The sequence below is a fragment of the Mycolicibacterium sphagni genome, assembly GCF_002250655.1.
Lineage (GTDB): Bacteria > Actinomycetota > Actinomycetes > Mycobacteriales > Mycobacteriaceae > Mycobacterium > Mycobacterium sphagni.
Genome location: NZ_NOZR01000001.1, coordinates 113,980 through 171,650 on the forward strand (window position 1 = coordinate 113,980; position 57,671 = coordinate 171,650).

Consider the following 57,671-nt stretch of genomic DNA (forward strand, 5'->3'; position numbering starts at 1 on the left):
CTGACACCGGCCGAGATGGACATGGTGTCGATCTACGACTGCTACACGATCACCGTGCTGCTCAGCCTCGAAGACGCGGGCTTCTGCGAGAAGGGTAAGGGCCTGCAGTTCATCGCCGAGCACGACCTCACGTTCCGCGGCGACTTCCCGATGAACACCGCCGGCGGCCAGCTGGGCTACGGGCAGGCCGGTACCGCCGGCGGTATGCACCACATCTGTGATGCCACCCGCCAGATCATGGGCCGCTCGGGTGCCACCCAGGTCCCCGACTGCAACCGCGCCTTCGTCTCCGGCAACGGCGGCATCCTGAGTGAACAGACCACCCTCGTGCTGGAAGGTGATTAGTCATGGGCGATTTCGTCAAGCCGATGCCGATCCCGACGCCGACCACCCAACCGTTCTGGGATGCACTGGCCGAACACAAGATCCGTATTCAATACTCGCCGTCGTCGCAGAGCTACGTGTTCTATCCCCGCGTCCTGGCGCCCGGCACGCTGGCCGACGACCTGGAGTGGCGGGAGATCTCGGGGGCAGCCTCGCTCTATACCTACACCGTGGCGTACCGGCCGGTGGCCCCGCATTTCGCCGGGGATGTGCCGCAGCTGCTCGCGGTCGTGCAGTGGGACGAGGGCCCTCGGTTCTCCACCGAGATCGTGAACGCCGAGCCGGCCGATCTTCACGTCGGCATGCGGCTGCGGCCGGTGCTCTTCGACTACCCCGCCGACAACGTGACGATGCTGCGCTACGAGCCCGCGTGACCTAGCCGACTCTGGAGTCGACGTCGTTTTGGCGGGCTGCGTGGAAGTTCTCGAAACGCAAGCACACCGTGGTGCCCAGCGCAGAGGTGTCAATGGTGAGGTCATCGGACAACGCCCGCATCAGCGGGATCCCCCGACCGCGGCTGCGACTGCATGTGGCTGGGGTCGGTTCACGCCAGCTGCCCTGGTCGGTGACGGTGATCGTGAGGGTGCCGCCGACGCGGACGGCTTCGACATCAATGGTGCCGGAAATGCCGCTCTGCAGGTAGGCAAACTCGGCGGTATTGGCTAGCGCTTCGTTGACCGCAAGGACGACGTCGCTGAACCGAACCTTGTCGAGATCCCCACGCGTGCGCAGCCAGGTCGCGAACTCATCGCGGATCCTGGCTGCGTTGTGCGCATCAGCGACGACATTGTTACGAATGAAGCGGTCGCCGTCGGCTGGGCTACAGGGGTAACTCGGTGTCGTCATGGCGAATCCCGTATACCCAACTTCCCCGAATTACTCACCCGAGCGCCGCGCGTGCCTCTTCCAATGTCTCGTATAGACCGACGATGTCGGCCAAACCGACCAATTTGAGCGGTCGGCTAGTCGCGGGCCCGCTGGCCACGACACCGAAGCCCGTCTCTGCGGGAGCCTTGTCCCGGGCTGCGACCAGCACACCCATTCCCGCCGAAGCGAGGAAGTCGACGCCGGAGAGGTCGACGATGATGGCGGCCGGGTCCTTTTTCAGAGAGGTGGCGATGCTGGTCTCCAGTTGCGGTGACGTCAGCATGTCAACCACTCCGGATGCGGAGATGACGACAGTACGCCCGAACCACTCCTCGTCGATCACGCAACCTGTGTTGGCAGCGGTAGTCGTACCGGTGGTGGCAGTGGCTTGCTCGTCCAAAATTCACCTCACTAGCGCGCGCCGGACGGCGCACTCGCTTAGATCATGCCTGCGCGGCTGCCGTCTGAACCTGGCAAGAACTTACTAGCAGTTCTGCGCCGAGTTTCTTCCGGCGCGGTGTCGGGACCGGGAAATCAACCGGGACGACCGTTCCAGGCTAACGCACATCGTCCTGGGATGCGGCAACGACAGCGCCTTACCAGCAGGTTCCACTCTCGCCCAAACCAGCAACCAGGCGCAGAAGGGCCAGAGAAACGCATCGTTTCGTCGATCTCGGCGCGCGTGGATGCCTGATTCCAACGCTCACGTGACGGCTAATTCTCCTGCGCCGACGCTGCCGCCCGGGCCCAAGCTGCCACCGGCCAGCCGCCCTGCTGATGCCGCGGAGGCCAGTACGGCCGGCGACCCAGTGGCGAATCACGGCGTCGCGGTTCACGCCCCGGCAGCCGGCTCAAGAGGCAGTTCGTACTGGCTTGCGATCCCCTTCAGCAGCAGGGTGACCTGCTGCTGAAAGGCCTCGCTGTCGAACGGATCGTTGCCGGATTCCGCGATGGCCCGTAATGCCGGATATTCCGTGGGAGCTCGTCGTGCGAGAAGCGTGAAGATGCGGGCACGCCACGGCTGGCCGACTTCGGCGTTCAGGTGCTCCCGGTGCGCTTCGCTGACACTGCCGATCGCCAGGGCGCTGACCGCGGCCCACACCGCAATGGCGTCGTCAGGCGCTAAGCCATTGCTGTGCAACGCATCCAGCGCGTCACCGATGTAGGCCATCTCTCCGTCGTCGCGCACCCCGCCGCTGACGAATTTCTCCAGCAGCGCAGGCTCGGCGGCCAGCACAGTACGGACGTAGGTGGCATAGCTGCGCAGCCAGGTGGCCCAATGCCCGCCGCGGTACGGCGGTGGTGGGGATTGGGCCAGCGCGCCTTCGGCGGCCAGCCCAAGGAGTTCGTCCTGGTTCTTCACATGGTGGTAGAGGCCGGGCAGGCTGATGCCGAGATGCTCGGCTACGCGCCGCATCGTGACGTTGTCGGGCCCGATATCGAGTGCCGCCCTGGCGATGGCGATCTTGTCGACGCGCGGCGGACGACCCCGGCGCGGCACCGACCGGGTCTTGTCCATCGTCAGACCGGCCTTATCTGACAAGGGATTCCGTTGAGAGCGTGCGTGTTGCTCGGGATGTCGATGACATCGGTGGGATTGAGAAGGTTGTTGTTGACGCCGGGATGGGCGTTGGCGATGTCGAGTTGCGTGCCCGACAAGCCGTGACCCCAGCCGTGCGGCAGGCTGACCACCCCGGGGGTGATCTCATCGGACACCTCGACCGGTACGGTGATCGCGCCTTCGGTGGTGCTGACTTCGGCTGCGGCCCCGGTGCTGACGCCGATGCGGGCGGCGTCGACGGGGTGGATCAGCAGCGTGCAGCGGTCGCGTCCCTTCATCAGGGTGGGCACGTTGTGCAGCCAGGAGTTGTTGGACCGCAAGTGACGTCGGCTGGTCATCACCAGCTCGGGTCTGGTGCGGTCCATCCGCGCGACGAGCCGCGGAATGTCGTCGGTGATGTGGTCGTGCAGCAACTCGACCTTGCCCGACGGCGTCGTCACCGTCTCGTCGAGGCGGCCGCCGGCCAGTTCTTCCAGTCGCAGGCCGTTGGGGTGGCGTTTGACCTCGGCCAGCGTGAGCCCGCCGGGACGCTCGCCGAAACGGTCACCCCACGGTCCGACGCGGATGCTCAGGTCGGCCAGTCGTTGCGGCCCGTTGCCCTCCAGCGCCGCCATCACGGTGGCCGCGTCGAGGCCGGTCAGCGGATTGTTGGGCAAGCCCGCGAAGGTGGCGATCGTGCCGGCGGTGTAGAGGTCGTCGAGTGCGGCAACGTCGACGTCGGCGACGGGAGTGCCGAACAGCGCACCACCTAAGCGCAACAACAACTCCCACTCATGTGGGCGATGCGGATCGGGCTGCGGATCGAAGACGGCCTCGGAGTGTTTGATACAAGAGGCCACGGCGTAGATCCAGTAGAGGTCGTCGATGTGGGCGTGTTCGAGGGGCGACAGTCCCGGAAAGATCACGTGCGCATGGCGGGTGGTTTCGTTGAGCCAGTTGTCGATCGAGATCATCGCGTCCAGGCTCTCCAGCGCGCGGGCCAATCGGCCGGCGCCGGGCACGGACACCGCCGGGTTGCCCGCCACCGTGATCAGCGCGCGGATCCTGCCGTCGCCGGGGGTGTCGATCTCCTCGGCGAGGCAGCCCACCGGAAACGAGCTCAACACCTCGGGCGCCTTGCGCACCCGGCTGTGGAACCGTCCGAACCGGTAGCCCGCACCGTCTTGGTCAGGCGGCTTGCCGAACATCGGCACCCAGACCGGGGGCTTGGCGAACACCGCACCACCGGTTCGGTCCAGCGCACCCAGGGCGGTGTTGAGCACGAACACCAGCCAGGTGGTCAGTGTGCCGAACTCCTGAGCGCAGCCACCGATTCGGCTGTACACCACAGGATTTCGAGCGTGGGCTAGATCGTGGGCGAGGCGGCGAATGACGGGAGCCTCGATGCCGGTGGCTGCGGCCACCCGTTCCGGCGTGAACTGATCCGCCAGCGCGACCACCTCGTCGAGGCCCAGCACCCGGTCGCGGAGGTGATCGGGCTTGCGCACCCACCCGTTCTCCCCCAGCGTGCGCAGGATCGCGAACAGCAGCAGGGCGTCGGTGCCGGGCTGAATCGGCACCCACTCACTGGCACGCTCGGCGGTCGCGGTGCGCCGTGGGTCGACAACCACCACAGCGCCCCGCGCCTTGACGTCCTTGAGCAGGCTCATGATGTCCGGCGCGGAGAGCATCGACCCTTGGGACGCAGCGGGATTGGCGCCCAGCACCATGAGGTGATCGGCGCGGTACAGGTCAGGGATCGGCCCGTTCCACATTCCGCCGAAGAGCAGACAGCTCACCACGTTCAACGGCCACTGGTCGACGGTGCCGGGCGAGTAGTAGCCCTGCATGCCGCCGGCTTGGGCGAATCCCAATAACGCGCCGATATAGCTGGCCAGGTCGCTGTTGTGCGCGACAGGATTGCCGATGTACACGGTCAGAGCGCGGATTCCATCGGAGTCGAGGACCGGCCGTAGCACCCGCTCGGCCTCGGCGTAGGCGTCGTCCCAGGACACCGCGACATGGTTGCCGTCGGGGCGCCGCACCATCGGTTGACGGAGCCGGTCGGGATCGTGGTGCAGTTGACCGATCGACACGCCCTTGGGGCAGATATGGCCGGCCGACCACACGTCGTCTTTGTTGGGCCGCACGCTGGACACGTGCCCGTCGGTGACGCCGATTCGCAGCCCGCACATCGCCTCGCACAGGGGGCAGGTCACCAGATGCTCGGTCGAACCCATTGGAACCTCCGCACGAGCGCGCTACGTCACGCAATTTTGATAATGTCTATCAAAATTACGGCGCTGTCAAACGTCGTTACGAAGCCGACCAGCCGTCGGTAAAGCCTGTGAGCCCGCTGGGCTGGTGTGGGCCGATGGCGATCTGCTCGACCACCCCGACACCGCGACGGTCGCCCATGGTGGCCAGCACCAGGTTCTGCAAGTGGATCGAGGCGAAGTCGGTGGGGTCGAAGTCGTCCAGGGCTATCGATTCACGGCCGGTCTCCAGCACCCCGTGATTGCTACCATGGCTCCAGTAGGGATGCCAGTAGCCGATGCCGCGCATGCGAAAGGTGAAGACCTTCTCGATCTCGATATGTGTCGCACCCTCGACGGGATCCTGAAAGGACAGCCGTGCGCGCCGCAGTTCGCGCCGCCCGGGCTCCCATTCGATGTCGTAGGCGATGTCATGGCATTCGCGCACGCCGGTCCGGCTCCACGGGGCGGTGTCAGCGGCCAACGGCGCGAGCACCTGGGCCGTCTCCAGCCAGCGGCGCCCGTCCTCGTGTTCGTGAAAGGCAAAGTGGGTGAAGCGATCTCCGAAATGCAGTGGCGCCCAAAGCCAAAACACCTGGAACGGCATCGGCTCGCGAAGCACCGGGACCTGGTCACCAACCGGTCGAATACCCCAGGAGCGGTCGCGGGTGCCGGAGACCTGCGTGGGGTGCACGGCCACTTCGTCGCCGTCGACGGCGATGGCGCCCTCCCACGTCCCCCACTGGGTGAGACGGGTGTGATCGGTGAGCAGCACGCCCTCGACGGTGCGCCGCTGCTGACGGGGTTCCTCGATAGCGACTGTCGTGGCGCGAAACGTCAGGTCGCAGGTGATCCCATGGTCATTCGGCTCGACGACGAAGCGGATCACGCGCATCGGTTCGATGACCTCGATCCGGATGGGACCGATTGCGGTGGAACGATCCTGGGGCATGGCCCCGGAGGCGAAGACCGAGTGTTCGATGCCGTCCTTGACGATGCTGAACGCGGCGTCGATGCCACCGCGGACCGGATAGTGGCCCATCGACGCCCCGAAGTAGAAGTCGCCGTCTCGCTGATGACCGTTGAACCAGTACCGGTCATAGTGATTGGGATCGGCACTGGCCGGCGTCGCGATGGGATCCGCGGACGCGTGGATCGGATAGTCGTCGAACGGGGTGAGCATGGTCCTCCAAAGGGCTTGTCAGGATCCCAGCAGTGCGAAGGCGTCGAGATCGGTGATGGCCGCAGCAGCCCGATCTGCCATCACGGTGAACATCCGGTCACCGCGCTCGGTGGCTTGCGAAACGAACGCACCCAGTACCGTGATGAACACACCCTGGAATAACGCGTACCGATAGTCTTCCCAACAGGTTTCGGCGTCGTACCCGGTGACACCGAGCTCCAGGAGCCGTTGGTGGTAGGCCGCGACGATGTCGCGTTCGGCCGCGCGGCGGTCGGTGACCGACAGGCCGCACGCGACGAGCAAGGTGACGTCGCGCAGCGGGGATCCCGACGACATCACCTGCCAGTCCACGGCGATGACCGGTTCGGGCGCACCGGGTGGGGCGAAGAGCAGATTGTCCAGCCGGTAGTCGCCGTGCAGCAGTGCGAACGGCGTCCGCCGGCCGGTGGCCCATTGCGCGAAACGGTCGGAGAACTGCTGCAGCACCTGCGCTGTGCTCGGCTGCACCGGCTTCTGCTCGAGGAACTGTGCGGTGGCGTTGGCCAGCAGTTCACCGGTGAATTCCGGCATGGCCGTCAGGTCGGGAATGAGCCATTCGAGGGTGCGGATGGATTCGTCGTTCCAGGTCGGCGCGTGCAGTCCCGCGACGTTGACCGCGGCCGCCAGGGCCTGCTCGGTGGAACAACCCGCGATCTGATCCCCCGCCTCGGCGGGCGCCAGGTCTTCCAGCAAGAGAGTGAAGGCGTTGGCCGCGGGATCGGCGGCGACGTAGTGGCAGCGCGGCAGCCGCGCGCTGACGCGGTGGGCGAATTCACTGTAAAAGCCAGTCTCGCAGCGATATCCGAGGGTGCCGGCCGCCCGGCTGTCGGCCTCGGACGCGGGCAGTTTGGCGATCAGGGTGGCCGGTCCGTCACCGTGGGCATATTCGATTTGCAGCCGGAAGCACGAGCCCATCTGGCCGGTGCCGACCCGCTCCGCGGACACCGCACCCACCGCGACATCGAGCCCTGATGATGTCAACGCCGCTGTCAGCCAACGGGAGTCGATGTCGTCGACGGTGTCCACGACCGCTTGGCCAGTCAGCTCGCCCACGCTGTTTCCTTCCTTCACTTCATCATTCGTTGCACCCTGCCTAAAGCCGTTGGCGAGGCTGGCGATTCGGGAAACCTGCGGCCCAGCTGCGGCCGAAGTCACGCTAGTGCAGAGCTCACGGCACCAGCAATGATTTGCATAGTGCAAACTGTGCAGGTCAGGCGTCGGGCGGATGGCCGCCCAGGCGGGCCGTCACGGCCGCCGCCGCGGCGCGAACCCGTCCGCCCAGTTCCATCAGCGCGGCGCCGGCGATCGGCGTCGGCGGTTCGATGACCGCGACCGCAGCCACCGCCGCACCCGACGCGTCGAAGCACGCCGAGCTGATGCCGAGCGGCTCGTAGACCGCGCCCTTGTCGATGTCGCCGAGGAGCTGCGCCGAGGACAGGGTGTGGTCCTGGTTGCCGGCCATCCGCTGGGCGCGGCGGGAACCGTAGAACTCACCGATGGTGTCGCTGGCCATCGAGCGCAGTTCGGTGATCGGTACCGGCAGCATCTCGACTGCGAAACCCCGCCCCCGCACCACGCCCAGCGTGTGGTGGCACTGCCCCGGGTCGGCGGCATACACGGGGTCCCGGCGCAGCCAGACGTCGACCGCGTGCGGGCCCGCCCACGCGATCAGGACCGCTCCGAGCGGCGGCCGGAATTCCAGACGGTCGCCGGGGTGTACCGGCAGGTCGGGGCGCGCGTCCTGCGGCGAGCGCTCGACGTGTGCGATGACGAGGTCGGCCGACGACGGCGTCACGAGGCACACCATGCAGCCGAGGTCGGCGCTGAGTGCGGCGATCGCCGGTTGCGCTACTTCAGCCAGCTGCTGCGCCACGGCTGCGGCCTCGCCGACCGCCACCAGGCGGGGTCCAAGGCGGTAGGCCTTGGTGCGCTGTTCCTTGACCAGCCAGCCGACCCGGGTCAGTTCCGTCAGCATCGGGTAACAGGTCGCCTTGTCGATACCGAGTTGGCGGGCGATATCGGTCAGCTGATGGGTGTCCTGGGGTGCGGCGGCCAGATACTCGACGATCTCCACCAGTCGTTCGGTCTGCGGCGATCGTCGCGCCATGACCACCATCCTTCTGGCGATGTCCGCCAGACTGATTCACTGACGCTGCGCGCGCGGGCAGATCAGTGCGATTCTGCCGTTTTGGTGGTGGTCCCGGCTGGTATCGAACCAGCGACCTTCCGCGTGTGAGGCGGACGCTCTCCCACTGAGCTACGAGACCCGGGGTGGCGGGCACACCTGAAAGGTGGCGACTCGCCGACCAGGAACACTAGCACGACAAGACCATCCGGCCGGAATGTGCTCGTCGGAGGGCTCGGCCCACGGGATTTGTGTGGCTTCGGCTGCGTGGACTATTGTCGTCCTTCGCAGCGGGCGACGATCTCGTCCGAGGCGCGCGGACGTAGCGCAGTTGGTAGCGCATCACCTTGCCAAGGTGAGGGTCGCGGGTTCGAATCCCGTCGTCCGCTCGAAGGTCTTAGTGGCATCAGACCCAACGGTGGAGTGGCCGAGTGGTGAGGCAACGGCCTGCAAAGCCGTGCACACGGGTTCGATTCCCGTCTCCACCTCCAAGATTTACCCCGCGCGATTAGCTCAGCGGGAGAGCGCTTCCCTGACACGGAAGAGGTCACTGGTTCAATCCCAGTATCGCGCACCAGAGTTTATGCACTTAGATAGCGGTAGTTAGAACATCTCGTTAGACCGCGTGCGACATTCATGCGACTAGCTGTCCGGTTACCCTTGGCCGTGTTGGTCGTCATCTGTTTCGCGCTGGCCGTGAACCTCATCTTGAACGCGCTGCCCCCGTCGTGGGGCCACTGACCGCCGCACCGACCACGGGCCAGACCCTCACCGCCGAGGGATAACCTCGTATGCCCCCGCGTCGAACCCGTGTCACCACTGCGGCGAACAATGATTCGCATGAGCGATGACTACAAAATGCGTATTGAAGACCAGGGGGCGTTCCGGTGGCTCCGCCGCTGTTGGGAAGAACTATCCACCGCAGCCTTCGCGACCAGCGAAGCGTGGGGACCTGACGAGCCAGTGAAGCTCAGTCAGGCCGACTGCCAAGATTTACTCGACGCGATGCACGGGGTGCAGATGGCGTGGATGCACTGGCGCCGGTTCGTCCCCGAGGGCACGAACCCTCCCCCGTCGATTGATATGTAGCCAACCCGGCCCTGTCGAAAGCCAAGGAGAGCGAGCGGGTACGCCGTTCTCCTTTTCGTGGGGGAATTGACGCGGGGGGAAATATGGCTGAGTAGGTCGCGACTTCCTTGAGGGTCTAAAGATTTAACCCGCCCCCCTACCCCAAATGGAATATACGAACGGAAGCTCCGCCAGCAACGGAAAGTATTGCAGGAGAATGGAAATCGCAGCATAACCGTGGATTAGCCAGTAACATAAGGCAATTCGAGCGACTTACTCGAGCAAACGCTAAGCGACTGGATGCTTTGCCAGATAGAAGTCGAGGAACCTAGACGTGGCCAAGTTTGAATTTGACATCGCTCGCGGATTCGCAGACGGCATCGCGCCGATCCCGTGGGAACACGCCATTAAGCGCGTCGTCTCGTTCTGCTGCTCCCGTCGCAGCGGATGGCAGTCATACGACCTAGCCGGCGCCGAAGCTAGAGAAGCCGGCCACTTCGACATGGTTGCACCGTGGTCGCTTCTCTGGGCGGATGCGCTCGCAGGCCGTCTATCTGTGGGCAACCTTGACGCGTTCTCCCTTGCGCGGCGAACGGCGTTCGCGCAGCGGATCTCCGCATCCCCACAGGGAAGGATCTCGCGGACTTCGATGAGTCCGAGCGGAAGGCCGTTCACAACTTGTGCTCGTTCGGTTACCCCGGCGTATGGGTGCCGAAATCGACAAAGGTCTCATCTCTCTATCGTCCCCGCGCGGTGCCTGTCCTCGACGGCTATGTCGCGATGGCCTTTGGGTTCAGCCGCAGAGGCTTCTCGGAGGGAAAGGTTTCTCGCCGCGAGCGCATACAGCGGGTAGTCGATGCCCTCGCCACTTACCTGAATCAGCACCGGGAACACATGACGCAACTGCGCGAATCCCTGCGGGGTTCCGTGGCAGATATCGACGTCGCCTCGGATCTTCGTCTACTCGACATCGTGCTTTGGTGCTCTCAAGATGACAAGGACGAGCGTGCCGGGAAGAGGCGGAACGCTTGGCTGGACGCTGCCGAACGCGCCTATGAACCGGACCCGCTCACATGCATTGCGGTGACCGCCGGCGTGCCTCCCGAACTAACCATGGAGGTTCTCGACAGTTGGCCATAGCCCTCACCCCGTCTATAGACCACAAGTGCATGTTTCGGCGAGTTGTGGATGAAGGCTAATTTCACCTGCCTGTCGCCTTGACCCTGCGATGGTGAAGGCGTCGGCTCTCCGCAGGCGTTAAACGATGCAACATGGCGCTTTAGAAGAAGCTGGAGGCCGTCACGTAGCCACGGCCAGCGAAAGCGTGCTCGACCGATTCGATAATCGCGCAGGGGCCAACTGCGGCAATGGGCGCTACATCTCCGCCATCCTGAATGTTATGGCCTGTGGCCGCCGACAACACCGGTATCACAGAACGGGCAGGTGGTAGGTAAGGCAGCAGGTGAATCCTATTGTTAAATGGTCACGCCAATAGCAATAACACAAATCAAGTTCATGATGATCGAAAATACCGTCACGAGAGAATACGGACTACGCCCTTTGCGCTCCGCATAAGTGGCTGGTGGGGTTTTGAATACCCAAAGCAGGAGCCCACACGTTACTATGAATGCAATGGCAGTCACTGCGATAGCCACGACTACGTTTAGATCGGCGGATAAAGCCAATAAGCCGGTAATGATAGGGAGTATTCCAGCTGGAATAATCTGAACGAAATCGGAAACGTACTCAACATAATCAGGCATCTGCGCGGGATGAGTATTGGGGTAGTACGCGGCATCCGTCGGAACTCCGGCCTTCTGGGCATCTCGGTTAATGTGGCCAAGGAGAGCGCTGTTGGCAGCGTCAGTAATTAAGGGACTTAGCAGTAATAGGACGATTGCAAAAACTACGGGAAGTAACGGGCTATATCGTTCACTCCATGTTGGCGCGGGAATTGGCGGCCCATCCGCGAGGAACTGAAGCAGCATCCTATTACTTACTGGTTGAAACTTGTATATTCAGCGTCTCTGTATTTGACGCTGCCGCGCCGCCTGTCAGATTCCAAGTCAATTTGGTCACAATGTTCTGATAATTCGCAGCTCCACGACTCGTGAGCTTCTCCTCCGCCGCCCTCTGGCTCTTCCGCGGCCCTCCCCGGTTCTTCTTACCGGGTCGTGGCGGCAGTGTGAACGAAGTCTTCCACTCTGCATCTGGGGCGGTGCCCTGATAACGGACACTCGGAGAAGTACATTTAGCTTCGATTTCAATCGTATACGGAAGATTGCTAATATTCTCGGCGTGCACTCGATGACAATCGACGCCGTTAACGCTAACCGTGCAATTTCCACCAGAAGTGATGACTTGACTCACAATTTTAAGCCACGACGGACTGTTATTCGTTGAATCACTACAGCTCATTGTGGTAATCCCCTAACCCATCATTGTTTGGTACCGGAATAAAACAGCTTTGATAGCTCAGCAAGCGAGCCTAGAATATCGTCGCTGATGTATTCCGGATTTGCCGTCAAGTGCACCAGCTTCTCCGCAAAATATTGGTCACCATTATAAAGGTCTGAGGTGCTGTCACCAAATCCCGCCAAGACGATCCCATCCGCCATCATCGGTTGATACATGATGGACCGCGTCAACGAAACGTCGATTCGAAGAAAGCGGCAATTTGAATCAAAGAAATCGCGGTATTCTCCGCGTACATACTTAATTAGCCGATCTTCGCTCAACTGAAAATAATTTCCAGTATTCGATAGGTCTAGAGTTATATCGGAATCATCTAGTGAGGCGATGGACAAGATCGTCTCAACAAACTCCGATGGCGAATTGTTGGTCGTCCAATTCGCAGCAATGGCTTCAGCGGAAGCATCGAATACGGCCAGGCCTCCTTCTACAAATTGAATCTGCCGGACCAAACCATCGTCGCGCGGAATGTCTAGGAGCTCCCTTGCCACGGCAGGTCCTCCTTTGCCTCTGTACGGGAACCTTTAGACTATCGCTCTTAGCCGACAAGCACAGCGCATGCTGCAAATCCAAAGGTAAACGCGAAGTAGCCGATCCACCCACTTTGCACCGCGCCGCTTCGTGTTCACGCGCCGCTTCGTGTTCAATCGGAAAGCCCTCGAACTGCCCCTGCCTACAGGTGGGAGCAGCCTCGAATAGCCAGCGTTGCGGCTCCGTGACCATGGAAACGGCTGCCCCACTCGGCCTCCAACAATGAACAGAACAGTTCACCGCCCCGGAATCCTTATTGATGCGCAGACCTGCCTAGTTGGGGTACACCCATGCTGGACACCCGGTGCACGCCCTAGCGGTCTCGAAGTGGGGTCTTCTGAAGCATTGATTGACAATCGTCCATCAATTCTCTTGAGCCGTAGCCGCTGAAGCGTGTGGTGTGATGTCAGTCAAGCCGAGTTTGAGCTCGATCACTACAGTCGGCATGTCACGAGCGATGAACATCGCCGCACGGGTGCTGGTGCAACTGTGAGCCGCCGGAAAGTGCTACCCGACGCGCCGATCACTTGGCTGTCCCTGATTGACGAGTACCTCACGTAGTTGCGTGGCGTGGGCCGCTCACCCCAGACGGTCGAGCTGCGCCACTCCCAGCTCCGCTTTGTTGCCAGGGAAATCGGTGCCCATTCGAATGCCGTCACTGAGGACGACCTGACGACGTTCTTCGCCTGCTATGGCGAAGAACGGGGCCCGGAGACCCGCAAGAGCTACAGAGCTGCGGTGCGCGCGTTCTTCGATTAGGCATGGGAGTTCGGCTGAGTGCTGAGCAACCCGGCAGCCGACCTTCCGCGGGTCCAGACGATCAAGCCGACCCCAAGACCCGCCGACGACGGGGCATGGCACGAGGCCATGGCGGCGGCTCGATGACGAAGCCCTGTCGATTATGGACGACCCTGGCTACTACCGGCGGAGCATCACCGGACCAATAGACGAGGACTGGCTCCGATCCGCAGCGCAGGCAGCTGCCGCCGAGAGCGCCGCTTGGCGGGCAGAGATGGAGACGTTGCCCCGATCGCCGCCACCGTAAGAGCCGCTGATCGGCCCCGGGGGCGCCATCCTTCCGGGGTGGTAACGCGTTCATGCGGAGTTGGTGACCTGGTTGTCATCTGGTCCCGCTACCGTCTCAAGCCATGAGGATCGTCTTGCCGTTGATCGCCGTGGTGTTGCTCGCCGCCGCGGATGCGGAACTCAAGTGGTGGATCCTCGCCGCTATCGCGGCGTACAGCCTCTACCGCGGCGGCCGGCGGGTAATGCGCTGGCATCGCGCCCAAGCAGTTGCACGCTTAGACCGGCAAGTTGAGATCCACCGCCGCGGGGTCGCGGCCCTCTGAGCTACACCTGACTCCGCCCCGCCATCCTTCGGGGTGGCGGGCCGAATCATGTTGCCTACTAGGTGGTTCAGCCCTAGCTCCACAGCCGGTACTCAGTCGTGGCCGCCAGCGTCTAGGCAGCCCTGTACGTAGTCTTTCTTGACGTTCGTCGCCCCGGCCCGATATCTGGCTTCATATCTGTCCTCGCAGAAATCCGCGCCTGGTCCGCCTGGTATTCGCAGGTATTCCTTCGCGTCGCGGTAGCCCTGCTGGTAGGACGCTTCGTCACGGGGAGGGCCACCTCGATCGACAGCGACGATAACACCGACGGCGGTGAGTGCACCTACCACGGTCGCAATTGCCACCAAAATCTTGCTTCGCTCGGCGTTACCGCCAGGCGGTGTGCGCATTGCCCACATACGCCCGGAGGTTATCAGGCCGCCTAGAGCACCGACCTCGTCCACATTCCCGCTCTAGGGCACCGACGAGCCCCGTCATCGACTCTCCGGTGGCGGGCCAGACCACCGCTTCGGCTCATCGCTCGGGAAGTGCCGGCGCGAAACGCTCGTCGAGCTCCTCCACGGGGGAAAACGTTGGGAGCCAACCGCAACAGTATTTCACCGACAGTCAGTCACTGGTGATCGACGGGGCGCAAAACCCCGCAGATACCCTCGCGGCGGTGTACCTGGATCCGCAGTCGACGGACTATGTTCAACCGGGCTTGTCGGTGAACATCGAGACCCCATTCGATGTGCCTCGGGGACTCAATTTTGACCTGTTCAGGTGTGCTTCTGAGGCGCTCGGTGCTGACGGAAACGTCGACCGAGTCGATGGAGGGGCAGGTTGCGATCGAACATCTCAGCAAGGCGGGTGATCTGATCGCGCTCCTTGACGACGTTCCTAATCGCAGCCCCGGTGACGGCTCCCGTCCGCTGGCGCTCCCGTCCCGCCGCCACCGGGGCGACAATGTGGTGACCGTCGGCGTCGGGTACCACGTGGCGGCATCGAGCGGGTAGCCCAGCGTCTGAGCGGACCACACAGCGTGATGACGGTGGTGGATGCAGCCACCCAGAATCTGCCGGCCGGGCTGAACGTAAAGTGGTCGTCTGGTGCCCGCGGGAGCGAGCGCTGGAGTCTGTCATAGATCGATCACGACGGTTTCGCAGGGCTGTGAGCAACAGATCAGAATGTTCCCCTCTGCGGGACGCTCCAGGGGCTCGGGGTCGTAGCGGACGGTCCCCGAAAGCAGCGCGGTCTCACAGTTGTGACATACCCCGGTACGGCAGGACCAGCGAGTCGGGACGTCACACGTCTCGGCGAATTCGAGCAGAGTGGCGCTGGGCGGTCCCCAGGGAACGGATAGGCCACTGCGTGCGAACTGAACCACGGGGCCGGGTCCGGGCGGCCCCATGGGTGGGTGCGGGGGGATCGACGTCGCAGCGATTCCGGGTGTGAGAGCGGCTGCGGCGCCGAAGAGTTCGGAGTGGACGTGGGCGGGATCCAGTCCGTGGCTCACGAGACCGGAGCTGAGTTCATTCATGAACGCCGACGGTCCGCACAGATAGGCGTGTGCGTCGCGCGGGAGGTCGAGTCGACCGATCGCTTCGCGGGACAGTCGGCCCTGCTCGGTGAAGTCGATGCCGCTCCGGTCAGCCGGTGCTGGACGACTGTAAAAGATGTGAGAACGACTGCCAGGCAACTGGTTCAGCAAATCGCGGCTCTCCTCGGCGAACGGGTGTTCCTCTCCGTTGCGGGCGCCGTGCAGCCACCAGAGCGGACGCTGTGAACGTGTAGCGGCGAGCCAGTGCAGCATCGATAGCACTGGGGTGGCTCCCACTCCGGCGGAGAGCAGAATCAACGGCGCGGGCGCGTCGGTGAGGAAGAAGGTGCCTCGTGGTGCGGCGACGTCGAGGAGATCACCAGGGTGGACGTGACCGTGTATGTGACCGCTGGCCAACCCGTGTGGTTCCCGTTTGACGCTGATTCGGTAGTCCGTGGAGCCTGGCCGGTTCGACAACGAGTAATTGCGAATCAGCGGCGCACCGTTCGGCTCGGGGAAGAGCCGCAACGTAATCGACTGTCCTGGAAGCCATTCCGAAAGGGGTGCGCCCTCGGGGTCAGTTAGCGAGACTGAACGCACATGGCGACTCTCCTCATGAACGGCGCTGACTCGCAGTGGCCGAAACCCAGTCCATGCTGGTGGCGGGCTGCTCGCGGCGGCTGTCAGACCGACGTTGCCCGCCGATCCCGCCGCGCTCCCGGTCTGCTCCGCCAAGCTTTGTAGGGACGCTCGCCAACCGGCGCTCAGTGCTGGAATCCGCAGTGCGCGTTGGAGGGCGTCGCGGGGATGCCCGGGCAGGTAAAGCAGTGCATCGATCTCGGCGACTGACACCTGCTCGGGTCCAGAACTGATTTTGACGATGTCCTGGCCGGCTTCTACTTCACCCTCGTTGATCACCCGACAGTAGAACCCCGGTCGCCCGTGCGAGACCAGCAGTGCCGCCATCCGCGGTTCGCCGATGCGCATGCCGGCGCGGTAGCAGGTGACCCGCGGTTGGGTGACCTCCAGGACCGCCTGCCCAATCCGGTATCGGTCGCCGATGCACACCTCGTCGTCGGGAAGTCCGTCGACAGTGAAGTTCTCCCCCAGCAGCCCAGGCACGAGGTCATCACGGTCGAGCACCTCCCCCCAGTGCCGGTAGGAGTCGAGTTGGTAAACCAGGACGGCGCGATTCTCCCCTCCATGCCCGCCGAGATCACCTTGGCCGTCCCCGTCGACGTTGAGCCGACGCACCATCCGCGGCCCGGTCACCGGGTGCTTCCACGCGCCGGTGTAGACGGTGCGCTGGTTCCAGTCAACATTCCTCGGCATGCCGACATTCACCGACGTCAGTGTCGCCATCATGGTCTCCTCTCCTTGGGGCGAAGCGATGGTCGATCTGGTCTCAGCTGAAACCGGGCATCACCGACAGCCCAGTGACGATCGCCGCGGTGCACACCGCCATCGAGACGACATTGCCGATGAACGGGTGAAAGTGCGGGGGCAGCCGTCGGGCCACCGCCGCGGCGAACGGCGGGCCGGTGAGCGCACCAAGAACCGCCCCGGCCACGATGGCCTGCACAGATCCGTCGAACGCGAGAACCGTTGCCGGAGCGATGGACACGACGGGAACGAAGGTGGGGTACCAGCCGTAAGTTGCCCATTGGCGGTGCCACAGTGCGACGGCCAGCGCGGCAGTCAATACTTGTGACGTCAACGCTTCGGGTAGCAGGTTCCCGATATTGCTTGCCATTGCGGGGTTGAGCAGATAGCTGATGACGGTGCCTGCCAGCAGACCGGCACTGGCCCATTCGTTGCCGATGAACTGGGCATCGGTGAAGTCGGCGATGATCCGACGCGACAGCCATTGCGGCCCTTGCCGATTGGTGTCGACGAAGTGGTGCGGGGACCCCGCGCTGCAGCGCGGCACGACCACTGTTGGGACCCGCATCCAGGGCAGGTGCCGGCAGAGCGCGAACGCCATCAGTGCGCTGATCGCCATGCCGGTGGTGGCCCCGACCACGGGGGGAAGACCAAGGGGGCGGCACCCGAAGTTCACCGCGACCAGGGCGATGGGGGTGCTCAACGCGGCGCCGAGGATCGCGCCGGTCAGCGCCACCGAGCGCCGGCCCCCGTAGACCAGGACGACAGCTGGGGGAACCGAGGCGAACGGGACGAATGTGGGCTGCCACATGCCCGACACAGCAATCGTCCACCCCCACGCCGCGTTGCTCAGCACCAGTCCGAGGGCTGCGCTGCCCACCGCCCAGCCGAACAGGCCAGTGCCGGAGGTGACCGGAAAACCCATCCAGCGCTTCTTCGTCCTGAAGCCTTGGTGGGCGAGGTATCCCCCGAGCAGCATCATCGCCCCGGCCACGGCGGAGTGCGCGTAACCAGGTTCGGTGGTGTCACCCAGGACCCAGGCAGCCCATGACGCACCGTCCAAGTAGTCGCCGTGCCACCTGGTATATCGAGGCATGAACAGCGGTAGAGACGGGCGCAGCCGGGCCAGAACCTGGAGCATCACCGCCGCAACACCGGCGATGAACACCGCCGTCACCCACAGAGTGAACGCCGAGGCGCGTTCCCGCGCTGCGGGATCCGGGCAGGTGGGGTTGTCAGGGACCGCCGGCCTGGCCAGGTCGCCGTCGTGGGTGGGTGAAGGTGAACTACTCACCGCGGTCGAGCTTGCCTCGTAGCTGGGTGTTCTCGGCGTGCAACTCGGCGAGTCGATGGCGGAGCGGAGCGAGGTGTGTTTCGACTTCCTCCACGGTGAACCGCGCTGCGATGTGTTGAGGACGTGTGCTCACGCGCGTACTCCTTCAGGTGACGCCGGGGTGCCCGTCGAGCGGGCGAGGAACGTCAGCAGTTCGTGGTTGACGTCCTCGGCGTAGGTCCACAGCAGACCGTGGGGCGCTCCGGGGATCTCGACGTATTCGGCGCGGGGAAGCAGTGCGTGCAACGGACGTGCGGTGGCGTCGATCGGCAGAATCCGGTCGTGGGTCCCGTGGACGATCAAGACGCTGATGTCGTATCCGGCGATCTTGGCGACGTCGGTCCGAAAGTCTGTGGTCCACGTGATCACCGCGGCTACCGATGCATACGCCGACCCTGAACACGCCGCCTTCCAAGAGCTTTCGATGACGTCGTCGCTGATGCGGGTGCCGAGTGTCTCGTCGGTGTTGTAGACGTCGGCATAGAACTGGTGAAGGAACGCGTAGCGGTCTTTGACTGCGGCGGCTAGGGCCGCAGCGAAGATCGCGCCATCCAGGCCGGCCGGGTTGGTGTCAGTTCGCAGCAGATAAGGCTCGAGAGCGGCTATGAAGACTGCCTTGTCGATCCTGGACGGCCCATAGGTGCCCAAGTAGCGGCAGACTTCCCCGGTGCCCATCGAGAATCCAGCCAAGACGACCTCGGTGACGTCGAGGACCTCGATCAAGGTGTTGAGGTCCGCGGCGAAGGTGTCGTAGTCATATCCGAAGGTCGCGTGCCCGGAGCGGCCAAACCCGCGTCGGTCGTAGGTGATCACGCGGTATCCGGCGGCCAGCAATGCGGGAACTTGTTTCTCCCAGGCGTGCCCGTCGAGGGGGAAGCCGTCGATCAACACGACGGGCTGACCGTTGCCGTGGTCCTCGTAGTAGAGGTCGATGTCGATGGCGTTCTCTACGTCGACGGAGATGAAGGGCATCGCGATCGCCTTTCAACACGATGAGGAGTAGCCGGTGCGCCAGCGGGTAGTTTGGCCAGCACAGCACGGCGCCATCCCTAGCGCATCCTGGGTGAACCCCAGTCGATCAGTGGCGTCATGGTGACGTAAGAGCCCCGCCGGGATGCCCCTCCAGGCCCTCGGCGAGGGCGGACGCGAGTTGGCGCCGCGACGTCACTCCCATTTTCCGGAAGACCTTGCTGAGGTGGTATTCCACGGTGGACGTCGTGATGAACAGTCGACTGGCGATCTCGGCGTTGGTCGCGCCGGCGCCAGCTTGGCGTGCCACCTGGGCCTCCTGAGGTGTCAGGCCGAATGGGTTGTCTGTGCGCGGCGCATCAGCTGTCGTCTGGCCAGCCGCGCGGCGCTCGGCACCCGTGCGGCCGGCGAACGCCGCGGCTCCCATCGCGGTGAACATGTCGTAGGCGGTGCACAGCTGCGCCTGCGCGTCGCGGCGACGCTTCCTACGGCGAAGCCACTCGCCGTAGAGCAGATGTGCACGGGCGAGCTCGGTGCGCATCGCGGTCTCCGCCAGCCGCCTGATGGCATCCCTGTAGTAAATCTCGGCGTCACTGTCGGCGGCCATCAATGCCCGCGACCTCGCCAACAGACCTAGAGCCCACGGGGTAGCAGCGGCGGTGGCGCGTTCGGTCAGCCGCGTCAGCGCCGCTTCAGCTGCGGCCCGGTCTCCGCCACGTACGCCGGCCTCGACGACCTCGGGCAGTACACGGTTCCCGAAGCCTGGCGGGTCATCGTGGAGTATCGGCAATCCCCATCTGAGCGCCTCCGGGTACCGGCCTAGTCCGAGTTCCAAGACGGTGAGACCCATCAGCGCGAATATCTCCAGAATCGAGGCGCCCTTTTGACGACCCCAATCCGCGGTCGAGGATGCCACTGCGCGGCTCTCGCTTTCGCGGCCCTGCCAGGCGCGCACTTCCAATAGGACCCCGGTCGTCGCCGGCGGGGGCACCCCGATTAGCACCGAGATCTCGGCGGCCTCGCCGTAGCTGTTCTCGGCATCGTTCATCTGCCCTGCCCAGGCCTGGCTCGTAGCGAGTCCGGCCAGGGTGATCCGCATCGCCCCCAACGCCCCCTGGCGGCGCTCGATTGCATGGGCGCGTTCGAACATCGCCCGACGACCTTGCTCGTCCCACACGTCGTCGGCGGCGAACCATCCCAGAATCGTTGATGGGATGTCGACATGCGCGGCGACCTCGTCGGTGAACAGCATCGACACCGCGGCTCGCAGCAGCGGGACCGCATCGGCGTAACCGGTGGCGATTCGGGTGGCGAAACCATCCAGCAGCAGGTCGTTGGCACTGGGCGGCCGACCCGGGTCTCGGGCGGCGCCCAGCGCCGCGTGCGCTACCTCTTCGAGGGTCGTGCCGGCGGTGTATTGGCGGGCGACGATCGCAGCCTGCATGGCATCGAACAGAACCTGCCTGACCAGGGACGCGTCGGCCGGTTCGACTTTCGTCGCCGCCTCCAACAGGATGCCGGGGGCATCTTTGTGCCGGGAGAAGAACACCGAGATCGCTGCGCGCAGGCGTTGCACTGCGACGTGCATGCCGGCGTCGTCGAGTCCCGGAGTTGCCAAATCCAGCAGTGCCTCGGCCAGTAGGCCGTTACCAGCCGCCAGGTACGCCTGCGCAGCAGCCAGGTAGCGCAACCCACGTTCTCGGGGGTTGGGCGACAGCTCTGCGGCGCGCGTTAAGAACGCGGCCTGCATGGTGTAGCCACCCCGGCGCTGGGCGCGCACCGCCGAGGCCTGCAGGTCAGCGGCGATCGTCTCCTCGGGAGTCGTCACGGCGGCCGCTCGGTGCCAGGCAGCCTGGTCGTCATCACCGTCACGCTCGGCCACCGTGGCCAGCGCGTCGTGCACGCGCTGACGATCCTCGGATGTCGCACCGTCGTACACCGCCGAGCGGATGAGCGGATGCCGGAATGCGATACGCGGCTCCAAAGACACGATGCCCTGCTGCACAGGGTGATTGGCTGCCGCCGCGGTGACGCCCAGTAACGCACCGGCTCGCTGCACTGTCGACGGCTCATCGTCGGCGCAGGCCGCGGCGACGAGCAGAACGGTGCGTGCCTCAGGAGACAGCGCGGCGATCTGTGCCAGGAAGTGAACTTCGACCCGACGCCCGACCGGTAGGCGGCGCGGCAACGGGAACCGCCCGGCCAACTGTTCGGCGGTGAGTTCCCCGACCAGCTCCAGCATCGCCAGTGGGTTGCCGCCGGTCTCGCTGATCATGCGCGCTGCCACTCGCGGATCCAGCGGCCCGGATACGGCCTTGTCGAGGAGGGTGTGAGCCGACGCCGGATCCAGCGCAGCGATTCGCCGGGTGGGCAATCCGTCCAACGCGGTCAGGTCACCGGCGTGCTCTCGGGCGCTGAACACCATGCCGATGGGGTCGGCGTACAGCCGGCGTGCGATGAATCCCAGCACCGCCAGCGATTCCTGGTCCAGCCACTGGGCATCGTCGATCAGGCAGAGCACCGGGCCCTGCGCGGCGACCTCGGACATCAGCGCCAACGCGGCCAGGCTCACCAAAAGTTGGCTCGGCGGCGGCCCTTCAGTGAGACCGAATATCACTTCCAGCGCGTTGCGTTGCGGGCCGGCCAGCCTGTTCAGGCGATCGAGATGGGGCAAGACGAGCCGGTGCAGTGCAGCGAATCCCAACCGCAGCTCTGATTGCGCTCCGACAATCCACACGGTCGCCGCATCGGTCGCCGAGTCCGCCACGTATTGCAACAAGCGGGTCTTGCCGACGCCGGGTTCGCCGGCGAACACCAGCGAGCTGCTGAAGCCGCCGCGGACGTCGGTCGCGAGCTTGTCGAGCATCGCACACTCCGCAGCCCGCCCGAGGATGGCACCGATAACGCCAGCGTGGTCGATCCGATCATCGGTCAACGCGTCACCCCACGCCCAGCACCGATGCAGACAATGACACCGCCTGCTACGTCGGCGCTATCTGTCGAGAACAGAGAACAGAACTGACCATAGAATTCTGGCAGCGATGCGCCAGCTGTGCACTCTAAGAGTCGCGCAACGCGAGGCATCGAGTGCGTGCCAGACGTCAATCAGCGAGGAACCCATCCGCCCCGAATCAGCACCCAATCACTGGGGTTCATCCCGGATTCGCGCCCGCCTGGTTCCATGGTCGGCTGCAGTACGTCGGCGGCGCCGACACGCACACCACGCCCACTGCCTTGCCGGCCCAGGCACGGGACGGCAGCTTCCGAACAGGTGACGTCCATGAATGCTTTTGCCACTCGATACAACACGGCGACGATCGAAGGACTCGATGTGTTCTACCGCGAGGCCGGCGATCCGAACAACCCCACGTTGTTGCTGCTGCACGGCTTCCCATCCAGCTCCCACATGTTCCGCAACCTGATCAACTCCCTGGCCGACGAATACCACCTCGTGGCCCCGGATCACATCGGATTCGGTCGCTCGGCCATGCCCACCACCACCCAGTTCACCTACAGCTTCGACCGTCTCACCGAAATCACCGAAGGCTTGATCACTCACCTCGGTCTCGAGCGGTTCGCCCTCTACATTCACGACTACGGCGCTCCGATCGGCCTACGCATCGCCACCCGCCGCCCCGAACGGATCACCGCGCTGATAACCCAGAGCGGCAACGCCTACGTAGAAGGCTTCACTCCGTTCTGGGACATCCTGTTCGCCCACGCCAAGGACCGCGCCGCCAACGAGGACGGCGTGCGGGAAAAGTTCACCCCTGAAACCACGTATTGGCAATACACCCACGGCGTACCCGCCGATCGGCTCGACAGGATCGCCCCCGAGACCTGGCAACTCGATCAACTCGGCCTGGACCGCAAGGACAACGACGCCATCCAACTGCAGCTGTTCTGGGACTACCAGTTCAACCTGGACGGCTACCCCGCGTTCCAGGAGTACTTCCGCACACACCAGCCCCCGCTGCTAGTCACCTGGGGCAAGAACGACGAAATCTTCGGCGCCCCCGGCGCTGAAGCGTTCCGACGTGACTTCCCCAATGGCGAATTCCACCTCCTCGACGCCGGACACTTCGCGCTGGAAACCCACGGCGAGGAGATCAGCGGATACATCCGCGACTTCATGCCGCGAGCACTAGCCACCGCAACGACGAACTGACCCGGCCACGCCCACCGGCCGACGACGCCACCATTCGGAGGACGACAGGATGACCGTGTTACAGGGCAAGATCGCCCTAGTAACAGGCGGGACAACGGGTATCGGCTTGGCCACCGCGCAAAGCATCGCCGCAGAGGGCGCCTATGTCTTCTTTACCGGCCGCAATCAACCCAGCATCGACACCGCGATCGCATCCATCGGATCCAACGCCACCGGAATCCGCAACATGGCGATCAACCGGCTCAGGGGAAACTGGCCGGTGCGAAAGATGGCGTGGAGCTACCTGCCGCGCTGTGACCTGACGAGCGCGAGGCGCTCCTGGAGCAGTTCATCGAGTTCTTCGATCGTGCGGCGTTCCAGCAGCATGTCCCAGGGTGTGCGCGGCACTTTGACCTTTTTGGGCTCAGCGGGCTCGCGCCCCGCGATGACCGTGCCCTCCATGCCGTTGCGGCATTGCCAGGTGCCGGGGATCTCCGCGTCGTCGGCGAACGGTATATCGAACTCTTCGCCGTTCCCGGTGCGATACCGCGCGACTGAACGCGGCGCCAAATTGTCTTTGCGGTCAGTCTCGTAACTAACCGACCCGAGTCGACTGCCCCTCATGACGCGATTAGCCATCGTCAACAACTTCCTGAAACGCACACGCGAAAAAGCTGTGTGCAGGTTAGAGCCAGCCAAGCGGGGCCCCAGATGGCTTTACAACCTTCGTCCACCACTCTAGCCCCAGAGGGCCTAGGGGACCTTCTTTGGTATGGAATCGTGCCGCCGCCGCGTGGCGAGGTTGCCCCGATCCACCGGCATCGACTGGCCGGAACAGTGCGACTATGCCCTGGCGCGATGAGCCACTGCGGTGACGCTGCGTGCACCCGCTGCATGCGGGGCCGCGGCGGCAGCCTTGGCGTTTCCCACCGCGGCGGCACCGCCAACCACGAGGCCGGTGAGGTTGATGCCGGGCCCCTCTTTGGTAACGACTGCGCCGGTTTGCAGAATCGACCCCGCGATCGCCAGCGGGCCGGCGCCGGCCTCGACGACGTTGCCGGTGCCCAAGACGTCGAACGCCCACCCCAACACAGCGGGACCGCTTGCGCCCTTCGCTATCACCGTCGCACTTCCAAAAAGACTGGTGGCATTGGAGAGAATGCCTTCGGCGAGGACGTCACCGGTCGCACCGACGTTGACGCCGACATCGCCGTTGCCGACGGCCACCACGCTTCCGTTGCCCAAGAAGTTCACTGACAGATTGCCCAGCCCTGTCGCCGAACTGATGTGCGTACCCTGATTCGACAGGTTCACCGCAATATTGCCGAAGTCGGCCGGATCGCCCGCCAATGCCGAACTCGTTGCACCCCCGACACCGCCGGCAAAGGCCATCGAAAGATAGCCCTGCGCAACAGATTCACTGTCGTTGCCGAGTGCGGTCGCGGTGTTGAACAGGCCGCCTGCGGAGGTGACGGCCGTCGCGCCGGTGCCAAACGCGAATGCGCCACCGAAAAGCCCGTTGGCATAAGCGGTCGCGTTGGTGCCGACAGCAATGGCGATGCTGGTCACGGTACTGGTACAGGATGCGGTGTTACCGATACCGAAGAACGATGCGCAGGAGGCGCTAGCCGAGGGCGCCGCGCTCAGACTGACGGTGGCCAAGGCCCCGGCGGTCAACGCCCCGAGCAGCGCGGCGCCGGTGAGCGTGATGCGAGTTGCGGTGTGCTGGCCCATGAAGGTTCCTTTATTAGTGGCACCCCCGGCGCGTAATTTACGCCTCCGTAAGGCCATTGGCACCCGTAATGGATCAGCCGCGCGAGGCACGGACTCGCCTACCTCGGCACTGCCGAAATCTCACCTGGCGGATGACTTTTGCCCACGCACCCGCCAGTGAGTTGAACAAGACTGATAGTCCCAAAAATCACCCACGCAGCCCGTCCACCGTCGTAGGCTGCCAACCATGACCGCGCCCGCGCAGCTGCCGTTCCGCCAACGTCATCCACTGCGCTCCCCCGACCAACTGCTCGCCCTGCAGGGCAGCGGGCCGATCCACAAGATCCTCACCGCCGTCGGCGACGAGGCCTGGCTGGTCACCGGTTACACCCTGGTGCGCCGGCTGATGGACGACGAACGGCTGGGCCGTACCCACCGCGACCCGGCCAACGCACCCCGCAGCCGGACGTCGGCGTTGTTCGGCGGCCCGATCGGCGACTTCGACTCCGAACCCACCGACCACGCCCGAATGCGCCAGCTGCTGCAGCCGCACTTCGGCCCTCGCCATATGCGAACGCTGCAACCCAAGATCGAAGGCTTGTGCACCGCCCTGCTCGACGACATGGAACGCCAGGGATCGCCTGCCGACCTACTGACCAGCCTGGCCCAGCCACTGCCGATTCTGGTGATCTGCGATCTGCTCGGCGTGCCCTATGAAGACCGAGATCGCTTCCGGCTGTGGGTCGACGACGCCGCGTTCTCGCCCGACGACGACGTGTCGCTGAAGGGTCTGGAGAAACTGCTCGGCTACGGCATGGAGCTGGTCGCTGCCAAGCGTGCCCACCCAGGCGACGACGTCATCTCCCGCCTGTGCGACGAACCCGACCTCGCCGACTTCGAGATCGCCACCCTGGCCATGCAGCTGCTGTTCGCCGGACACGAAACCACGGTGACGCAGATCTGGGTCGGCTCGCTGCTCCTGCTCACCAACCCCGACCAGTGGCAGGCCCTGCTTGCCGACCCCGACCTGATCCCCAAGGCTGTCGAGGAAATCCTGCGCGCGGGCATGGTCGGCGGGGTCGGCGTCCCCCGGTACGCGCGAGCCGACATCGACGCCGACGGGGTGACGATCCGCGCCGGCGACCTCGTTCTGCTGGACCCGGGAGCGGCCAATCACGACCCCGAGTTCTTCGCCGACCCTCATCGCGTCGACCTCGCCCGCACCGGCGCCGCCCATGTCGGCTTCGGCTATGGCTTGCATTACTGCGTCGGCGCCGCGCTGGCCCGCCTCGAGCTCAAGACCGTCTATTCGCAGCTGATCCCCCGGTTCCCGAACCTGCGGCTACAGGTCGACCCGTCGACCATGACCGCCGGCTTCCATTCCCTCTCGCACGGCCTGGTCGCCCTGCCCGTGACCTGGTAGCCACAGCCTGACTCGTTCGTCAATTTTTCTTGCCAAGTCGGCCTTCCGGTGGTCGCGTTTGTCGTACATTTCTGAGGACGCTGAAATGCAGCCGACCGGTCGGGGTCCCGGTCACAATCACGCCGAAGCCCGACCGTCACAAGCGGGTCTCCAGGGGTGGGCTACGCGAAGTGGCCACCCCCTTGGGCCACCGGGCCCCCCGCCCCTGGGGACCACTTGGCGGCCCTCTACAGCGTCATTTCAGTACCACCCGAAACTAGCCTGTGGTCAGCACGCCTCCCGGCGACAGCGTCTTCTTACGCGCCGGGCGGTGGCTGGTCCTCCGACCAGAGGCAATCACCACTGAGCACAATCGTGAACAGCTTGGGCAACACGTCCAACGACATCGGCTGCCCTGGCGTGCTCTGCGAATGCACCAGGGGTGCAAGCACTCCCGCACTCACCACGGTGACCTGATCGGCTCCGCACACGGTGGCCGGATTCAGTGGGGTGGCGGTCCACTGCCCAGAGCGCAGATTCGGATTGCGAAAGCCCTGACCATGCAACGTGATCTGCGGCCCGTAGCTCAGCCACCGGCTGGCGGGGTCGAAAGGGGTGACAGCCGGCGTCCAACTGCCGGGACGGTCGGGCTGCGGCTGGCAGAACAAATAATCAGCCCCGCCGGGCAGTTGCGTCATGACGTTCGCGAAGTCGATCGGGCACGGCGCACCGGCCTGCGGCACCGGGTCGTCGGCACGAGCAGGCCCCGAGCCGAACGACAACGCGGCAGCCGCCACCAGCGCGAGCGCGCCGCAGCGCCGCACGGCTACCCGTACAACTGGTCGATGTTGTCGTGGAAGTTGTCCACGACAGCTTTGCGCTTCAGCTTCAGACTCGGCGTCAAATCGCCTGCCTCGACGGTCAATTCACGATCGATAATGGAGATCCGCTTGACCTGTTCCCAACGGTTGAGGTGCTTGTTCAGAGTATCGACGTACCCCTCGACCATCTCCTTGGTCTTGCCGTCACCGGCGACCTCACTGAAGGACTTGCCCTCCAAGCCGTTTCGGTCGGCCCACTCGCGGATGGCTTCCCCGTCCAGGCTCACCAGCGCAACGCAGTAAGGCTTGCCCTCGCCATAGACGATGATCTCGCTGGCGAAGGGGCACAGGCCCTTGAATGTCGCCGAAATTGCCGAGGGCGCAACATACTTGCCCTGCGAGGTCTTGAACATGTCCTTCTTGCGGTCGGTGATCCGCAGGTACCCCTCGGCGTCGAGCTCGCCGATGTCACCGGTGTGGAACCAGCCGTCGTCGCCGATCGCCTCAGCCGTGGCCTCGGGCAGGTCGTGATACCCGCTCATCACGCCCGGTCCCTTGAGCAGCACCTCGCCGTCGTCGGCGATCTCGACGTCTGTGTAGGGCAACGTCCATCCCACCGTGCCGAACCGGTAAGCCTCCGGACGATTCAACGTCGATGCCGCCGACGTCTCGGTCAGCCCATACCCCTCGAGCACGACGGTCCCGACCGCGTCGAACCACTGGGCCACATCGCGGTCCAGCGCGGCTGAACCCGAGATGAAGAACCGCAGCCGTCCGCCGAACCGCTGCCGGATGGTGGAGAACACCAGCCGGTCGGCAATCGCGTGCTGCAGGGCGAGCCCCGCACCGACCCGATGACCCGCTTGGTTGGCGCGCGAGACCCGCAGCCCCACGTCGACCGCCCAGTCGAACAGACGCTTCTTGATCCCACCCTCTTCGGCGATCGTTTCGGTGATACGCCCGTGCACTTTTTCGAAGATGCGCGGCACCGCGCCCATGAATGTCGGCCGGATGATCGCGAGGTTCTCGACGATCTTGTCGACCCGGCCGTCGATGACCGTCGGGAAACCCATCACCAACGGCATTGCCAGCATCACCTTGCCGAACGAATGTGCCAGCGGCAGCCACAGGTAATTGAGGTCCTTGTCGGACAACACATGTAGCGAGTGCAGCGCCGTCGCCGTGTACGTCCACGCCTCATGGTTGAGCCGCACACCCTTGGGCTTGCCAGTGGTGCCGGAGGTGTAGATCAGGGTGGCGAGCTGCCCGGGCGAGATCGCCTCGATCCGGTCGGTGACCGCGGTGGGGTTGTCCGCCAACAGCTGCTTGCCCAGTTGTTCGAGGTCCTCGAGGGTGATCACCCAGTCGTCCTCGCTCTTGCCGTCGATGATCACCACCTTCTCGACGGCGGGCAGTTCAGCGCGGTGGGCGACCAGCTTGTCGACCTGAGACTGGTTCTCCGCCACCACAACCCGGCTGCCGGAGTTGGCGACGATGAACGAGGTGTCCTCGGCGTTGGTCGACGGATACACCGTCGTCGTGGCCGCGCCGGCCGACAGAATGCCGAAATCGACGACCACCCACTCGTAGCGAGTCCCCGACGCCAGCGCCACCCGGTCTTCGGGGTTGATCCCCAGCGCGATCAAGCCGGCCGCGATCAGTTCGACCCGATCACCGACCTGCTGCCAGGTGACGCTCGTCCACCCGTCGTTGTCGGGATAGCGGAACGCTTCGCTAGTGGGCGTGGCCGCAACGCGGTCAAGGAACAGCCGCGGCACCGACGGTGCCCGGTTGTCGATCTTGCTCACGTCCGGCTGCTCTTGGGACTTACGCAGGCCTGCCATGGCGCCGAGTTTATGGACTTCGCCGCAAGACCGGTAGCAAATCGGGAACGGAGCGAACCACTCGCCGTCAACTCACGGTTGACGAATCGAAATCGTCAACCTAGGGTTGACGAATGGGAGAACCCGTTCGCATCGCCTATCCCGTCCGCCTCGACGACCTGATCGATGCCATCAAGCACGTCCACGGCGACGCCCTCGAGCAACTCTCCGACGCCGTTTTGACCGCCGAAACTCTCGGCAATCTCGCCGACCAGCTGATCGGCCACTTCGTCGACCAGGCCCGGCGTTCGGGCGCCTCGTGGACCGACATCGGCAAGAGCATGGGTGTCACCAAACAGGCCGCCCAGAAACGCTTCGTCCCCAAGATGGCCAACCTGAATGCCGAGGACCTCGACCCGGCCCACGGCTTCTCCCGATTCACCCCACGGGCCCGTAGCGCCGTCGTCGCCGCCCAGAACGCCGCACACCAGGCCGGCAATGCCGAGATCACCGCAGACCATCTCCTCCTGGGCCTGATCACCGATCCCACCGCGCTGGCCACTCCCCTGCTGCGCGCCCAGCAGATCACCCCCGATGCGGTGCGCGCCGCCATCACGGTGCCACCGCCGGCCGCCGAACAGCCCGCCCTCATCCCGTTCGACACCGAGGCGCGCAAAGCGTTGGAGCTGACGTTCCGCGAGGCACTTCGCTTGGGCCACAACTACATTGGCACCGAACACCTGCTGCTGGCCCTGTTCGAGGCAGAGGACGAAGACGGCACCCTGCACCGGCTCGGCTTCGACAAGGCCCGCGCCGACGCCGACATCGCCGAGACCCTCGCCGCGATCACGACGGCACAGAAGTCCTGAGCCATCAAAATCTGGCCCCGGCCCGTCAGAGGCTCGTCAAGAAATCCCTATCCGCGCGGTGCTCGGCGTATCGATTGAGTCATGACGTTGTCGGAGTTACTTCCCTCGCTCGGCCACGCCGGCCTCGACCGGCAACTGTGGCCGTCGACCACACACCTAGACGAACTCGGTCGGGTCTGCATCGGTGGGGTGCCCCTGACCGAGGTCGCCGATGAATTCCGCACCCCCACCTACGTCTTGGACGAACAAGACTTCCGCACCCGGATCCGTCGCTACCAGAGCGCCCTGCCGGGCGTATCGATCGTCTACGCCGGCAAGTCGCTGCTGACCACCACCATTGCCCGCTGGATCGCTCAAGAAGGGCTCGGCCTCGACGTCTGCTCGGGTGGCGAGCTGGCCACCGCGATGGCCGCCGGCGTGGACCCGGCGCGGATCATCCTGCACGGCAACGCCAAGACGCCCGATGAGCTGCGTGACGCCGCCGCCATCGGTGTCGGCCGGATAGTTGTGGACTCCCCGCTGGAGATCGCCTTCCTGGCCGGACAGGTACGCGCACGCCAAACGGTGCTGCTGCGCGTCATCCCCGGCGTGGACATCGGCGGGCATCCCGCAGTCACCACAGGCGTCGACGACCAGAAGTTCGGGTTCACCATCGCCGGCGACCGGGCGCGGGACGCCGTCCAGCGCATCCTGAACCAGCCGTGCCTGTCGCTGACCGGACTGCACTGCCACATCGGCTCTCAGGTCGCCGATCCCACCCTCTACGGCCAGACTATCGCCAGGATGATCGCCCTGATGGCCGACATCCGCACGCGGTTCGGGGTCACCCTGCCCGATCTGGACATTGGCGGCGGGCACGCGGTGCCCTACGTCGCGGGCGACCCCGAGCTCAACCTCGCCCGCTTCGCCGAGGTCATCGAACACAGCCTCGAATCCGCCTGTACAGCAGCTGATTTCCCCCGACCCGCATTGACCATCGAACCCGGCCGGGCGATCAGCGCTCGCGCCGGGATCACCCTCTACCGGGTGGTCGCGGTCAAATCTCAGCCCGGCGGCCGAACATTCGTCGCCGTCGACGGCGGCATGAGCGACAACCCCCGGGTGGCCCTCTACGGCGCGAAATACACTGTCGCTCTGGCCAACCGGCACACCGCCACACCATCAGCGACGGTGACTGTGGTAGGCCGCCACTGCGAGGCCGGTGACGTGATCGCCCGCGATGTAGAACTGCCCGCCGACGTGCACCCCGGCGACCTGCTGGCCGTGGCCTGCACCGGTGCGTATCACCACAGCATGGCGTCGAGCTACAACATGGTTGGGCGTCCACCGCTGGTCGCCGTGGCTGAGGGCCGGTGCCGCCAGCTCATCCGCCGGGAGACCATCGCCGACCTGTTGTCGCGCGACTGTGATGTGCCCTCACTCCCCTGGGGGTGAGGAGGGCAATCGGGCGGCCCGAACATCGCGGTGCCAGCGCCTGGATCAACCCCAGAGGCGGGGTTTCTTCCACGCTTTCTCATCGCCTACCACGTCGGTCCACTGACCCGACTCGTACCGGTGCGGCTTTCCCTCGCCGCGTCGGATGACATCGAGCGAGCCGTCGTGGTGCTTGACATACGAGTCGCCGAACCGCATGTAGTCGTCATTTTCGCCATCCGGCAGCGTCACGATAACGGTCATGATCGGACGCCTTAGCGCACGATCTCTGGGATTGAATTGATCCCGTGCAGGATCTGCACGGCCAATTCGCCAGCGGCCTTGTCGCCGAGCTTGGAATGAGTCTTGATGATCTCCGCAACCAGCTCCAGGCGATGGAGGTACGGCGTACGAAGAGTTGTTGGCGAAGCCATGAATTCCTTCTTTTGCCGAACATTTCCGCTCGTAATCGAGCTGCCCGGTACAGTCGACAGTACGCCTATTCTCGACGCCGAGGTTGACTCTGAGCCGCCCGGTTTGAATCGCTTTGATTTTCAATGGCTCTCAACGTTGGGCGTAGGGTCAGGTCATCGGGATCACGAAGGTCCCGGTCGGACCAGGACCTGACGTGCCTGGAGCAAGGCCCCAAAAAATATTAATGCCCAACCGCTTTCGCTTGGAATTCTCGCCCGCTCCCGCAAGGAGAATGAGCGACGACTCCCGATCCACCCGGCACATCTGAGCCGGATCGATCCTGCGCTCCGATCGCGGATATTTCTTGAGCACGGCTACGGCTCAGACTTTGGCGCCACCGATGATGCGCTGTGCGAGCTCGTCGGTGGAATTGGCAGCCGCACCCAGCTCATCGATGATTGCGATGTCATCCTGTTGCCCAAAGTCCAGGCCCAGGACCTCGCGGAAATCCATGAGGGACAAGTTGTTTTAGGTTGGCCACACTGTGTGCAGGATGTCGCGCTCACCCAGGCCGCCATCGACCGGCGGCTGACACTGATCGCCTTTGAGGCCATGAACCACTGGCGTCCAGACGGCGGGTTCGGTCTGCATGTCTTTCACAAGAACAACGAGCTCGCGGGCTATTGCTCGGTGTTGCACGCCATGCAACTGGTCGGGGTCACCGGCAGCTACGGTCGCCGGTTGCGGGCCGCCGTCATCGGGTTCGGCGCGACCGCCCGCGGAGCCATCACCGCGTTGAACGCCCACGGCGTTGACGATGTGCGGGTGCTGACCAATCGTGACGTCGCCGCCGTCGGTTCGCCGATCCACTCCACCCAGATCGTTCAGATGGGGAACCATCCCGACGGGTCCGACCGAGTCTGGGCCGACGGAGAAGACGGTCCGATCCCGGTGGCCCGCTATCTCGCGGGCAACGACATCGTCGTCAACTGCGTTCTGCAAGATCCCAGCGCGCCCTTGATCTTCGTCACCCAGGAAGAACTGGGCGCGTTCGCCAAAGGCAGCCTGATCGTCGACGTCTCGTGTGACGTGGACATGGGCTTCAGTTGGGCGCGCCCAACCTCATTCGCCCATCCAATGATCGAGGTGGGCGATGGCGTGCACTATTACGCCGTCGACCACAGTCCCTCATATTTGTGGAACTCGGCGACGTGGGAGATCAGCGAGGCGCTGTTGCCACACCTCGAGATCCTGCTGGCCGGGCCTGCGGCGTGGAAGGAGAACGCGACCATCTCTCGGGCCGTCGAGATCCGCGACGGCATCGTCGTCAATCCCAAGATCCTGGCTTTCCAACATCGCGACGAGTCCTACCCGCACGCTGTTCGCATCGGTCGGCACCGCACGCGCGGGTCAAAGCCGTTGGGCGAGTTGGCCCTGAACCGGCCGCTACCCTCCAACTAGTCACGGGCGGCGCCAGCGTTCACCGGAGGATCAGACCATGAACCCATCCGGCCGACATGAGGTCGGCAGTGCCGAGGCTACCGACGCCGATGAGCTCGCCGCCGTAGCCGCCGCCACGTTCCCACTCGCCTGCCCGCCCACGTCGCCACCCGACGAGATCGCGGCGTTCATCGCCGCTCACCTGTCCCGCGAGCGTTTCGTCGACTACCTGGCCGACCCGTCGCGCACGGTGCTCACCGCCCGCGACCGCGGCACGATCGTCGGCTACGCCGTCCTCGTCGACGGAGTGGGCGACGACCCCGACGTCGCCCGGGCGGTGACCATCCGTCCCGCGGTCGAGCTGTCCAAAATCTACGTCCTTGCCGACAACCACGGCTCCGGTGCGGCCGCGGCGCTGATGGCCGCCGCCGCCGACCGTGCCGCCGGCACAGGCGCGCGTTGCCTCTGGCTGGGTGTGAACCAGAAAAATGAACGGGCGCAACGGTTCTATACCAAGGGCGGCTTCAGGATAGCCGGCACCAAAACGTTCCACCTCGGCGCGCACACCGAGCATGACTTCGTCATGGTCCGGACACTGCGATCCGACGCCTTGCGCGGACTGGCCCCTGGTTTAGCCGTGGGCCCGTAATGTGAACACGTTGGCGGACCGAACAGGCCGGATCTAGCCGCGAAAGGACACTTGGTTGGACGTTGGCTCCGCCTCCGGGCCCGACGATCACGTCGGTCGCGATTTGTCGCTTTTGGATTGGTCGGCAACTCCCCTTGGCGTTTCGTCCGAGTGGCCGCAGAGCCTGCGGACCGCCGTCAGCATCCTGTTGTCCTCCCGCTTCCCGATGTGGATGGCATGGGGACCCGACCTGACGTTCTTCTGCAACGACGCCTACCGGCGCGACACCCTGGGCCGCAAGTATCCGTGGGCGCTGGGCCGGCCCGCGCGCGAAGTCTGGGCCGAGATCTGGGATGACATCGGCCCCCGCATCGACCATGTACTGGCCTCGGCCGAGGCCACCTGGGATGAAGGCCTGCTGCTGTTCCTCGAGCGGTCGGGCTACCCGGAGGAGACGTACCACACCTTCTCCTACAGCCCGTTACGCGATGAAGCCGGAGACGTCGTCGGCATGCTCTGCGTGGTCACCGAGGAGACCGATCGGGTGATCGGCGAGCGGCGGATGGCCACGCTGCGTCTCCTCGGCTCCGATCCGTCGGTGGTGCGCACCGAGCGGGAAATGCTGGCTTTTGCGGCCCACCAGCTCCACCGCAACGGGTTTGACCTGCCGTTCACGCTGACCTACTTGTTCAACGACGACGGCAGCGCGCGCCTGGCCGGAGCCACCGGGATCGCCGCCGGTCACCCGGCCGCCCCGGCCACGCTGTCCGCGCACAGCGCGAACGTGTGGCCTGTCGACGGACCGGCCCACGGCCAACCGGTGGTAGTGGACCTCGACGGCGAACCGTTCATCGACCTGCCGACCGGCGAATGGCAGCAGCCGCCCCAACGAGCGCTGGTCACACCGCTTCTGGCACAAGGGGCGGCGCCCACCGGCTTCCTGGTCGCCGGTCTGAATCGCTACCGCCCGCTCGACGACGACTACCGCGGATTCATCAATCTGGTCGCGGGCCACATCGCGACCGGCATCTCCAGTGCCCGCAGTTACGGCGAACAACAGCGCCGGGTCGAGGAGCTCGCCGAGCTCGACCGCGCCAAGACGACCTTCTTCTCGAACATCAGCCATGAGTTCCGTACGCCGATCACCCTGATCCTGGGACCGGTGGCCGAGCTGCGCACCCGCGAGTTCGGACTCGACGAGCACGCGCAGAAGGAACTGGACGTCATCGAGCGCAACGGTTTGCGCCTGGCCAAGTTGGTGAACACGCTGCTGGACTTCTCCAGGATCGAGGCGAACCGCATGCAGGCCCAGTACGAGCCGGTGGACCTCGCGGCGGTCACGGCCGAGCTGGCCAGCGTGTTCCGTTCAGCCATCGATCGCGCGGGGCTCCAGTTGGTCGTGGACTGCCAGACGGTGGACGAGCCCGTGTACCTGGACCACGACATGTGGGAGAAGGTAGTCCTCAATCTGCTGTCCAACGCGCTGAAGTACACCTTCGACGGCACCATCACGGTGCGGGTGGCCCGCGACGGCGACGACGCGGTGGTGACCGTGGCCGACACCGGAATCGGTGTGCCTGCCAGCGAGATGCCCAGGCTGTTCGAGCGGTTCCATCGGATCGAGAATGCGCGAGCCCGCTCCACCGAGGGCAGCGGCATCGGGCTGGCGCTGGTGAAGGAGCTCGTCGGTCTGCACGGCGGCATGATCTCCGCCGACAGTGTCGAGGGTGCGGGCACCACCTTCACCATCCGGCTGCCGATCGGCGCCGGCCACCTCCCTGCCGATGCGATCACCGCGCCGGAGGCAGGCCAGGCATCATCCGGTATCGCCGAACCCTTCGTTCAGGAGGCCTTGCGCTGGTTGCCCCACAGCAGCACCGACGATACGGCCGAGCTGCCGGAGCCTCCGGCGTCGGCCACTGCGCCGCGCCGGGTGCTGGTCGCCGATGACAACGCCGACATGCGCGAATATCTGGTCCGGCTGCTGCGCGGCGCCGGCTACCGGGTCGACTCCGTGTCCGACGGCCAGCAGGCGCTGGTCCGGATCCGGGCGGACCTGCCCGACCTGGTGGTCAGCGATGTGATGATGCCGCGGTTGGACGGCCTGGGGCTGGTGGCCGCCCTCCGAACCGACACCCGCACCGTTGGCGTTCCTGTGCTGCTGCTGTCGGCCCGAGCCGGCCAGGAGGCATCCAGCGAGGGGCTGCGGGCCGGAGCCGACGACTATCTGGTCAAGCCTTTCGCCGCGGCCGACCTTCTGGCACGCGTGCGGGCCAATATCGAACTGGCCCGGTTGCGCACCCATCACACCCGGTGGCGCGCAGCACTGGTCGAGTCCCTGCAGGAGGCGTTCTTCGTCTGCGATGACGTCGGCGCAGTCATCGAGATCAACAACGCGTTCACCGAGATCCTCGGCTTCGGCCCCGAAGACCTGCCCTACGCGCCCGAACACCCGTGGTGGCCCGACCCTGAGACCCAGCCCGAGGCTCACCAACAGATCGTCGACGCCTTCCTCAGCATTCCCGAGCAACCGCACGGCAGCTACACCGTTCCGGTGAACCATCGCGATGGCCACCGGGTGTGGATCACCGCGAACATCGCCCACGCCGAGGACCCCGAGACCGGCCGCAGCATGATGGTCGGGACGTTCCGAGACGTCACCGCCGAGCACTACAGCGGCCAACTCCAGATTGCTCTGGCTGCCCTGAATCAGCAACTTGCACAAGCAGATAGCGTTGTGGATGCGCTTCGCGGTGCAGTCGAGCAGGTGCGTGAGCAGTGGTCGGCTCGCACGGTGCTGGCCGCGATCTTCACCAACGGCGACACCCCCGAGCTCCTCGGCGACACCGACGAAGAGCAGTGGGCCGCTCTGCCCGACGCGGTCCGTGATCAGATCACAGCGCTGGGCAACAGCGGTGGCCTGCTGACCGCCGATGTCACCATCACAGGTTCGGCGGGTATTGCACTGCAACACCCGCGCGGCACCCTCGTGCTCTGGATCGACCTGCCCGAAGAACGGCCATTCACGAACGACGACCAGACCTTGCTGACAGTGCTCGCCGGCCGCCTCGGACAGGGCCTGCAGCGGGTCCACCAGGTTGATCAGCAGCGGGAAACGGCTCTGGCACTTCAACACTCGATCCTTGGTCCGGCACACCTGCCCGCCGGCTTCGCGGTGCGTTATCAACCCGCGTCGCATCCGCTACAGGTGGGCGGCGACTGGTATGACGTCATCGCCCTCGACGACGGCCGCATCGCGCTCGTCGTCGGCGACTGCGTCGGCCACGACCTCACCGCGGCCACCGTCATGGGCCAGCTGCGCAGCGCCTGTCGTGCACTCCTGCTCGAAAGAGCCAGTCCTGCAGCGACATTGGAAGGCCTCGACCGGTTCGCCGCACGGCTGCCCGGCGCACAGTCCACCACCGCGTTCTGCGCGATCCTGGATCCCGACACCGGCGAACTGATCTATTCCAGTGCCGGACATCCACCGGCGATCCTGGTTTACGCCGACGGCACCCCCCGCCTGCTCGACGACGGCCACTCCATCGCACTGGGCATCCGGCCGGACCGTGAGCGTCCCCAGGCCCAGGTGACAGTACCGGCGCAGGCGACCCTGCTGCTCTACACCGACGGCCTCGTCGAGCGCAGACGCCGTTCGCTCGACGACGGAATCGACCGGGCGGTCAACCTCATTCGCGACGACAGCGCGCTAGACCTGGACCCGCTGGCCGACCAGATCATGCAAGGCCTGGCGCCTCCGGGTGGGTACCAGGACGATGTCGCGCTGCTGATCTATCGGCATCCCGCCCCGCTCGAGGTGACCATTCCCGCCGACCCGCTCCACCTGGCTCCGGCGCGAGCCGCGTTGCGGGAGTGGCTGAACTCCGCCGGCATCGACCACGAACAGGCGCAGGACGTGCTCGTCGCCGCCGGCGAAGCCGTCACCAATTCCATCGAGCACGGCTATCGCCACGGCGACGGCGGCACCATCACTCTGCAGGCCATCTCCGAGGTCGACCAGCTGCGGCTGACGATCATCGACACCGGCTCGTGGAAACCCAAGCAAACCGGATATACCCATCGCGGCAAAGGCATCCAGATCATGCAGGCGTTGATGGAGGATGTCTCGATCCTCAACGACACCACCGGCACCGTCGTCCACCTGACGACCAGGATCCGCCGATGAGCACACCACTGACAGTCCGCACCGAACGGAAAGCCGACGGCCAGGTCGTACTCCTGGCCACCGGGGAGATCGACGCCAGCAACGTGGCCGACTTCGCCGAAGCACTCAATGCGGGTGTCGCCGACAGCACCGACGTCATCACCGTCGACCTCAGCGCGGTGGACTATCTGGACAGCGCGGCGATCAACGCCCTTGCCCCCCATGCCGAATCACTGCAGATCATTGCCAACCCGGTGTTGATGCGCGTGCTCATGGTCAGCGGCCTGACCGAGCTCGCAAAGATTTGGCCCGCAACGGACCTCTGAGATGGGCCTACAGCCCGCCTGGGCTGGTCAGCGCCAGCAGCCGCGACGTCGCCCGCAGATACTTCTTGCGATAGCCGCCGGCCAGCATCTCCTCGGAGAAGATGGTGTCCAGCTTGGCGCCGGAGGCAACCACCGGAATGCCCGCGTCGTAGAGCCGGTCAGTCAGTGCGACCAGCCGCAGCGCCACGTTCTGGTCGTCGATCGGGTGCACACCGGTGATGAACACCGTCCTCACCCCCTCGATCAGGGTGAGATAACGCGACGGATGCATCGTCGCCAGATGCGCGCACAACGCGTCGAAGTCGTCGAGGGTGGCGCCAGGCATCTCCGCAGCCCGTGCGCTCACCTCACCGTCGGTCAGCGGCTCGGGCGCCGGCGGCAAACCACGATGGCGATAATCCGGGCCTTCGATCCGCACTGTGGTGAAAATGCTTGCCAGGGTGTTGATTTCACGTAGGAAGTCCTGTGCGGCGAAGCGCCCCTCACCGAGCTGCTCGGGCAGCGTGTTCGACGTCGCGGCGATCGACACCCCCCGCTCGACGAGCTGGGACAGCAGCCGCGAAATCAGGGTGGTGTTGCCAGGGTCGTCGAGCTCGAACTCGTCGATGCACACCACCACGTAGTCGGCCAGCAGATCGATGCACTCGACGAAACCGAAGACTCCGGCCAGCTGGGTCAACTCACCGAATGTCGCGAACGCCCTGGGATGTTCGGCCGATTCGGGCAGCTCCCGGTAGGAGGATGCCAGCAAGTGCGTCTTGCCGACACCGAAGCCGCCGTCGAGGTAGATGCCGACCCCGGGCAGAGTTTCCCGCTTGCCGAACAGTTTCTTCTTCCCTGCCCGCCGGCGCAGCGCCTCGGCGCAGAACGCCCGGCAGGCGTCCACGGCGGCGGCCTGGGTAGGTTCGGCGGGGTCAGGCCGGTAGGTGTCGAAGCTGACGCCGGCGAACGTGGGCGGCGGTACGAGTTGAGCCACGAGCCGCTCCGGGGACGCCGTCGGATGCCGGTCGACGAGGCGGTCCATGACACGAACTGTATCGACGTGTTGCAATCGTGCGTATGCCCGCAAGCACGAACGACCCGGATGGGACGCACTTCACACTGCTGGGCGATGGCAGCACCGGCAGTTCCGTGGATGACGATCACCTCGCCCAGCTGTACGCCTACCCGGCCGAGCTGAGCCGCTGCCTGGTCCGGGGCAATGCCATCACCAGCCTCGACGGTGGCGCCGCGACCGACGGAACGTCCGGCGGGCTGGGCGGACCCGGGGACCGGCGGCTCTTCCGGGTGCTGCGCGAGCTCGCCGACGTCATCGTCGTCGGTGCCGGCACCGCACGCGCCGAGAACTACTCAGGCGCGCAGATGACCCTCGCGGAGCGCGCCGAACGGCAGCGACGCGGCCAGAGCGAGGTCCCACCCATTGCGCTGGTGACCCGCTCCGGGCACGTCGACCACGACCTGCCGGTGCTGACCCGTACCGAAGTGGCGCCGCTGGTACTCACGTGCGACAACGCCGTCGCCGACACCCGCTCCCGGCTGGGTGGCGCGGCCGACGTGATCGCCTGCTCGGCGGCCGACCCCTCCGAAGTGGACCCGCCCGCCATGCTGGCCGCGCTCGCCGGCCGCGGGCTGCTGCGGGTCCTCTGCGAAGGCGGGCCGACCCTGACGGGCACATTCATCGAACACGGCCTGCTCGACGAGCTCTGCCTGACCACCGCGCCGAAGCTGGTCGGCGGTGCCTCGCCGAGGATCGCCACCGGCACCGGTCACGTGCTCACCGGGATGCGGCGAGCACACCTGTTGTCCGATGCCGACGGCTATCTCTTTGGACGCTATACGCGCGTCGGCTGAGCAACTCCGGGTGGCGGTGTCGCTACTGTGGTGGGCATGCGCGATCGTCGAGTCTGGGCCTCCCAGGCCGTAGTCAGCCTCGGCACCGCGGCGTTGACTGCTTTGCTGACCGGATGTGCCCCGTGGCTGGCCGCAAATCCCCAGTTCGCCAGCGATAAGGCGCACAACCCGTCGGCCCCCACGTCCACCAGGCCGGCCGGCGGCCCACCGGCGATCGCGGTGCCCAAGAACGAGTTGGGTTGGAAAGACTGCACCTCGAAGGTCTTCGGTGACGCCGGCGTCCCGGCTGCTCCCGGCGTGATCCTGGAATGCGCCAACTACGACGCCGACCTGGACCCCATCGCCGGTGCGGCCGGCACCATCAGCATCGGCACGGTGCGTGCCCGGTCGGTGGATACCCCGCCCGACGCCGGCCCGCTGGTATTCACGACCGGCTCCGACATCCCGTCGTCGATGCAGCTGCCGGTGTGGCTGTCCCTGTCAGGTGCCGACGTGCTCAAGACCCATCCGATCGTCTCGGTGGACCGCCGCGGCCTCGGCATGTCCAGCCCGGTGGACTGCCGCGACGCGTTCGACCGCCAGGAGATGCGCGACCAGGCACAGTTCGAGTCGGGCGACGACCCGGTGGCCAACCTTGGCACCATCACCATGACGGCGACGACGAGCTGCACCGACACCATCGCCCCCGGCGACTCGGCCTACGACAACGCCCGAGCCGCCGAGGATCTCGAGCGGCTGCGCAGCACCTGGGACGTGCCCGCCCTGGCGCTGATCGGCGTCGGCAACGGCGCGCAGATCGCGCTCGCCTACGCCGGATCCCACCCTGACAAGGTGGCCCGCCTGGTGCTGGACTCCCCCGTCCCGCCCGGCGTCGACGCCGAAGCGGCGGCAGAGGAACAGGTCAAAGGCCAGCAAGCCGCTCTGGATGCGTTCGCCACCCAATGCATCGCGGTCAACTGCGCGCTCGGGCCCGACCCCAAGGGCGCCGTCGACGCGCTGCTGACCGCCGCCCGTGCCGGTCGCGGTCCGGGTGGCGTGTCAGTCGCCGTGCTGGCCAACGCGATCGTCACCGCGATGGGCTTCCCCAACGGAGACCGCATCGGCACCACGGTCAGCCTGGCCAACACGCTGGCGGCGGCACGCGGCGGCGATGCCAACCAGCTGAACAGTTTGATCAACCGCACCCAGTCGACGCGCGACAGTGACGGCCAGTTCGTCAACGGCTGCAGCGACGCCCTGAACCGTCCCACCCCAGACCGGGTGCGCGAACTCGTCGTCCAGTGGGGCAAGCTCTATCCGCAGTTCGGCGCCGTCGGCGCCCTGAACCTGGTGAAGTGCCTGAACTGGCCCAGCGGCCAGGCCCCCAAAGAGCCCAAGGACCTGAAGGTCAACGTGCTGCTGCTCGGGGTGCAGAACGACCCGATCGTCGGCAATCAGGGCGTGCCCGCGTCGGCGGCCACCATCATCAACGCCGGCGCCGCGAGCAAACGGGTGATGTGGCAGGGCATCGGACACGGGGCAAGCATCTACACGGCATGCGCCTTGCCACCGATGACGAGTTATCTCGATAGCGGCGACATGCCGCCCACCGACACCTACTGCCCCGCCTGAGCCTCTGACCGGTCCTGCCGGTGTACGGTGCGGACGTGGCGGTAGCTGAACTCCGATCCGGCCTCGTCAACGCATTCCGACCGCGGACTAGTCCTCCGACGACGGCGGCGGTCCTGCGTTCGGTGTTGTGGCCCATCGCAATCATGTCGATCATTCACCGCAGCTACGTGCTGAGCTCCAACGGTTACATCACCGACGACTTCGGGCCCGTCTACCGTGCGGTGTCCAACTTCCGTCGCGGCCTCGACATTTACAACGAGCACTTCGACTACGTCGACCCGCACTACCTGTATCCGCCGGGCGGCACCCTGCTGATGGCGCCGTTCGGCTATCTGCCGGTGTTCGCCTCGCACAACTGGTTCGTGTTCTTCAACACAGCGGCCATAATCCTTTCCGCCTGCCTGCTGGTGCGGTTGTTCAAACTCCCGTTGAGCTCGGTGGCCCTGCCGGCGCTGCTGCTGGCGATGTTCTGCACCGAATCGGTCACCAACACACTGGTGTTCACCAACATCAACGGCTGCATCCTGCTGTGCGAGGTGCTGTTCTTCCGCTGGCTGCTCGACGGCAAGATCAGCCACCAATGGTGGGCCGGCGTGGTGATCGGGCTGTCCTTGGTGGTCAAACCGGTGCTCGGCGTCTTGCTCCTGCTGCCGCTGCTCAACAAGCAGTGGCGCACCGTGGTGGCCGCCATCGTCGTGCCGGTGGTCTTCAATGCGGCGGCCTGGCCGCTGGTGCCCGACCCGATGAACTTCGTCGAACGCACGCTGCCCTACATCTTCTCCACCCGCGACTACTTCAACAGCTCGGTGCTGGGCAACGGTGTCTACTACGGGCTGCCGATGTGGCTGATCCTGCTCCTGCGGGTGGTGTTCCTGGCGCTGGCGGTGGCCAGCCTGTGGCTGCTGTACCGCCACTACAAGGACCGCGACCCGTTGTTCTGGATGCTGACCTCCTCGGGCGTCCTCCTCATCGCGTCGTGGCTGGTGCTGTCGCTGGCCCAGGGCTACTACTCGATGATGCTGTTCCCCTTCCTGATGACAGTGGTGCTGCCGAACTCGGTGGTGCGCAACTGGCCGGCCTGGCTGGCCACCTACGGATTCTTGACGATGGACCGCTGGCTGATGTGGCGCTGGCCGACCACCGGGCGATTCCTGGAGTACATGAAGATCACCTACGGCTGGTCACTGATGCTGGTCGTGGTGTTCTGTGTGCTGTACTACCGCTATTCCGACGCAAAATCCGAGGGCCGGCTGGCCGACGGCATCGATCCGCCGTGGATGCGGGCACCCCGTCCCGGTAACGTGAACGCATGAGTTCGATCCCAGCCCCCAAGCTCGAACTGACCAACGACGAATGGCGTAAGCGACTGAACCCGGCCGAATACGCGGTTCTGCGCGAGGCCGGCACCGAGCGTCCCTTCACCGGCGAATACACCGACACCAAGACCGAAGGTGTCTACACCTGCCGAGCCTGCGGCACCGAATTGTTCCGCAGCTCAGAGAAATTCGAGTCGCACTGCGGCTGGCCGTCGTTTTTCGACCCGTCGCACTCCGATGCGGTGATCCTGCGGCCGGACGACACCCTGGGCATGCACCGGGTCGAGGTGCTGTGCGCGAACTGCCACAGCCACCTCGGGCACGTGTTCAGCGGTGAGGGCTACCCGACGCCGACCGACCAGCGCTACTGCATCAACTCGATTTCGCTGAAGCTGGTGCCGTCCGAGTCGTAGTCCGACACCTACTGGGCGGTCGTACCGGAAGCCGGCCGCTGGGCCAAGCGCAGCAACTCCTCAGGCGAAACCGGCTGTCCGTAGTAGAAGCCCTGCCCCACGTCGCAGCCCAACTCGCGCACCAACTTCGCGGTCGCGGCGTCCTCGACACCCTCCACCACGACCGTCAGGTCCAGCACGTGCGCGAGTTCGACCACAGCCCGCACGACGGCCGCCGCCCGCGCGTCGACCAGAATCGACGCAATGAAGTTGCGGTCGAGCTTCACCTCGTCGATCGGCAGGTCGCGCAGATACGACAACGCCGAATAACCACTGCCGAAGTCGTCAATGGCGACCCGAATCCCGTTGTGCCGCAATTGCTCCAGCACCATGCGTGTCTGCTCCAAGCGGCCCAGGAACAGGTCTTCGGTGATCTCGACCACCAACGATTCCGGGCGCAAACCGCGATCAGCCAGCGCTTTAACGAGAGTTGCCGGCAGCCCGGAGTTGGCCATCGACGGGGCGAACAGATTCACCGCAACCGGCACGTCGACGCCGGCCTGGCGCCAGGCCAGCGCATCGTCCAGGGCTCTGGTGATCACCAACTCAGTCACCAATCCCATCAGACCGTGCCGACGAACGAGCGGCAGGAACTCTTCGGGTCCCAGCACACTCCCGTCGAGCTGAGGCCAGCGCAATAGCCCTTCCGCGCCGACCATCTCCGCGGTGCGTAGATCGAACTTCGGTTGGTAGACGAGCGTCAGTTCAGCGTTGTCAACAGCCTGCCGAAGCCTGCCCAGCAGGTGGACCGCCGCGGCACCTCCGCCGTCAGGCGTGGGTGCGGGGGCATCGAAGTGCTGCTCGTCTGCCAAGTGCATATCCGGGTTGTAGATCTGCACTCCGCGAAACCGGGCCCGCTTGGCGGAATACATCGCGGCATCGGCGCGCCGCAGTAGCTCTTCGGCGGCAAGGTCCGGGTTGTCGGAATCGGCCATGGCCAGCCCGATGCTGGGTCGCATCAGCAGCTCGTGCCCGCTGAGTTGGAACGGCTCCTCGAAAACCGCCACGATCCGGCCACCCACCCGTTCTGCCATCGCGGCGCCGCCGACGACCAGGATCGAGAACTCGTCGCCACCGAGCCGAGCCACCGTGTCACCCTTGCGAGCGCAGTCGCGCAGTCGGCGAGCCACGCCGACCAGCAGGTCGTCGCCGACCAGGTGGCCGAGGTTGTCGTTGACGAGCTTGAAATCGTTGAGGTCGATGGACACGACGGCCAGCGAAAGAGCTTCGCGCTCATGCAATTGCATGGCATGTTCGAGGCGTTCGTTGAACAGCGCGCGATTGGCCAGTCCGGTCAACGGGTCGTGCATCGCCTGGTCGGCAACGGTAGCCACCAGCCGCCTGTTCTCTCTGACTGCCACGAACTGCCGAGCCAGAACGGCCACCACCAGAAGGCCCGTGACGAGCAGAACGGGTGGCGTCTTCAGCAGTGGCACCGGCTGCGCGGCCGCGACGATGCCCGCGAACAGCAGCGGGGCGTAGGGCATCCACACCGAGGTCCAGCCGGGCAGGGCAAGCGAGTCGCGCTCGTCGTCCTGGCCGTCCCGTGCGGCGACAGCGGCGACGCTGATGAGTAGTAAACCCGCCGCCCACCCGATGTCGGTGATGTTCCCGGAGCCGTACGCGTCGGTGGCGTCCAGATATGCAAATCCGCTGTCCGACAGAGCAAAACATGCCGCCCCCGCGGTCAGCAGCATGAGCGACAACCGATGGCCGGCACTCGCGCTGACCAGCACCACCGCCGCGATCGTCAGGACCAGGATGTCGGCTAGCGGGTAGATCATCGAGATCACGAACGCCAGCCGACGGGGACCACCGGACACCCACAGCGGCTCCAGGATGGTCACCCAGCTCGCCAGGAAGAGCGATCCCGCGACGATGATCCCGTCAAGGAAAAGCCGGGTGCGGGACTGGCTGCGGTCAACCGGGAAGAACAACAGGGCCGCGCAGGCGCCCACCGGCAGCAACAGAAATCCGGCATCGGCCACTGAGGGGAACGGAACGTGATGCAGCGCAACCTCGTAATACGTCGAGATGACTTGGCCGATTCCCCAGCCCGCTAATCCGATGGCTATCGACACCCACACCATCCGTCGGCGCCCGCTCAGCGTCCGGGAAGCCAGGGCGGCGAAGACGATGCCCGGGATCGTCAGCGCGATGAAGATCAGGTCGTTGACGACGGACACCGTCGGGCTGAGTGACCAGGCGGCCACCATCCAGACGACGATCGCGACGAAGACCGCGGCCGCCCCGAGAGCGGCGTGCGAAGTCTTCGGCAACGTGGGCACCGTCGCCCCCTCCCCGGGGTTATCGCATGAGCTCGATCTGAGGGACGTCGCTTTCGGCCCAGCGACACGAGCCCTCGCGGACGGCACAGCCCAAAGTCTGGCAGGTCCCGTCGCTTTCGCATTTCTGCAAGACCTCGACCAGCTTGTCAGACGGCAGCGGCGGACTGAAATAGTAGCCCTGCCCGACGTGGCAGCCGTGCCGGCGAAGCCAGTCGGCCGTTGCTGCGGTTTCGATGCCTTCGGCGACGGTGGTCAGGCCCAGTTCGTCGGCCAGGTTGACCACAGCGCGCACCACGGCGGCCGCCCGCTGGTCGGCGGGAATCGGCGCGATGAAGTGGCGATCCAACTTCACCTCGTCGACAGTGAGGTCGCGCATGTACGACAGCGCCGAGTATCCGCTGCCGAAATCGTCGATGGCGATGCGAATCCCATACTCCTGCAACTGATTCAGCACAGTTTTCGTGCGATCCATGTTGTCCAGGAACAGGTCCTCGGTGATCTCGACGGTCAGCTGCGACGGACTGAGACTTCGGTCGGCCAGCGACTTGGCGAACTTGCCCGGCAACCGCAGATCGGCCATCGATGGCGCGAACATGTTCACCGCGATGGGAACCTCGAGCCCCGCTGTGCGCCAGCGCAGCACGTCGTCCAGTGCGGTGTTGACCACCAGGTCGGTGATCGAGCCCATCAGCCCGTACCGGCGGACCAGTGGGAGAAACTCGTCAGGGGCCAGCAGACCCCGCGTCGGGTGTGGCCAGCGCACCAGCGCCTCGACCCCGACGATTGCCGCAGTCCTCAGGTCGAACTTCGGCTGATACACCAAGGTGAGCTCGAACTGGTCGATCGCGTGCCGCAGCTCCCCCAACAACTGAATCGTGCTCGCGCCGCTGCGGCTCACGGGCAGCGGCCCGCTGGCGAACGGCTCACGGTCGGGCACTTCGGCCAGCAGCATCTCGGCGTTGAAGAGATGTACACCGCCGGTGCGGGAACGCTTCGCCGAATACATCGCGATGTCGGCCCGTTTCAGCAGGTCCTCGGCCGTGAGGTCAGGCTCGTCGGCTTCGGCCACCGCGAGCCCGACGCTGGGCCGGATCAGCAGTTCCTGGCCATCGACGATGAACGGCTCTTCGAAAGCCTCCACCACCCGGTGTGCGACCAATTGCGAGTTGTCCACCCGGCCCTCGATGAGGACGGCGAATTCATCACCGCCCAGCCGCGCCACCGTGTCGCCGGCTCGCACGCACCCGTCAATCCGCTCGGCAACCAGGCTCAGCAGTTCGTCACCGACCGGGTGACCGAGGGTGTCGTTGACCACCTTGAAATCGTCGAGGTCCATGACCAGGACACCGACTGAGAGTGCGTCACGTTCGCGCATCTGCATGGCGTGGTTGAGGTGATCCCGGAAGACGATCCGGTTGCCGACACCGGTCAGCGGATCACGCAACGCCTGCTCAGCCACCGCCGCCAGGAGCATGCGGTTTTCTCCCATCACCAACACCTGGCGCGCGCCGAAGGCGAGCAACAGCACAATCCCGATCACCGGTATCGGTCCGGCCTTCAGATCCTCGGGCGACTCGGTGAACACCGCAACGCTCGCGAACATCAAAGGGACGAAGGGCAGCCATACCGACGTAAACGAAACCGACTGAGCCGCCACAGCTTCACGATGCGCAAAGCCGCGCCCGGTGATAGCCGCGGCGACGAAGAGCGCCAGGCCCAGTAGCCAGCCGATGTCGAGGACCTGCCCGCTCGTGGGCTGGTACGTTGCCGTCAGGTAGACGAAGCCGCCGTCCGAGATCGCGATACCCGACATGGCCAACGTGAGCAAGATCAGCGTCAGGCGCTGACCGCGCTGAGCACGGGCCACCACCAGTACGCCGATGGTGAGGACAGCCGCATCCAATACGGGATAGCTGGCCGAGACAGCCATCTGGAGGCGGTCGACGGGCACCGAATTCCACAGCTCGTCGAGCACGGCGACCCAGCCGACGATGGTGAACGACCCGGCCACGATCAGCCCGTCGAGGATCAGCCGAGTCCGCGACGTGCGGCTGTGCCCGGAGGAGAGCAACAACAACGCGACCGCGGTGGCGATCGGCAGCACCAGATACGCAGCGTCGGCTACCGACGGGTAAGGGTGCTTGACGCCGACGAGCTTGTAGTAGCGCCAGAGCATGGCTCCCACGCTGAAGGAGCCGAGCCCGACCGCCAGCGTGATCCAGGCCAGGCGCACCCGCCCGCGGCAGGACCGGGCCGTCCAGACCGCGGCGACGAGCGCCACCAGCGACAGCTCGATCATGACGTTGTCGGTGTTGGTGACCAGGGAAAAGAGCGACGCGCTCGACAACCCGCCGAGCACCAGGAGCCAGCCTGTCATCAGCGCGCAGACGGCCAGACCAACGACCAGTGCCTTTGTCCGCGTCGCCCTAAGCCCAGTCACTCGGGCCCCCGATCATCTCGGCCACGCAGAACATCTAGCAGAGCGATCGTAGCGAACTTTCGTTTACTCGACTGTGTTTACCTGCATCGTCGCGCCGCTAGGGCAGCTTGGCGACCAGCTCCTCGACGCCGATTCGCGGCCCGGTGAAGAACGGGATCTCCTCACGCACGTGGCGGCGCGCTTCGGTGGCCCGCAGATCACGCATCAGGTCGACGATGCGGTACAGCTCAGGGGCCTCGAATGCCAGGATCCACTCGTAGTCACCGAGGGCGAACGCGGGCACGGTGTTGGCCCGGACGTCCTTGTAGCTGCGGGCGGCCATGCCGTGGTCGGCGAGCATCTTGCGGCGCTCGTCGTCGGGCAACAGATACCAATCCAGCGAACGCACGAAGGGGTAGACGCAGACGTAGTTGCCCGGCTCCTCGCCGGCCAGGAACGCCGGGACGTGGCTCTTGTTGAACTCGGCCGGCCGATGCAGCGCGACGGCACTCCACACCGGCGAGACAGCCCGCCCCAGGGTCGTGGTGCGCCGGAAGTCGCTATAGGTGGCCTGGAGCGTCTCGATGTGCTCGGCGTGGGTCCAGATCATGAAATCGGCGTCGGCACGCAGCCCGGCGACGTCGTAGAGACCGCGCACCACGACGCCGTTCTCCTCCTGCTGCTTGAGGAACGTGGCGGTCTCGTCGATGACGGCGGCGCGGGACTCTTCGTCGTAGCCCAGCTCCCCCGGTTCGGCGGCGAACACCGAGAACATCACGTAGCGGATCGTGGCGTTGAGCTCGTCGTAGTCCAGTTTGGCCATGGCACCCATCGTGCCACGCGGGACGTCGGCTATCGGTGCGTGGTGCTTATCGACGCGTGGCCTCGGCCACGCGTTGCGCGGCCCGGCCGGCCACCCCCACGCAGGCAGGCACCCCGATGCCGTCCAGATAGTTGCCTGCGATCGCCAGGGTGGCCGGTAGATCCTCCCGCAATCCGGCAGTCAGCTCGCGATAACCGGGACCGTACTGCGGCATCGCATCCAGCCAGCGGTGCACCAGCACGTCGACCGGGTCCACCGCGAACCCGAACACTGCCTGCAGGTCGCCGAGCGCCCAGGCAAGCAAGTCGGCATCGGAGGTGGCGCGTGCTACTTGATCGCCGAACCGGCCGAACGACAGCCGCAACAACTCCGCGTTGCCTCGCACCCCCCACTTACGGGTCGAAAGCGTAATCGCCTTGGCGTGCAAGCGTTCTCCGCTGGCCACCAGCACACCCGACTGCTGCGGCAGCGGGGCACCGCCAGGCACCGCCAGCGCCAGCACCGCCGCCGAGGCGACGGGGATCGCGGCGGCCGCCGCGGCGGCGGCCGGCGCGATCCCGGTCAGCAGCGGCGCCAGCCGTGGCGCCGGGACAGCCACGATCACCGCATCGGCGGACCAGTGCTGCCCGTCGTCGTCGCGCAGGCTCCAGCCCTTCTCATCGGGTTCGATGTGCTGGACGGATGTCTGTATCCAGCGCAGCCGGGAGCCGCCAGCCTCACCGACGCCGGGCGGCGGCCAGCGTCGGCGCCGCGGAGCGGATGCCGATGGTGGCCGCCGAGCCGGCGTAGACGCCGGACAGCATCGGGTCCACCGAGCGCGCGACGACCTGGGCGCCGAACCGGTCGGCGACGACGTCGCCGACGGCCGGGTCGGCGCCGGGGCGCCAGTGCAGCGGGCGGTTGGGTTCGGCGGCCATCTGCGCAATGGTCGCGTCGTCGACCAAACCGGTCACCGACGCAGCCGAGGTCGGAATGCCGTTGACGGTGTCGGCGGGCAGCGGGTGGATGCGGCCCTGGCTGTAGATCGTGGGCCGCACGCCGGTGGTGCTGACCTGCCGGCCGGCCAGGCCGAGTTCGGTCAGCAGTGCGGGCACCTCGGGGCGGCGCACCACGAAGGCTTCGGCGCCGATGTCCATCCACTGGCCGCCCAGCCGCTCGGTGCGCAGGATCCCGCCGAGCCGGTCAGCAGGGTCGAACAGTGTGATGTCGGCGTCATCACCGGCCAGCACGCGCAACCGGTAGGCCGCAACCAGACCCGAAATGCCGCCCCCGACAATGCAATACCGTGTAGTCACAGCGAGTGCACGAGGCCGACCAGATCTGTCAGCACGCCCGGATCGGTGCCAGGCAGCACGCCATGGCCCAGATTGAAGATGTGCCCGGCTGCCCCCGCGTCGACCGCCAGCCGGCCGTCGTCGACCACTGAGCGGGCCGCCTGCTCGACCGCCGGCCACCCGGCCAGCAGCACCACCGGGTCCAGGTTGCCCTGCAGCGCGATCTTCGGGCCGACGCGCAATGCCGCGTCGGGCAGCGAGGTACGCCAGTCGACGCCGACCACGGTGGCTCCCGCATCACCCATGGCGCCGAGCAGTTCGGCGGTGCCGACACCGAAGTGGGTCATCGGCACCCGGTAGTCCGCCAGCGCGGCGAACACCCGCGCGCTGTGCGGCAGCACGTGGGTGCGGTAGTCAGCCAGCGACAGCGTGCCCGCCCAGGAGTCGAATACCTGGATGGCGTCCACCCCGGCGTCGAGCTGCACCTTGAGGAAGGCGATCGTCACGTCGGTCAGCAACCCCATCAGCGCGTGCCAGGTCGACGGGTCGGCCAGCATCATCGCCTTGGTCCGCTCGTGCAGCTTGCTGGGGCCGCCCTCGATCAGGTAGGAGGCCAATGTGAAGGGGGCGCCGGCGAAACCGATCAGCGGCACGTCGCCGAGCTCGCCCACCAGCAGCCCGATCGCGTCGGAGATCGCGCTGACCCGCTGCAGCTCAAGGCCTTTCATCGCGTCGACATCGGCGGCGGTGCGCACCGGGTGGTCGATCACCGGGCCCACGTCGGGGACGATGTCGAGCTCGATGCCCGCGCCGCGGAGCGGGACGACGATGTCGGAGAACAGGATCGCCGCGTCGACCCGGTGCCGTCGTACCGGCTGCAGGGTGATCTCGCAGACCAGTTCCGGGTCGAAGCAGGCCTGCATCATGGTGTTCTTGGCCCGCAGTTCGCGGTACTCGGGCAGCGACCGGCCGGCCTGGCGCATGAACCAGACCGGTACGCGGCTGGGTTTGCGGCCAGTGGCGGCGGCCAGGTAGGGCGCCTCGGGCAGCTGGCGACGGGTGCTCATCGCGTCCATGCTGCCACGGGCAGGCGAGCCGAGATCCGCCCGATGCCACCAAATCGGCGCGCCTGCCCCCTCGACCTCGACGATAGGGCTAGCGTCAATTGCCGTGACCACTGCGGAACCGGCGCTTTTCCGCGAGGCGGTGGCGGCTATGAATACCGCCGAGGTACGGCCGGAGATCGAACTCGGTCCGATCCGCCCACCTCAACGTCTCGCGCCGTACAGCTATGCGCTGGGAGCCGAGGTCAAGCACCCCGAAACCGAGATCGTCCCGGAACACTCCGAGGGTGACGCGTTCGGACGGCTGATCCTGCTGCACGACCCCGACGGCTCGGAGGCCTGGGACGGCACCATGCGCCTGGTCGCCTATATCCAGGCCGACCTGGACTCCAGCGAGGCCATCGACCCGCTACTGCCGGAGGTGGCCTGGAGTTGGCTGGTCGATGCCCTCGACAGCCGCGCCGAGCACGTCACCGCACTGGGCGGCACCGTCACGGCCACCACCTCGGTGCGCTACGGCGACATCTCCGGCCCGCCGCGCGCCCACCAGCTCGAGATGCGGGCATCGTGGACGGCCACCACTATGGCACTCGACACCCATGTCCAGGCTTTCTGCGAGGTGCTCGAGCACGCCGCGGGCCTGCCCCCGGTGGGAGTGACGGACCTGGGTTCCCGCTCCCGCGCCTGATATGTCAGAACCCGACGACGACGCTGCAGCCGCGGCGTCCAGCGCCCCAGCCGACGACGGCCCCGAGCCGACTCCGCTGCTGAGCCCGGCCGAGGGTGTGCCGCCGGTGTCGGTCAGCGTCGACGAGATCGCCCGGGCGGCAGCGCAGCTGGCTAAGGGCACCGGCCCGTTCGCCGTCGACGCCGAGCGAGCCTCGGGATTCCGGTACTCCAACCGGGCCTACCTGATCCAGATCCGGCGCGCCGGTGCGGGCACCGTGTTGATCGACCCGGTCAATCACGGCAGCAGCCCGATCGACGTGTTGCGACCAGTGGCCGATGTGCTGGCAACCGACGAGTGGATCCTGCACGCCGCCGACCAGGATCTGCCGTGCCTGGCCGAGGTCGGAATGCGTCCGCCCGCGCTGTACGACACCGAACTGGCCGGCCGGCTGGCCGGTTTCGAACGGGTGAATCTGGCGGCCATGGTGCAGCGCCTGCTGGGCCTTGGGCTGGCCAAGGGGCACGGGGCGGCGGACTGGTCCAAACGGCCGCTGCCCGACGCCTGGCTGAACTACGCCGCCCTGGACGTCGAAGTGCTGATCGAGCTGCGTGAGGCGATCGCCGGTGTGCTCGCCGAGCAGCACAAAAGCGATTGGGCGGCAGAGGAATTCGAGCATCTGCGGTGCGCAGAGGCCACACCGACCCGCCGTGACCGGTGGCGGCGCACGTCGGGTATCCACAAGGTCCGCGACCGGCAGACGCTGGCGGCGGTGCGCGAGTTGTGGACGGTGCGCGATCAGATCGCCCGGCGCCGCGATATCGCACCGGGGCGGATCCTGCCGGACGCGGCGATCATCGCCGCGGCGGTGGCCGACCCCAAGACGGTCGAGGACCTGACGAAACTGCCGATCTTCGGCGGCCACAAGCAGCGCCGCAGTGCGCATGTCTGGCTGGCCGCGCTGGAGACCGCCCGCACCACCCCGGACCCACCGGACAGCGCCGAGCCGCAGAACGGCCCACCGCCCGCGGTGCGCTGGGCCAAACGCAAGCCCGAGGCGTCGGCCCGGCTGGACGCCGCGCGCGCACGGCTGTCCGAGCTGTCCGAGCGTGTGCATGTGCCCACCGAGAACCTGGTCTCCCCCGAGCTCGTCCGCAGGTTGTGCTGGGACTGGCAGAACAGTGCAGACGTCAGTCGGGCGATCGACAGCGTCCTGCGCGACGGCGGTGCCAGGGAATGGCAACGCGCTCTTGTGGTTCCGGTGCTGACGGTAGCGTTGGAGCCTGCTCAGACCGAGTGACGGTCGATATGGTCGAAGAAGTGTGTCAGCACCGCGTCGGGTGCTTCGATCTGGGGCCAATGTGCGATGCGCTCGTCGAGCATCACCACGTCCGCGTCCGGGATGACCTCCAGATAGCGCCGGGCCATGTGTGCGCCCGAGTTGGGGTCCGCCGGTCCGTCGATCAACCGCATCGGGACCGTTGTCTCACGCATCGCCCGCACCCACCGGTTGCGGTAGCGGTAGCGGTCGTTGACGAACCTGCCCACCTTGTGGGTGACGCGGGTGCCGTCGTTGTACTCCAAGATCTGGTGGAAGAGATCCATCATGCGCCGCGACGGTTTGGTGTCGGGACCGAACATCTCGTTGATCGTCGGCTCGACCAGCCGGCGCGACAACGCGGTACCCTGCAGCGGACTCATGATGTCGCCCAATGGAGTTCGCGACAGCAGCTTCTGCAGTGCGCGCGGCGTGTAGGCCTCGTTGAACAGGCCACCGTTGAGCCAGGTGATGGTGTCGATGCGCACCGGACCCGCCGACTGCCGGCCGGACTCCACGCGGGCCAGCATCTCCTGGCCGACCGAGACACCCAGATCGTGGGCCAGCAGATGGATCCGGTCGATGCCGAGGTGGGCCAGCAGCGCCTCGTGCATATCGGCGTGGTCGGGCACCGAATACTCGTAGGCCACCGGCTTGGCCGAGAAGCCCATACCGATCATGTCGGGGGCGATCACCGTGAATCGCGCGGTCAGCCGATCCCAGATCGGCGCCCAGTCGAACGTATTGAAGGGATAGCCGTGGATCAGCAGCAGCGCGGGGCCGGCACCTTCGACCCGATAGAAGATGTCAAAGCCCAGGTAGTCGAACTGCCTGCCGGCGGCTTTCCACTCTTCGAGTTCGGCGTCCACGCGGCCAGTGTAGAACTAGTCGAGGTGCTCTCGGGCGGCCTGCTCGTCGGCGTCGAGTGCACCCAGCGCGGCCACCCAACCGGTTACTCGGCGGGCGATGTTCCGCTCGGTGAGACCCACCGCTTCGAGCACCTCACCGCGACCGGCATGATCCAAGAACTGTTGCGGCACACCAACATCGCGGCACGGCACGTCGATCTCGGCGGCCCGCATCGAGGCGGACACCGCAGAACCCACACCGCCGCGCACTCCGTTGTCCTCCATGGTGACCACAAGCTTGTGCGCGCTCGCAAGGGGCACAACAGCATCCGGCACCGGGATCACCCAGCGGGGATCCACCACCGTCACGCCGATGCCCTGATTACGCAGCCGCTCGGCGACCTTGAGTGCCATCGGCGCGAACGATCCCACCGCGACCAGCAACACGTCGTTGCCGAGGCCGTCGGCCGGGCGAGCAAGGACGTCCACCCCGGAAACCCGTTCGAGTGCAGGAATGTCCTCGCCCACTTCGCCTTTGGGAAAGCGGATGGCAGTCGGGCCGTCGTTGATCTCCAGCGCCTCGCCGAGTTCCTCGCGTAGCCGGGCACCGTCGCGCGGCGCGGCCACCCGGATGCCGGGCACGATGCTCAGGAGCGACAGGTCCCACATGCCGTTGTGGCTGGCGCCGTCGTTGCCGGTGACCCCGGCCCGATCCAGCACCATCGTGACCGGCAGCTTGTGTAGCGCGACATCCATCATGACCTGGTCGAACGCGCGGTTGAGGAACGTCGAATAGATGGCGACCACAGGGTGCAGCCCGCCCATCGCCAGGCCGGCCGCCGAGGTCATCGCATGCTGCTCGGCGATTCCGACGTCGAACAGCCGGTCCGGGAAGCGTTCCCCGAACGCCGACAGGCCGGTCGGTCCCGGCATCGCCGCGGTGATCGCCACGATGTCGCGCCGCTTGGCGGCATAGGAGATCAGCGCCTCGGAGAACACCGACGTCCAGCCGGGCGCCGAGGACTTCGTGGCCAGACCGGTATCGGGGTCGATGACGCCGCAGGAGTGCATCTGCTCGGCCTCGTCGTTCTCGGCCGGCGCATATCCCATGCCCTTGCGGGTCACCACGTGCACGATCACCGGGGCATTGAAGCCGCGGGCGTGCCGCAAAGCGGTCTCCACCGCGTGCTCGTCGTGCCCGTCGATCGGGCCGACGTACTTCAGGCCGAGGTCGGTGAACATCACCTGCGGGGACAACGCGTCCTTGATGCCGGCCTTCACGCTGTGCATGGCCTGGTAGCAGGCCTCGCCGACGACTGGCACGCCACGGACCGCGACCCGGCCGCGCTCCAGGAGTCGCTCGTAGCCCGGCTGCAGCCGCAGGCCGGCTAGATGGTCGGCAAAACCGCCGATGGTCGGGGCATAGGAGCGGCCGTTGTCGTTCACGACGATCACCACCGGCCGGCGGGCGGCGGCGATGTTGTTCAGCGCCTCCCAGCACATACCGCCGGTCAGGGCGCCGTCGCCGACCACCGCCACGACGTGGCGATTGCGGTGGCCGGTCAGCTCGAAGGCTTTGGCCAGACCGTCGGCGTAGGACAGTGCCGCTGAAGCGTGGCTGGACTCGATCCAGTCGTGGTCGCTTTCGGCGCGGGACGGGTAGCCCGACAGGCCGCCGCGCATGCGCAACGTGTCGAAGTCGGCGGCGCGGCCGGTGAGCATCTTGTGGACGTAGGCCTGGTGTCCGGTGTCGAAAAGGATAGGGTCGTGCGGAGAGTCGAAGACCCGGTGCAGCGCGAGCGTGAGCTCGACGACCCCGAGGTTGGGGCCGAGATGTCCACCCGTGGCAGCGACTTTGTGAATCAGGAACTGGCGAATCTCCGCAGCCAGATCGGTCAGCTGCGCTTGGGACAGGTGTTGCAGATCTGCAGGGCCGCGAACCTGTTCAAGCATTCGGCCAGTCTACGCACCCGTCCGTAGATCAGTCCTGATGAGACTCATAGATGTCGGGCACACCGTCGTGGTCGCGGTCACGGTTCTCCTCCTGCCACACCGTGCGGTAATGCCGGTTGCGCAGCCGCAGCACCACCGCCGCGAGCACGGCGGCCAGCAAACTCCCCGTGAGGACGGCGACCTTGACGACGTTGAGGCGTTCGGAGCCCGGGGCATAGGCCAATTCGCCGATCAGCAGGGATACCGTGAAGCCGATTCCGGCCAGCATGGAGATGCCGAAGACGTCGATCCAGCGCAATGCCGAGTCGAGGCTGGCGCGGGTCAGTTTGGCCAGTGTCCAGGTGGTGCCGAAGACCCCGAGCGTCTTGCCGGCGACCAGGCCGAAGACGATGCCCATAGCGATCGGATCACTCAGAGCTGTGACCAAACCGTGATAACCGCCGAACGTCACACCAGCGGCGAAGAACGCGAACACCGGGACCGCAAAACCCGCCGACAGCGGCCGCATCCGGTGCTCGAACTGCTCCGCGAGACCGGGCCCCGCGTCGGCACCACCGGCCGCCGCGCTGCGCATTACCGGGACAGTGAAGCCCAGCAGCACGCCGGCTACCGTCGCGTGCACCCCGGACTCGTGGACGAACGCCCAGGTGAGCAGTGCCAGCGGGACCAGCAGCCACCACGACCGGATCCGCCGCTGCACGAGGACCGTGAACAGCGCCAGCGGGATGAGCGCGACCAGCAGCGCGACCACATTGATCTTCTCGGTGTAGAACACCGCGATCACGGTGATCGCCAGCAAGTCGTCGACGACGGCCAAAGTGAGCAGAAACGTCCGCAGCGCGCCCGGCAGGTGGGTGGAGATGACGGCCAGCACGGCAACCGCGAACGCGATGTCGGTCGCAGTCGGGATGGCCCAGCCCCGGGCCGCTCCACCGCCTTCGTGCAGGGTGAAGGCCACGAATATGACGGCCGGGGCGACCATGCCGCCGATCGCGGCGGCGACCGGAAGTGCGGCGCGGCCGGGGTCGCGGAGGTCGCCTGCGACGAACTCCCGCTTCAGCTCGAGCCCGACGACGAAGAAGAAGATGGCCAGCAGCCCGTCGGCGGCCCAGCCGCCCAGGCTCAGATCCAGGTGCAGGCCGAGATCGTCGGTGCCGACGTGGAAGTCGCCGAGCCGGTCATAGGCCGCCGACCACGGCGAGTTGGCCCAGACCAATGCCGCCGCAGCGGCCAGCAACAGCAACGCCCCGCCGACGGTCTCCTTGCGCAGGATCGAGGTGATGCGCGACGTTTCCGACCACGATCCCCTGGCGAATAAGGCGTGACGCATCTCACCTCTCACCTCTGCAACAGGGCGACACACTCGACGTGGTGGGTCAGCGGGAACGAGTCGAACACCCGAATCTGCTCGACAGAATAGCCGTGTCCCCGATACAAACCGATGTCGCGGGAGAACGACGCCGCCTCACAACCGATATGGATCACCCGCGGCACCCCGGCCGCGGCGAGCAGATCGATGATCTCGCGTCCGGCCCCCGATCGTGGCGGGTCGAGCACCGCGATGTCGGCCCCGTCTCGTTGCGCGCTCAACGCCCGGCGCACCGAATCG

At 65.7% G+C, this 57,671-nt stretch carries 49 protein-coding genes, 4 tRNA genes and 2 pseudogenes (2 of these 55 only partly in view); 25 read left to right on the plus strand and 30 right to left on the minus strand.

What is annotated here, in order from left to right:
• Positions 1–345, plus strand: the final stretch of a protein-coding gene (locus tag CG716_RS00570; RefSeq protein ID WP_094475920.1) for a thiolase family protein. The gene continues 861 nt to the left of window position 1, outside the view; the window shows 345 of its 1,206 coding nt (coding positions 862–1,206); its start codon lies off the left edge, out of view; its stop codon occupies positions 343–345.
• 2 nt (positions 346–347) lie between these two features.
• Positions 348–758: a Zn-ribbon domain-containing OB-fold protein gene (locus CG716_RS00575; RefSeq protein WP_094475432.1), complete on the plus strand. Its 411-nt coding sequence runs from the start codon at positions 348–350 to the stop codon at positions 756–758.
• Position 759: 1 nt separating this feature from the next.
• Here the strand turns inward: CG716_RS00575 and CG716_RS00580 are convergent, their stop codons facing one another.
• The 8 genes from CG716_RS00580 to CG716_RS00615 all read right to left on the minus strand — a co-directional run bounded on the left by CG716_RS00580 (position 760) and on the right by CG716_RS00615 (position 8,535).
• Positions 760–1,230 carry an ATP-binding protein gene (locus CG716_RS00580; protein ID WP_094475433.1) on the minus strand — a complete coding sequence of 157 codons (471 nt, stop codon included), beginning with the start codon at positions 1,228–1,230 and terminating at the stop codon, positions 760–762.
• Positions 1,231–1,264: 34 nt separating this feature from the next.
• Complete coding sequence (locus CG716_RS00585) at positions 1,265–1,651, minus strand: STAS domain-containing protein (protein WP_094475434.1); 387 nt, start codon at positions 1,649–1,651, stop codon at positions 1,265–1,267.
• Between the two features lie 432 nt (positions 1,652–2,083).
• Entirely contained in the window at positions 2,084–2,794 is a 711-nt protein-coding gene (locus tag CG716_RS00590) for a TetR family transcriptional regulator (RefSeq protein ID WP_234817648.1), read from the minus strand.
• Positions 2,773–5,031, minus strand: coding sequence for a molybdopterin-dependent oxidoreductase (locus CG716_RS00595; RefSeq protein ID WP_094475436.1), 2,259 nt, complete (start codon positions 5,029–5,031; stop codon positions 2,773–2,775). Before CG716_RS00595 ends, CG716_RS00590 begins: the two co-directional genes overlap by 22 nt.
• A gap of 76 nt (positions 5,032–5,107) precedes the next feature.
• Positions 5,108–6,229, minus strand: a complete 1,122-nt coding sequence (locus CG716_RS00600) for an Rv3169 family protein (RefSeq protein WP_094475437.1) — start codon at positions 6,227–6,229, stop codon at positions 5,108–5,110.
• Between the two features lie 18 nt (positions 6,230–6,247).
• Complete coding sequence (locus tag CG716_RS00605) at positions 6,248–7,321, minus strand: oxidoreductase family protein (protein WP_133066840.1); 1,074 nt, start codon at positions 7,319–7,321, stop codon at positions 6,248–6,250.
• A gap of 157 nt (positions 7,322–7,478) precedes the next feature.
• Positions 7,479–8,375: a helix-turn-helix domain-containing protein gene (locus tag CG716_RS00610; RefSeq protein ID WP_165773987.1), complete on the minus strand. Its 897-nt coding sequence runs from the start codon at positions 8,373–8,375 to the stop codon at positions 7,479–7,481.
• 85 nt (positions 8,376–8,460) lie between these two features.
• A tRNA-Val gene (locus CG716_RS00615) sits at positions 8,461–8,535 on the minus strand.
• Positions 8,536–8,709: 174 nt separating this feature from the next.
• Here CG716_RS00615 and CG716_RS00620 point away from each other — a divergent pair.
• The 5 genes from CG716_RS00620 (at position 8,710) to CG716_RS00640 (ending at position 10,601) form a co-directional block, all read left to right on the plus strand.
• Positions 8,710–8,782, plus strand: a tRNA-Gly gene (locus CG716_RS00620).
• A 28-nt stretch (positions 8,783–8,810) separates the two neighbouring features.
• Positions 8,811–8,884, plus strand: a tRNA-Cys gene (locus CG716_RS00625).
• 11 nt (positions 8,885–8,895) lie between these two features.
• Positions 8,896–8,970 (plus strand) — tRNA-Val (locus tag CG716_RS00630).
• A gap of 263 nt (positions 8,971–9,233) precedes the next feature.
• Positions 9,234–9,482 (plus strand): hypothetical protein, encoded by a 249-nt coding sequence (locus CG716_RS00635; protein ID WP_133066841.1) that lies wholly within the window; start codon positions 9,234–9,236, stop codon positions 9,480–9,482.
• A 597-nt stretch (positions 9,483–10,079) separates the two neighbouring features.
• A complete protein-coding gene (locus CG716_RS00640; protein ID WP_234817670.1) occupies positions 10,080–10,601 on the plus strand; it encodes a DUF6308 family protein in 522 nt (173 codons plus the stop codon).
• A gap of 1,298 nt (positions 10,602–11,899) precedes the next feature.
• Here the strand turns inward: CG716_RS00640 and CG716_RS29815 are convergent.
• The gene (locus CG716_RS29815) at positions 11,900–12,424 is read right to left on the minus strand and encodes a hypothetical protein (RefSeq protein WP_133066842.1); all 525 of its coding nucleotides are present in this window, start codon (positions 12,422–12,424) and stop codon (positions 11,900–11,902) included.
• 610 nt (positions 12,425–13,034) lie between these two features.
• Here CG716_RS29815 and CG716_RS00650 point away from each other — a divergent pair.
• From CG716_RS00650 to CG716_RS00665, 3 genes are all read left to right on the plus strand, one after another.
• Positions 13,035–13,223, plus strand: a complete 189-nt coding sequence (locus CG716_RS00650; protein WP_094475443.1) for a hypothetical protein — start codon at positions 13,035–13,037, stop codon at positions 13,221–13,223.
• 389 nt (positions 13,224–13,612) lie between these two features.
• Entirely contained in the window at positions 13,613–13,813 is a 201-nt protein-coding gene (locus tag CG716_RS00655; protein WP_094475444.1) for a hypothetical protein, read from the plus strand.
• 782 nt (positions 13,814–14,595) lie between these two features.
• A complete protein-coding gene (locus tag CG716_RS00665) occupies positions 14,596–14,808 on the plus strand; it encodes a hypothetical protein (RefSeq protein ID WP_133066843.1) in 213 nt (70 codons plus the stop codon).
• A gap of 122 nt (positions 14,809–14,930) precedes the next feature.
• Here CG716_RS00665 and CG716_RS00670 read toward each other — a convergent pair whose 3' ends face one another.
• From CG716_RS00670 to CG716_RS00685, 5 genes are all read right to left on the minus strand, one after another.
• The gene (locus CG716_RS00670; RefSeq protein ID WP_094475922.1) at positions 14,931–16,694 is read right to left on the minus strand and encodes an MOSC and FAD-binding oxidoreductase domain-containing protein; all 1,764 of its coding nucleotides are present in this window, start codon (positions 16,692–16,694) and stop codon (positions 14,931–14,933) included.
• A gap of 43 nt (positions 16,695–16,737) precedes the next feature.
• Positions 16,738–18,009 (minus strand): hypothetical protein, encoded by a 1,272-nt coding sequence (locus CG716_RS00675; RefSeq protein WP_133066844.1) that lies wholly within the window; start codon positions 18,007–18,009, stop codon positions 16,738–16,740.
• Positions 18,002–18,142: a hypothetical protein gene (locus CG716_RS30020; protein WP_165773988.1), complete on the minus strand. Its 141-nt coding sequence runs from the start codon at positions 18,140–18,142 to the stop codon at positions 18,002–18,004. Before CG716_RS30020 ends, CG716_RS00675 begins: the two co-directional genes overlap by 8 nt.
• The gene (locus CG716_RS00680; RefSeq protein ID WP_094475448.1) at positions 18,139–19,020 is read right to left on the minus strand and encodes an alpha/beta fold hydrolase; all 882 of its coding nucleotides are present in this window, start codon (positions 19,018–19,020) and stop codon (positions 18,139–18,141) included. The genes CG716_RS30020 and CG716_RS00680 overlap by 4 nt, the downstream gene beginning before the upstream one ends.
• A gap of 115 nt (positions 19,021–19,135) precedes the next feature.
• Positions 19,136–21,952, minus strand: coding sequence for a helix-turn-helix transcriptional regulator (locus tag CG716_RS00685; RefSeq protein ID WP_094475449.1), 2,817 nt, complete (start codon positions 21,950–21,952; stop codon positions 19,136–19,138).
• Between the two features lie 345 nt (positions 21,953–22,297).
• Between CG716_RS00685 and CG716_RS00690 the strand changes: the two genes are divergently transcribed.
• Positions 22,298–23,185 (plus strand): alpha/beta fold hydrolase, encoded by an 888-nt coding sequence (locus tag CG716_RS00690; protein ID WP_094475450.1) that lies wholly within the window; start codon positions 22,298–22,300, stop codon positions 23,183–23,185.
• 49 nt (positions 23,186–23,234) lie between these two features.
• A pseudogene (locus CG716_RS30590) lies at positions 23,235–23,384 on the plus strand (SDR family NAD(P)-dependent oxidoreductase); the annotation flags it as partial.
• Positions 23,385–23,464: 80 nt separating this feature from the next.
• On the opposite strand, the gene CG716_RS00700 reads toward CG716_RS30590, so the two are convergent.
• Positions 23,465–23,803 carry an RNA polymerase-binding protein RbpA gene (locus CG716_RS00700; RefSeq protein WP_094475451.1) on the minus strand — a complete coding sequence of 113 codons (339 nt, stop codon included), beginning with the start codon at positions 23,801–23,803 and terminating at the stop codon, positions 23,465–23,467.
• A 204-nt stretch (positions 23,804–24,007) separates the two neighbouring features.
• Positions 24,008–24,898, minus strand: coding sequence for a hypothetical protein (locus CG716_RS00705; protein ID WP_094475452.1), 891 nt, complete (start codon positions 24,896–24,898; stop codon positions 24,008–24,010).
• 226 nt (positions 24,899–25,124) lie between these two features.
• On the opposite strand from CG716_RS00705, the gene CG716_RS00710 reads away from it, so the two are divergent.
• Positions 25,125–26,300 (plus strand): cytochrome P450, encoded by a 1,176-nt coding sequence (locus CG716_RS00710; protein ID WP_094475453.1) that lies wholly within the window; start codon positions 25,125–25,127, stop codon positions 26,298–26,300.
• A 296-nt stretch (positions 26,301–26,596) separates the two neighbouring features.
• Here the strand turns inward: CG716_RS00710 and CG716_RS00715 are convergent, their stop codons facing one another.
• Together CG716_RS00715 and CG716_RS00720 are read right to left on the minus strand one after the other, a co-directional pair.
• On the minus strand, positions 26,597–27,103 hold the full coding sequence (locus tag CG716_RS00715) for a hypothetical protein (RefSeq protein WP_094475454.1): 507 nt from the start codon (positions 27,101–27,103) through the stop codon (positions 26,597–26,599).
• Between the two features lie 2 nt (positions 27,104–27,105).
• Positions 27,106–28,944: an AMP-dependent synthetase/ligase gene (locus tag CG716_RS00720; RefSeq protein ID WP_094475455.1), complete on the minus strand. Its 1,839-nt coding sequence runs from the start codon at positions 28,942–28,944 to the stop codon at positions 27,106–27,108.
• A 113-nt stretch (positions 28,945–29,057) separates the two neighbouring features.
• Between CG716_RS00720 and CG716_RS00725 the strand changes: the two genes are divergently transcribed.
• Both CG716_RS00725 and lysA read left to right on the plus strand, forming a co-directional pair.
• Positions 29,058–29,792: a Clp protease N-terminal domain-containing protein gene (locus CG716_RS00725; RefSeq protein WP_094475456.1), complete on the plus strand. Its 735-nt coding sequence runs from the start codon at positions 29,058–29,060 to the stop codon at positions 29,790–29,792.
• Positions 29,793–29,873: 81 nt separating this feature from the next.
• Entirely contained in the window at positions 29,874–31,226 is a 1,353-nt protein-coding gene (gene lysA / locus CG716_RS00730; RefSeq protein ID WP_094475457.1) for a diaminopimelate decarboxylase, read from the plus strand.
• Positions 31,227–31,271: 45 nt separating this feature from the next.
• On the opposite strand, the gene CG716_RS00735 is transcribed toward lysA, so the two are convergent.
• Both CG716_RS00735 and CG716_RS30025 read right to left on the minus strand, forming a co-directional pair.
• Positions 31,272–31,469: a hypothetical protein gene (locus CG716_RS00735; protein WP_094475458.1), complete on the minus strand. Its 198-nt coding sequence runs from the start codon at positions 31,467–31,469 to the stop codon at positions 31,272–31,274.
• An 11-nt stretch (positions 31,470–31,480) separates the two neighbouring features.
• Entirely contained in the window at positions 31,481–31,639 is a 159-nt protein-coding gene (locus CG716_RS30025) for a DUF6307 family protein (protein WP_165773989.1), read from the minus strand.
• 220 nt (positions 31,640–31,859) lie between these two features.
• Between CG716_RS30025 and CG716_RS00740 the strand changes: the two genes are divergently transcribed.
• From CG716_RS00740 to CG716_RS00755, 4 genes are read left to right on the plus strand one after another with little or no spacing between them, the layout of a single operon-like run.
• Positions 31,860–33,080 (plus strand): N(5)-(carboxyethyl)ornithine synthase, encoded by a 1,221-nt coding sequence (locus tag CG716_RS00740; RefSeq protein WP_094475459.1) that lies wholly within the window; start codon positions 31,860–31,862, stop codon positions 33,078–33,080.
• Positions 33,081–33,117: 37 nt separating this feature from the next.
• Positions 33,118–33,708 carry a GNAT family N-acetyltransferase gene (locus CG716_RS00745; RefSeq protein WP_094475460.1) on the plus strand — a complete coding sequence of 197 codons (591 nt, stop codon included), beginning with the start codon at positions 33,118–33,120 and terminating at the stop codon, positions 33,706–33,708.
• A gap of 55 nt (positions 33,709–33,763) precedes the next feature.
• Positions 33,764–37,873, plus strand: coding sequence for a SpoIIE family protein phosphatase (locus CG716_RS00750; RefSeq protein WP_094475461.1), 4,110 nt, complete (start codon positions 33,764–33,766; stop codon positions 37,871–37,873).
• Positions 37,870–38,178: an STAS domain-containing protein gene (locus CG716_RS00755; RefSeq protein ID WP_094475462.1), complete on the plus strand. Its 309-nt coding sequence runs from the start codon at positions 37,870–37,872 to the stop codon at positions 38,176–38,178. The genes CG716_RS00750 and CG716_RS00755 overlap by 4 nt, the downstream gene beginning before the upstream one ends.
• A gap of 7 nt (positions 38,179–38,185) precedes the next feature.
• Here the strand turns inward: CG716_RS00755 and zapE are convergent, their stop codons facing one another.
• Positions 38,186–39,202 (minus strand): cell division protein ZapE, encoded by a 1,017-nt coding sequence (gene zapE / locus CG716_RS00760; RefSeq protein WP_094475463.1) that lies wholly within the window; start codon positions 39,200–39,202, stop codon positions 38,186–38,188.
• 35 nt (positions 39,203–39,237) lie between these two features.
• On the opposite strand from zapE, the gene CG716_RS00765 reads away from it, so the two are divergent.
• The 4 genes from CG716_RS00765 to msrB are packed head-to-tail and all read left to right on the plus strand — an operon-like array spanning position 39,238 to position 43,369.
• Positions 39,238–40,029: a pyrimidine reductase family protein gene (locus CG716_RS00765; RefSeq protein WP_094475464.1), complete on the plus strand. Its 792-nt coding sequence runs from the start codon at positions 39,238–39,240 to the stop codon at positions 40,027–40,029.
• A gap of 36 nt (positions 40,030–40,065) precedes the next feature.
• Positions 40,066–41,640: an alpha/beta hydrolase gene (locus CG716_RS00770; protein ID WP_094475923.1), complete on the plus strand. Its 1,575-nt coding sequence runs from the start codon at positions 40,066–40,068 to the stop codon at positions 41,638–41,640.
• Between the two features lie 20 nt (positions 41,641–41,660).
• On the plus strand, positions 41,661–42,953 hold the full coding sequence (gene aftC, locus CG716_RS00775; RefSeq protein WP_094475465.1) for an arabinofuranan 3-O-arabinosyltransferase: 1,293 nt from the start codon (positions 41,661–41,663) through the stop codon (positions 42,951–42,953).
• Positions 42,950–43,369 (plus strand): peptide-methionine (R)-S-oxide reductase MsrB, encoded by a 420-nt coding sequence (msrB, locus tag CG716_RS00780; protein WP_094475466.1) that lies wholly within the window; start codon positions 42,950–42,952, stop codon positions 43,367–43,369. Before aftC ends, msrB begins: the two co-directional genes overlap by 4 nt.
• Before the next feature lie 8 nt (positions 43,370–43,377).
• Here the strand turns inward: msrB and CG716_RS00785 are convergent, their stop codons facing one another.
• From CG716_RS00785 to hemE, 5 genes and pseudogenes are all read right to left on the minus strand, one after another.
• On the minus strand, positions 43,378–45,696 hold the full coding sequence (locus CG716_RS00785) for a putative bifunctional diguanylate cyclase/phosphodiesterase (RefSeq protein ID WP_234817649.1): 2,319 nt from the start codon (positions 45,694–45,696) through the stop codon (positions 43,378–43,380).
• 19 nt (positions 45,697–45,715) lie between these two features.
• Positions 45,716–48,073: a putative bifunctional diguanylate cyclase/phosphodiesterase gene (locus CG716_RS00790; protein WP_094475467.1), complete on the minus strand. Its 2,358-nt coding sequence runs from the start codon at positions 48,071–48,073 to the stop codon at positions 45,716–45,718.
• Positions 48,074–48,233: 160 nt separating this feature from the next.
• Positions 48,234–48,938 carry a hydrogen peroxide-dependent heme synthase gene (gene hemQ / locus CG716_RS00795; protein WP_094475927.1) on the minus strand — a complete coding sequence of 235 codons (705 nt, stop codon included), beginning with the start codon at positions 48,936–48,938 and terminating at the stop codon, positions 48,234–48,236.
• Between the two features lie 46 nt (positions 48,939–48,984).
• Positions 48,985–50,233 (minus strand): annotated as a pseudogene (locus CG716_RS00800) (FAD-dependent oxidoreductase).
• A complete protein-coding gene (gene hemE, locus CG716_RS00805) occupies positions 50,230–51,279 on the minus strand; it encodes a uroporphyrinogen decarboxylase (protein WP_094475929.1) in 1,050 nt (349 codons plus the stop codon). The pseudogene CG716_RS00800 and the gene hemE overlap by 4 nt, the downstream one beginning before the upstream one ends.
• A 148-nt stretch (positions 51,280–51,427) precedes the next feature.
• Here hemE and CG716_RS00810 point away from each other — a divergent pair, with 148 nt between their 5' ends.
• Complete coding sequence (locus CG716_RS00810) at positions 51,428–51,964, plus strand: DUF3000 domain-containing protein (RefSeq protein WP_234817671.1); 537 nt, start codon at positions 51,428–51,430, stop codon at positions 51,962–51,964.
• Between the two features lies 1 nt (position 51,965).
• A complete protein-coding gene (locus tag CG716_RS00815) occupies positions 51,966–53,243 on the plus strand; it encodes an HRDC domain-containing protein (RefSeq protein WP_094475469.1) in 1,278 nt (425 codons plus the stop codon).
• Here CG716_RS00815 and CG716_RS00820 read toward each other — a convergent pair.
• The 4 genes in view from CG716_RS00820 to CG716_RS00835 are tightly spaced (at most 28 nt apart) and all read right to left on the minus strand, a layout consistent with a single transcriptional unit that may run on beyond the window.
• Positions 53,231–54,130: an alpha/beta fold hydrolase gene (locus tag CG716_RS00820; protein ID WP_094475470.1), complete on the minus strand. Its 900-nt coding sequence runs from the start codon at positions 54,128–54,130 to the stop codon at positions 53,231–53,233. The two genes, CG716_RS00815 and CG716_RS00820, sit on opposite strands and share 13 nt — an antisense overlap.
• 15 nt (positions 54,131–54,145) lie before the next feature.
• On the minus strand, positions 54,146–56,062 hold the full coding sequence (dxs, locus tag CG716_RS00825; protein WP_094475471.1) for a 1-deoxy-D-xylulose-5-phosphate synthase: 1,917 nt from the start codon (positions 56,060–56,062) through the stop codon (positions 54,146–54,148).
• A gap of 28 nt (positions 56,063–56,090) precedes the next feature.
• Positions 56,091–57,392, minus strand: a complete 1,302-nt coding sequence (gene nhaA, locus CG716_RS00830) for a Na+/H+ antiporter NhaA (protein ID WP_094475472.1) — start codon at positions 57,390–57,392, stop codon at positions 56,091–56,093.
• 8 nt (positions 57,393–57,400) lie between these two features.
• Positions 57,401–57,671 carry the 3' end of a class I SAM-dependent RNA methyltransferase gene (locus tag CG716_RS00835; protein WP_094475473.1) on the minus strand. Its footprint extends 950 nt past the window's final position, so the window shows 271 of its 1,221 coding nt (coding positions 951–1,221); its start codon lies beyond the right edge, outside the window; it ends in the stop codon at positions 57,401–57,403.

Bases quoted from the DNA above. Each gene is read 5' to 3' on its own strand.
- CG716_RS00575 (WP_094475432.1), top strand. From the start codon at position 348: ATGGGCGATTTCGTCAAGCCGATGCCGATCCCGACGCCGACCACCCAA.
- CG716_RS00580 (WP_094475433.1), bottom strand. From the start codon at position 1,230: ATGACGACACCGAGTTACCCCTGTAGCCCAGCCGACGGCGACCGCTTC.
- CG716_RS00595 (WP_094475436.1), bottom strand. From the start codon at position 5,031: ATGGGTTCGACCGAGCATCTGGTGACCTGCCCCCTGTGCGAGGCGATG.
- CG716_RS00600 (WP_094475437.1), bottom strand. From the start codon at position 6,229: ATGCTCACCCCGTTCGACGACTATCCGATCCACGCGTCCGCGGATCCC.
- CG716_RS00610 (WP_165773987.1), bottom strand. From the start codon at position 8,375: ATGGCGCGACGATCGCCGCAGACCGAACGACTGGTGGAGATCGTCGAG.
- CG716_RS00635 (WP_133066841.1), top strand. From the start codon at position 9,234: ATGAGCGATGACTACAAAATGCGTATTGAAGACCAGGGGGCGTTCCGG.
- CG716_RS00655 (WP_094475444.1), top strand. From the start codon at position 13,613: ATGAGGATCGTCTTGCCGTTGATCGCCGTGGTGTTGCTCGCCGCCGCG.
- CG716_RS00670 (WP_094475922.1), bottom strand. From the start codon at position 16,694: ATGGCGACACTGACGTCGGTGAATGTCGGCATGCCGAGGAATGTTGAC.
- CG716_RS00680 (WP_094475448.1), bottom strand. From the start codon at position 19,020: ATGCCCTTCATCTCCGTCGACGTAGAGAACGCCATCGACATCGACCTC.
- CG716_RS00690 (WP_094475450.1), top strand. From the start codon at position 22,298: ATGAATGCTTTTGCCACTCGATACAACACGGCGACGATCGAAGGACTC.
- CG716_RS00700 (WP_094475451.1), bottom strand. From the start codon at position 23,803: ATGGCTAATCGCGTCATGAGGGGCAGTCGACTCGGGTCGGTTAGTTAC.
- CG716_RS00705 (WP_094475452.1), bottom strand. From the start codon at position 24,898: ATGGGCCAGCACACCGCAACTCGCATCACGCTCACCGGCGCCGCGCTG.
- CG716_RS00710 (WP_094475453.1), top strand. From the start codon at position 25,125: ATGACCGCGCCCGCGCAGCTGCCGTTCCGCCAACGTCATCCACTGCGC.
- CG716_RS00720 (WP_094475455.1), bottom strand. From the start codon at position 28,944: ATGGCAGGCCTGCGTAAGTCCCAAGAGCAGCCGGACGTGAGCAAGATC.
- CG716_RS00725 (WP_094475456.1), top strand. From the start codon at position 29,058: ATGGGAGAACCCGTTCGCATCGCCTATCCCGTCCGCCTCGACGACCTG.
- lysA (WP_094475457.1), top strand. From the start codon at position 29,874: ATGACGTTGTCGGAGTTACTTCCCTCGCTCGGCCACGCCGGCCTCGAC.
- CG716_RS00735 (WP_094475458.1), bottom strand. From the start codon at position 31,469: ATGACCGTTATCGTGACGCTGCCGGATGGCGAAAATGACGACTACATG.
- CG716_RS30025 (WP_165773989.1), bottom strand. From the start codon at position 31,639: ATGGCTTCGCCAACAACTCTTCGTACGCCGTACCTCCATCGCCTGGAG.
- CG716_RS00745 (WP_094475460.1), top strand. From the start codon at position 33,118: ATGAACCCATCCGGCCGACATGAGGTCGGCAGTGCCGAGGCTACCGAC.
- CG716_RS00755 (WP_094475462.1), top strand. From the start codon at position 37,870: ATGAGCACACCACTGACAGTCCGCACCGAACGGAAAGCCGACGGCCAG.
- zapE (WP_094475463.1), bottom strand. From the start codon at position 39,202: ATGGACCGCCTCGTCGACCGGCATCCGACGGCGTCCCCGGAGCGGCTC.
- CG716_RS00765 (WP_094475464.1), top strand. From the start codon at position 39,238: ATGCCCGCAAGCACGAACGACCCGGATGGGACGCACTTCACACTGCTG.
- CG716_RS00770 (WP_094475923.1), top strand. From the start codon at position 40,066: ATGCGCGATCGTCGAGTCTGGGCCTCCCAGGCCGTAGTCAGCCTCGGC.
- msrB (WP_094475466.1), top strand. From the start codon at position 42,950: ATGAGTTCGATCCCAGCCCCCAAGCTCGAACTGACCAACGACGAATGG.
- CG716_RS00790 (WP_094475467.1), bottom strand. From the start codon at position 48,073: ATGACAGGCTGGCTCCTGGTGCTCGGCGGGTTGTCGAGCGCGTCGCTC.
- hemQ (WP_094475927.1), bottom strand. From the start codon at position 48,938: ATGGCCAAACTGGACTACGACGAGCTCAACGCCACGATCCGCTACGTG.
- hemE (WP_094475929.1), bottom strand. From the start codon at position 51,279: ATGAGCACCCGTCGCCAGCTGCCCGAGGCGCCCTACCTGGCCGCCGCC.
- CG716_RS00810 (WP_234817671.1), top strand. From the start codon at position 51,428: ATGAATACCGCCGAGGTACGGCCGGAGATCGAACTCGGTCCGATCCGC.
- CG716_RS00815 (WP_094475469.1), top strand. From the start codon at position 51,966: ATGTCAGAACCCGACGACGACGCTGCAGCCGCGGCGTCCAGCGCCCCA.
- dxs (WP_094475471.1), bottom strand. From the start codon at position 56,062: ATGCTTGAACAGGTTCGCGGCCCTGCAGATCTGCAACACCTGTCCCAA.
- nhaA (WP_094475472.1), bottom strand. From the start codon at position 57,392: ATGCGTCACGCCTTATTCGCCAGGGGATCGTGGTCGGAAACGTCGCGC.